The 55,921-nt window shown below is 68.7% G+C and carries 52 protein-coding genes (2 of these 52 running past the window's edge); 22 read left to right on the plus strand and 30 right to left on the minus strand.

Annotated elements, in window-relative coordinates; all coding sequences use genetic code 11:
- A protein-coding gene (locus IB278_RS25580; protein ID WP_192326420.1) for an FUSC family protein crosses the window boundary here: on the plus strand, positions 1–1,492 show its 3' portion. The gene continues 632 nt to the left of window position 1, outside the view; only the last 1,492 of its 2,124 coding nucleotides appear in the window; the start codon falls outside the window, past its left edge; the stop codon is at positions 1,490–1,492.
- Between the two features lie 44 nt (positions 1,493–1,536).
- On the opposite strand, the gene IB278_RS25585 is transcribed toward IB278_RS25580, so the two are convergent.
- Positions 1,537–1,983: a hypothetical protein gene (locus IB278_RS25585; RefSeq protein ID WP_225613167.1), complete on the minus strand. Its 447-nt coding sequence runs from the start codon at positions 1,981–1,983 to the stop codon at positions 1,537–1,539.
- A 31-nt stretch (positions 1,984–2,014) separates the two neighbouring features.
- Here IB278_RS25585 and IB278_RS25590 point away from each other — a divergent pair, with 31 nt between their 5' ends.
- Together IB278_RS25590 and IB278_RS25595 are read left to right on the plus strand one after the other, a co-directional pair.
- Positions 2,015–2,191, plus strand: a complete 177-nt coding sequence (locus tag IB278_RS25590; protein ID WP_192326422.1) for a DUF4143 domain-containing protein — start codon at positions 2,015–2,017, stop codon at positions 2,189–2,191.
- A 17-nt stretch (positions 2,192–2,208) separates the two neighbouring features.
- Complete coding sequence (locus IB278_RS25595; RefSeq protein ID WP_192326424.1) at positions 2,209–2,424, plus strand: hypothetical protein; 216 nt, start codon at positions 2,209–2,211, stop codon at positions 2,422–2,424.
- A 13-nt stretch (positions 2,425–2,437) separates the two neighbouring features.
- Here IB278_RS25595 and IB278_RS25600 read toward each other — a convergent pair whose 3' ends face one another.
- The 11 genes from IB278_RS25600 to phnG all read right to left on the minus strand — a co-directional run bounded on the left by IB278_RS25600 (position 2,438) and on the right by phnG (position 11,755).
- Positions 2,438–3,088, minus strand: coding sequence for an ATP-binding cassette domain-containing protein (locus tag IB278_RS25600; protein ID WP_192326426.1), 651 nt, complete (start codon positions 3,086–3,088; stop codon positions 2,438–2,440).
- Between the two features lie 65 nt (positions 3,089–3,153).
- Positions 3,154–3,966 (minus strand): phosphonate ABC transporter, permease protein PhnE, encoded by an 813-nt coding sequence (gene phnE, locus IB278_RS25605; protein ID WP_145746974.1) that lies wholly within the window; start codon positions 3,964–3,966, stop codon positions 3,154–3,156.
- Between the two features lie 42 nt (positions 3,967–4,008).
- Positions 4,009–4,956 (minus strand): phosphonate ABC transporter substrate-binding protein, encoded by a 948-nt coding sequence (gene phnD / locus IB278_RS25610; protein WP_192326428.1) that lies wholly within the window; start codon positions 4,954–4,956, stop codon positions 4,009–4,011.
- A gap of 49 nt (positions 4,957–5,005) precedes the next feature.
- Complete coding sequence (gene phnC / locus IB278_RS25615) at positions 5,006–5,872, minus strand: phosphonate ABC transporter ATP-binding protein (RefSeq protein WP_192326430.1); 867 nt, start codon at positions 5,870–5,872, stop codon at positions 5,006–5,008.
- Between the two features lie 100 nt (positions 5,873–5,972).
- Positions 5,973–7,130 carry an alpha-D-ribose 1-methylphosphonate 5-triphosphate diphosphatase gene (locus tag IB278_RS25620; RefSeq protein ID WP_192326432.1) on the minus strand — a complete coding sequence of 386 codons (1,158 nt, stop codon included), beginning with the start codon at positions 7,128–7,130 and terminating at the stop codon, positions 5,973–5,975.
- Entirely contained in the window at positions 7,127–7,843 is a 717-nt protein-coding gene (phnL, locus tag IB278_RS25625; protein ID WP_145746970.1) for a phosphonate C-P lyase system protein PhnL, read from the minus strand. Before phnL ends, IB278_RS25620 begins: the two co-directional genes overlap by 4 nt.
- The gene (phnK, locus tag IB278_RS25630; RefSeq protein WP_192326434.1) at positions 7,840–8,631 is read right to left on the minus strand and encodes a phosphonate C-P lyase system protein PhnK; all 792 of its coding nucleotides are present in this window, start codon (positions 8,629–8,631) and stop codon (positions 7,840–7,842) included. The genes phnL and phnK overlap by 4 nt, the downstream gene beginning before the upstream one ends.
- The gene (locus IB278_RS25635; RefSeq protein WP_192326436.1) at positions 8,628–9,524 is read right to left on the minus strand and encodes an alpha-D-ribose 1-methylphosphonate 5-phosphate C-P-lyase PhnJ; all 897 of its coding nucleotides are present in this window, start codon (positions 9,522–9,524) and stop codon (positions 8,628–8,630) included. Before IB278_RS25635 ends, phnK begins: the two co-directional genes overlap by 4 nt.
- Complete coding sequence (locus IB278_RS25640) at positions 9,521–10,615, minus strand: carbon-phosphorus lyase complex subunit PhnI (RefSeq protein ID WP_192326438.1); 1,095 nt, start codon at positions 10,613–10,615, stop codon at positions 9,521–9,523. The genes IB278_RS25635 and IB278_RS25640 overlap by 4 nt, the downstream gene beginning before the upstream one ends.
- Position 10,616: 1 nt before the next feature.
- Positions 10,617–11,240 carry a phosphonate C-P lyase system protein PhnH gene (phnH, locus tag IB278_RS25645; protein WP_192326440.1) on the minus strand — a complete coding sequence of 208 codons (624 nt, stop codon included), beginning with the start codon at positions 11,238–11,240 and terminating at the stop codon, positions 10,617–10,619.
- Positions 11,237–11,755, minus strand: a complete 519-nt coding sequence (gene phnG / locus IB278_RS25650; RefSeq protein WP_192326442.1) for a phosphonate C-P lyase system protein PhnG — start codon at positions 11,753–11,755, stop codon at positions 11,237–11,239. Before phnG ends, phnH begins: the two co-directional genes overlap by 4 nt.
- A gap of 75 nt (positions 11,756–11,830) precedes the next feature.
- Between phnG and phnF the strand changes: the two genes are divergently transcribed.
- The 8 genes from phnF to IB278_RS25690 all read left to right on the plus strand — a co-directional run bounded on the left by phnF (position 11,831) and on the right by IB278_RS25690 (position 21,871).
- Positions 11,831–12,616: a phosphonate metabolism transcriptional regulator PhnF gene (gene phnF, locus IB278_RS25655; RefSeq protein ID WP_192326444.1), complete on the plus strand. Its 786-nt coding sequence runs from the start codon at positions 11,831–11,833 to the stop codon at positions 12,614–12,616.
- On the plus strand, positions 12,609–13,334 hold the full coding sequence (locus tag IB278_RS25660; protein ID WP_192326445.1) for a DUF1045 domain-containing protein: 726 nt from the start codon (positions 12,609–12,611) through the stop codon (positions 13,332–13,334). Before phnF ends, IB278_RS25660 begins: the two co-directional genes overlap by 8 nt.
- Positions 13,335–13,357: 23 nt before the next feature.
- Positions 13,358–13,927 carry a phosphonate metabolism protein/1,5-bisphosphokinase (PRPP-forming) PhnN gene (gene phnN / locus IB278_RS25665; protein WP_192326448.1) on the plus strand — a complete coding sequence of 190 codons (570 nt, stop codon included), beginning with the start codon at positions 13,358–13,360 and terminating at the stop codon, positions 13,925–13,927.
- Between the two features lie 198 nt (positions 13,928–14,125).
- Positions 14,126–15,286, plus strand: coding sequence for a nitric oxide-sensing protein NosP (gene nosP, locus IB278_RS25670; RefSeq protein ID WP_192326450.1), 1,161 nt, complete (start codon positions 14,126–14,128; stop codon positions 15,284–15,286).
- Positions 15,279–16,376, plus strand: coding sequence for a sensor histidine kinase (locus IB278_RS25675; protein WP_192326452.1), 1,098 nt, complete (start codon positions 15,279–15,281; stop codon positions 16,374–16,376). Before nosP ends, IB278_RS25675 begins: the two co-directional genes overlap by 8 nt.
- Entirely contained in the window at positions 16,373–18,640 is a 2,268-nt protein-coding gene (locus IB278_RS25680; RefSeq protein WP_192326454.1) for a putative bifunctional diguanylate cyclase/phosphodiesterase, read from the plus strand. Before IB278_RS25675 ends, IB278_RS25680 begins: the two co-directional genes overlap by 4 nt.
- A complete protein-coding gene (locus IB278_RS25685; protein ID WP_192326456.1) occupies positions 18,637–19,623 on the plus strand; it encodes a TRAP transporter substrate-binding protein in 987 nt (328 codons plus the stop codon). Before IB278_RS25680 ends, IB278_RS25685 begins: the two co-directional genes overlap by 4 nt.
- A 76-nt stretch (positions 19,624–19,699) precedes the next feature.
- Positions 19,700–21,871: a putative bifunctional diguanylate cyclase/phosphodiesterase gene (locus tag IB278_RS25690; protein ID WP_192326458.1), complete on the plus strand. Its 2,172-nt coding sequence runs from the start codon at positions 19,700–19,702 to the stop codon at positions 21,869–21,871.
- 4 nt (positions 21,872–21,875) lie between these two features.
- Here the strand turns inward: IB278_RS25690 and IB278_RS25695 are convergent, their stop codons facing one another.
- Complete coding sequence (locus IB278_RS25695; RefSeq protein ID WP_192326460.1) at positions 21,876–22,643, minus strand: SDR family oxidoreductase; 768 nt, start codon at positions 22,641–22,643, stop codon at positions 21,876–21,878.
- A gap of 99 nt (positions 22,644–22,742) precedes the next feature.
- Between IB278_RS25695 and IB278_RS25700 the strand changes: the two genes are divergently transcribed.
- Positions 22,743–23,645: an AraC family transcriptional regulator gene (locus IB278_RS25700; protein WP_192326462.1), complete on the plus strand. Its 903-nt coding sequence runs from the start codon at positions 22,743–22,745 to the stop codon at positions 23,643–23,645.
- A gap of 33 nt (positions 23,646–23,678) precedes the next feature.
- Here the strand turns inward: IB278_RS25700 and IB278_RS25705 are convergent, their stop codons facing one another.
- The 8 genes from IB278_RS25705 to IB278_RS25740 form a co-directional block, all read right to left on the minus strand.
- Positions 23,679–25,076 (minus strand): amidase, encoded by a 1,398-nt coding sequence (locus IB278_RS25705; RefSeq protein WP_192326464.1) that lies wholly within the window; start codon positions 25,074–25,076, stop codon positions 23,679–23,681.
- The gene (locus IB278_RS25710) at positions 25,073–25,777 is read right to left on the minus strand and encodes an ABC transporter ATP-binding protein (protein ID WP_192326466.1); all 705 of its coding nucleotides are present in this window, start codon (positions 25,775–25,777) and stop codon (positions 25,073–25,075) included. The genes IB278_RS25705 and IB278_RS25710 overlap by 4 nt, the downstream gene beginning before the upstream one ends.
- A 15-nt stretch (positions 25,778–25,792) precedes the next feature.
- Positions 25,793–26,512 (minus strand): ATP-binding cassette domain-containing protein, encoded by a 720-nt coding sequence (locus IB278_RS25715; RefSeq protein ID WP_145746952.1) that lies wholly within the window; start codon positions 26,510–26,512, stop codon positions 25,793–25,795.
- The gene (locus tag IB278_RS25720; RefSeq protein ID WP_318646712.1) at positions 26,509–27,597 is read right to left on the minus strand and encodes a branched-chain amino acid ABC transporter permease; all 1,089 of its coding nucleotides are present in this window, start codon (positions 27,595–27,597) and stop codon (positions 26,509–26,511) included. The genes IB278_RS25715 and IB278_RS25720 overlap by 4 nt, the downstream gene beginning before the upstream one ends.
- A complete protein-coding gene (locus IB278_RS25725) occupies positions 27,594–28,460 on the minus strand; it encodes an ABC transporter permease subunit (protein ID WP_192326468.1) in 867 nt (288 codons plus the stop codon). The genes IB278_RS25720 and IB278_RS25725 overlap by 4 nt, the downstream gene beginning before the upstream one ends.
- 15 nt (positions 28,461–28,475) lie before the next feature.
- Positions 28,476–29,702, minus strand: a complete 1,227-nt coding sequence (locus IB278_RS25730; RefSeq protein WP_145746950.1) for an ABC transporter substrate-binding protein — start codon at positions 29,700–29,702, stop codon at positions 28,476–28,478.
- An 85-nt stretch (positions 29,703–29,787) separates the two neighbouring features.
- Positions 29,788–31,305: an amidase gene (locus tag IB278_RS25735; protein WP_192326470.1), complete on the minus strand. Its 1,518-nt coding sequence runs from the start codon at positions 31,303–31,305 to the stop codon at positions 29,788–29,790.
- A 139-nt stretch (positions 31,306–31,444) separates the two neighbouring features.
- On the minus strand, positions 31,445–32,548 hold the full coding sequence (locus IB278_RS25740) for a substrate-binding domain-containing protein (protein ID WP_192326472.1): 1,104 nt from the start codon (positions 32,546–32,548) through the stop codon (positions 31,445–31,447).
- 163 nt (positions 32,549–32,711) lie between these two features.
- Between IB278_RS25740 and IB278_RS25745 the strand changes: the two genes are divergently transcribed.
- Positions 32,712–33,146, plus strand: coding sequence for a MarR family winged helix-turn-helix transcriptional regulator (locus tag IB278_RS25745; RefSeq protein ID WP_145746948.1), 435 nt, complete (start codon positions 32,712–32,714; stop codon positions 33,144–33,146).
- A 56-nt stretch (positions 33,147–33,202) separates the two neighbouring features.
- Here the strand turns inward: IB278_RS25745 and IB278_RS25750 are convergent, their stop codons facing one another.
- The gene (locus IB278_RS25750; RefSeq protein WP_192326474.1) at positions 33,203–34,570 is read right to left on the minus strand and encodes a replication initiation protein; all 1,368 of its coding nucleotides are present in this window, start codon (positions 34,568–34,570) and stop codon (positions 33,203–33,205) included.
- Between the two features lie 528 nt (positions 34,571–35,098).
- Between IB278_RS25750 and IB278_RS25755 the strand changes: the two genes are divergently transcribed.
- The 6 genes from IB278_RS25755 (at position 35,099) to IB278_RS25780 (ending at position 42,565) form a co-directional block, all read left to right on the plus strand.
- Complete coding sequence (locus IB278_RS25755; protein WP_145746946.1) at positions 35,099–36,334, plus strand: AAA family ATPase; 1,236 nt, start codon at positions 35,099–35,101, stop codon at positions 36,332–36,334.
- 252 nt (positions 36,335–36,586) lie between these two features.
- A complete protein-coding gene (locus IB278_RS25760) occupies positions 36,587–37,666 on the plus strand; it encodes a ParB/RepB/Spo0J family partition protein (RefSeq protein ID WP_192326476.1) in 1,080 nt (359 codons plus the stop codon).
- An 834-nt stretch (positions 37,667–38,500) separates the two neighbouring features.
- On the plus strand, positions 38,501–38,776 hold the full coding sequence (locus IB278_RS25765) for a hypothetical protein (RefSeq protein ID WP_192326478.1): 276 nt from the start codon (positions 38,501–38,503) through the stop codon (positions 38,774–38,776).
- Positions 38,773–40,665 (plus strand): phage integrase family protein, encoded by a 1,893-nt coding sequence (locus IB278_RS25770; protein WP_192326480.1) that lies wholly within the window; start codon positions 38,773–38,775, stop codon positions 40,663–40,665. Before IB278_RS25765 ends, IB278_RS25770 begins: the two co-directional genes overlap by 4 nt.
- A gap of 47 nt (positions 40,666–40,712) precedes the next feature.
- A complete protein-coding gene (locus IB278_RS25775) occupies positions 40,713–41,603 on the plus strand; it encodes an amidohydrolase family protein (protein ID WP_318646713.1) in 891 nt (296 codons plus the stop codon).
- Positions 41,604–41,629: 26 nt separating this feature from the next.
- Positions 41,630–42,565 carry a LysR substrate-binding domain-containing protein gene (locus tag IB278_RS25780; RefSeq protein ID WP_192326483.1) on the plus strand — a complete coding sequence of 312 codons (936 nt, stop codon included), beginning with the start codon at positions 41,630–41,632 and terminating at the stop codon, positions 42,563–42,565.
- Here IB278_RS25780 and IB278_RS25785 read toward each other — a convergent pair.
- Positions 42,534–43,526, minus strand: a complete 993-nt coding sequence (locus tag IB278_RS25785; RefSeq protein ID WP_192326485.1) for a tripartite tricarboxylate transporter substrate binding protein — start codon at positions 43,524–43,526, stop codon at positions 42,534–42,536. The two genes, IB278_RS25780 and IB278_RS25785, sit on opposite strands and share 32 nt — an antisense overlap.
- A gap of 230 nt (positions 43,527–43,756) precedes the next feature.
- Between IB278_RS25785 and IB278_RS25790 the strand changes: the two genes are divergently transcribed.
- A complete protein-coding gene (locus IB278_RS25790) occupies positions 43,757–44,839 on the plus strand; it encodes a hypothetical protein (RefSeq protein WP_192326487.1) in 1,083 nt (360 codons plus the stop codon).
- 17 nt (positions 44,840–44,856) lie between these two features.
- Here the strand turns inward: IB278_RS25790 and IB278_RS25795 are convergent, their stop codons facing one another.
- The 6 genes from IB278_RS25795 to IB278_RS25820 all read right to left on the minus strand — a co-directional run bounded on the left by IB278_RS25795 (position 44,857) and on the right by IB278_RS25820 (position 53,191).
- A complete protein-coding gene (locus IB278_RS25795) occupies positions 44,857–45,789 on the minus strand; it encodes a CsgG/HfaB family protein (protein WP_192326489.1) in 933 nt (310 codons plus the stop codon).
- A gap of 314 nt (positions 45,790–46,103) precedes the next feature.
- Positions 46,104–48,398 (minus strand): molybdopterin-dependent oxidoreductase, encoded by a 2,295-nt coding sequence (locus IB278_RS25800; protein ID WP_192326491.1) that lies wholly within the window; start codon positions 48,396–48,398, stop codon positions 46,104–46,106.
- 23 nt (positions 48,399–48,421) lie between these two features.
- Entirely contained in the window at positions 48,422–49,291 is an 870-nt protein-coding gene (locus IB278_RS25805) for a sulfurtransferase (protein ID WP_192326493.1), read from the minus strand.
- On the minus strand, positions 49,288–50,280 hold the full coding sequence (locus tag IB278_RS25810; RefSeq protein WP_192326496.1) for a tripartite tricarboxylate transporter substrate binding protein: 993 nt from the start codon (positions 50,278–50,280) through the stop codon (positions 49,288–49,290). The genes IB278_RS25805 and IB278_RS25810 overlap by 4 nt, the downstream gene beginning before the upstream one ends.
- Before the next feature lie 58 nt (positions 50,281–50,338).
- The gene (gene purB, locus IB278_RS25815; RefSeq protein ID WP_192326498.1) at positions 50,339–51,697 is read right to left on the minus strand and encodes an adenylosuccinate lyase; all 1,359 of its coding nucleotides are present in this window, start codon (positions 51,695–51,697) and stop codon (positions 50,339–50,341) included.
- Positions 51,698–51,712: 15 nt separating this feature from the next.
- Positions 51,713–53,191: an FAD-binding oxidoreductase gene (locus IB278_RS25820; RefSeq protein WP_192326500.1), complete on the minus strand. Its 1,479-nt coding sequence runs from the start codon at positions 53,189–53,191 to the stop codon at positions 51,713–51,715.
- 174 nt (positions 53,192–53,365) lie between these two features.
- Here IB278_RS25820 and IB278_RS25825 point away from each other — a divergent pair, with 174 nt between their 5' ends.
- Positions 53,366–54,187 (plus strand): IclR family transcriptional regulator, encoded by an 822-nt coding sequence (locus tag IB278_RS25825; RefSeq protein WP_225613169.1) that lies wholly within the window; start codon positions 53,366–53,368, stop codon positions 54,185–54,187.
- A 12-nt stretch (positions 54,188–54,199) separates the two neighbouring features.
- On the opposite strand, the gene IB278_RS25830 is transcribed toward IB278_RS25825, so the two are convergent.
- On the minus strand, positions 54,200–55,072 hold the full coding sequence (locus tag IB278_RS25830) for an MBL fold metallo-hydrolase (RefSeq protein ID WP_025569824.1): 873 nt from the start codon (positions 55,070–55,072) through the stop codon (positions 54,200–54,202).
- Positions 55,073–55,143: 71 nt separating this feature from the next.
- On the opposite strand from IB278_RS25830, the gene IB278_RS25835 reads away from it, so the two are divergent.
- Positions 55,144–55,921, plus strand: the 5' portion of a protein-coding gene (locus tag IB278_RS25835; protein ID WP_192326502.1) for an MmgE/PrpD family protein. It continues 617 nt past the right edge of the window; only the first 778 of its 1,395 coding nucleotides appear in the window; it begins with the start codon at positions 55,144–55,146; its stop codon lies off the right edge, out of view.

The following is a 55,921-nucleotide window of genomic DNA, read 5'->3' on the forward strand; positions in this document are numbered from 1 at the left end:
GAAGGTTGTGCATCGGGAAGCTAACCTTGCTGACCGGATGCAAGCCGCACGGGATTTGATCTTCGGAAACGCGGATGGGCCTACAGCGCACTTGCAAACCTCTGTTCTCTTGCGATTGAAAGACCTGCGTGACCTTGCGATTGCGGGAAAACTTGACACGGCGCTTGTTCGGCATGGTGCCGCCTTATTGGATGAGCGACTGCTGTTTGCTGATGTGCTCAAGCACATGGCGCTCGCTCTGGATGGCGTCGCGGAGCATGTTCGAACCGGTCGGTTGCAGCCGCTCGACGCGACGGTGGAATTGCAGATCGGGCGCCTGCTCGATGAACTGGAGAAGGGAATCGGCAATGGGCGCGATGGTGCGCGCCTGATTATTTCTGAGATTCTTCGAAGCCAGTTCGCCCACGTCCAAGCGATACAGGCGATGCACGCCCCGTTCAAGCAGCCCCAACTGCCGTGCCGCCGCTCGGATCTTCGCCGCTACGTCGCACCTGACGAGTGGCGATTCGCTGCCGTATGGATGGGGCTCAGACCCGAATCTCCCACGTTCCGGTACGCAGTAAGGACCGCTATTGCTGCTGGGTCGGCTTACGCAATCTCCCGGCTCTTGCCTTGGACTGCGCATCCGCAGTGGGTACTTCTCAGTGTCACGGTCGTGATGCAAGGCAGTCTCGCTCAGACGCTTGTTCGACGGAATGCTCGAGTACTGGGTACGTTGTCGGGATGCGTGGTCGTGGCGCTTCTGGCATTGAGTCCCTCGACTCTCTTTCTGAACTTGTGCTTTCTGATCGCCGCGGGTGTTGCACACGCGTATTTGGGTGTGCGCTACTCGGTTACGGCAGCAGCCGCCGCCGTGATGGCTGTCTTGCAGGCTCATCTTGTGGCGCACGGCGCTGACTTCAGCATCCTTGAGCGACTCGGCGATACCGTGATCGGCGCCCTCGTAGGATGGACCGCGAGTTATGCGTTTCCAAGCTGGGAGAGGCGCCGCTTGTCGAATGATCTACGCCAAGCCAATGCAGCAATTCGCCTTTATATCGCGGAGGTTTTGAAGCTGGATGAAGGACCTCAAGGCTTGCCAAGATTCGCCAGACAGCGCGCGTATGACGCGATTCGTGCGGTGGGCGCAACACAATCGCGAACCCTGGTTGAGCCCTCTTCCGTTCGGATCCCCTTTGCCGAATTGACACTCTGGCTGACGGCGGCTTATGACCTGATGTCGCATCTTTCGAACGCTCGACTGTCACTCACGTTGTACGCGAAAGAGTCTGCTCCCGCGCAACTCGCCGACACTTTGGATGAAGTCGTCTCTAAGCTCGATCAAGCATTGTGTCCGACGTCGCTGGACCGCAGTCCGGTGCTTGAGCCCATTGCCAAAGCTGCGCTTGAGGCTGTTCCCAATCTGCTGCCCAGGCTCCAGGATGCATTGACAGACGCAGTCAGAGTCGGCAAAGCATCGTGCAAGCTCTGTTCATGGGTCGCTCATCAGTGAAACTGTCCGCGTTGCGGGCGAACCTCAGTTGAACATTCTTTAGGTCAATACGAACAGGCAGCGGGAGGTCGATGACCAAGCCCGGCTTGAACTCCTTGTTCTCGATCCTGCCGCTCCGGTTCACGTAGCCGCGCGGGCTGCACACGACCCGGCAAGAGCGGACTTCGTAGTCGAACTGCTGATGCGTGCAGCCAGAGCACGGGCACATCGAAGAAAGCATCCGGAAGCTCGGTGACGAAGGCGCTCGAGGCCCAATCGTCGGCGTATCGCTGCGCCAGCGAGCCGCGATGAGGTGCATGGTGCGTCACGACCACCGTCGGTCCGGCGAGCGGCTCCGCGAGCCTGTCGCGCAGCCAGGCGCGCTGCGCCTGATGAATCCGCAGCATGTCGGCCGCCTGGAGCTTTCTTCCCTGCTTGTCGCGCCATGTATCGGGTTCTGCGGATTCATCGATTGTCCGGATCAACGTGTAGTCGTTCAGCCGATTGGTCACCAACACGTCGAAGCGCCCCGTGAGAAGTCCGATGCTGTACTTCTACGACGTCGGCCTGGCCTGCCGGCTGCTGGGCTTGCGCAGCGCCGACCAGGTCGCGCGAGACCCGCTCTTTGGCAGCCTGTTTGAAAATCTGGTCATCATGGAAGCCCTCAAGACGCGATTCAATCAGGGCGAGTTGGGGGAGATGTACTTCTCCGGGATGTGACCGGCAACGAAGTGGACTTGCTGATACCCGACGGAAGAAAGCTCCGCGCCGTCGAGATCCAGGCCAGTGCGACGGCGAACGTCGATCATTTTCGCGGCCTTCGCAGTTTTGCAGCGTCATTCTCTGATGCGCTGGAAGGCGGCAGTGTTGTCTATGGCGGTGACGCCGACCAGTCGAGAAGCGACTGGCCCGTGATCGGCTGGCAGCGCCTACAACGTCCGCCGGCACCCTAACCCCGCACCGCGCTCAGCGCAGCGGCAGCTCTATGCAGCCGACGAGCGGAACTTGCGGAACGTGTTCGAGGCGCGCGCCACTCGCAATGACGATCGCGTGGCCCGCGCGTCCGGCCCGGGTCGCGACGGTCTTCCACAGGCAGCCGATCGATCGCGCATCGAGCGCGCCTTCGGGTTCGTCGAGCAGCACCAGCGGACGTCCCGAGGCCAGCGCCGCCGCCAGCCACACCTTGCGCTTCGATCCGGTCGAGAGCATGTACATCGGCTTCTCGATGTGCGGTGCCAGCGAAAACCCCTCGACCAGCGCCTGCCACAGCGCCGCATCGAAACCCGCATCGCCTTCGCTCAGGGCGGCGGTGCATGCACGCGCGGTGACCTGGTCGAAGGCTTCGGTGGCCGGGTCGCAGAAGAACACGTTGCGCCTGTAGGCCTCGGGCTGCGTGTCGAGGCGCGCGCCTGCGAGCGTCAGACTTCCGGAAGCCGGAGGCAGCATGCCCGCAATCACGCGCAGCAAGGTCGACTTTCCGCTGCCCGTGTCGCCATACAGCAGCGTGACGCCCTCGCCCACCGAAGCGCACCAGCCGGATGCGAGCGCGGGCTGGCCCGGATAGGAAAGGCCCAGGTCGTGGACCTGGAGGATGGCGGGTGATGTCGGGGGGTTCATGGGCGTGCGGAAGTCCTCGCCGGATTCTGCCTCGCCCGCGGACGCCCTCCCGTCCTCAGCTCGGATCAGATCAGGAACTTGCGGATGCGGGCCGACGCCAGGTCGATGGCACTCACGCTCACCACGATGATCAGCATCACCGCGCAGGTCTCGGCGTACTGGAAACCACGGATGATTTCCCACAGCACCACGCCGATGCCGCCCGCGCCCACCATGCCCACCACCGAGGCCGAGCGCACGTTCGACTCGAAGCGGTAGAGCGCATACGAGATCCACAGCGGCATCACCTGCGGCAGCACGCCGTAGACGATCTCGTGCAGCGCGCTGGCGCCCGTGGAGCGGATGCCTTCCACCGGCTGCGGATCGATGGCTTCGACCGCTTCGGCGAACAGCTTGGCCAGCACGCCGGTGGTGTGCACCCACAGCGCCAGCACGCCGGCGAAGGGGCCCAGGCCCACGGCCACCACGAACAGCATCGCGAACACCATTTCGTTGATGGCGCGGCAGCTGTCCATGAGGCGGCGCACCGGCTGGTAGATCCACCAGGGCACGATGTTGGCGGAAGCCAGCAGCGCCAGCGGCACGGCGCTCACCACCGCCAGCGCCGTGCCCCACAGCGCGATCTGCAAGGTGACGACCATCTCCTGCAGGTACATGCGCCACTGCGTGAAGTTCGGCGGAAAGAACTCGGCCGCGTAGGTGGCCATGTTGCCGGAATCGCGCCAGAGCTCGAACGGGCGCATGTCGGCGCCCTTCCAGGACGCGGCCAGCAGGATCAGCAGGCCCGCCCACGCGAGCTGCCAGGCGAGGCTGCGCCTGGGAGCGGCGGACGCCGCAGGCGCCAGGCTCGGGCGGACGAGAGGGACCGTGGGTTGCATGGCGGACACAGCAGTGCAGCAGGAAAGAAAAGTGGCGCGCGCTCAGTTCAGCGCGGCCAGCTTCTTGTCGATGTCGGCCAGCTTGGCTTTCTTGTCGGCGTCGCCGAGCACGGTGTCGGCCTCGATCTTGGTGCGCTGGCCGAACAGGTCGAGCTGGCGGATCGGCAGCAGCTGCTTGTCGCTCGATTCCTTGAAGCCCGAGAGCTTCGAGATCTTCATGACGATCTCCTTCTCGCGCGGATCGGTCTTGGCGTAGTTGTAGAAGAAGTTGCGCAGCTTGGCCTTGGTCGCCTCGGGCAGGTCCTTGCGCATGACGAGCGGGTCGAGCGGAATCAGCGGCGAGGTCCAGACGATCTTGATGTCCTTGAACTTCTCGGGGAAGCGCTCCTTCACCTTCTCGAGGTTCTCGCTGTTGTTGGTGGCCACGTCGACCTGCCTGTTGGCCACGGCCAGTGCGTTGGTCTCGTGGTTGGCGCTGCGCGTCACCTTGAAGATCGACTTGGCATCGAGCTTGTTCTGCGCGAAGACGTAGAAGCCCGGCACCAGGTAGCCCGAGGTCGAGTTGGGATCGCCGTTGCCGAAGCTCAGGTTCTTCGCGTTCTTGAGCACGTCGTCGAGCGTGTTGAGCGGACTCTCTCGGTTCACGATCAGGTGCGAGTAGTAACCCTGCGTGCCGTCGGCGTTGACCATCTGCGCGAACACCTCGCCGCCCGCGCGGTCGACCGCTTCCATGGCCGACTTGTTGCCGAACCAGCCGAGGTGCACCTTGTTGAAGCGCATGCCTTCGATGATGCCGGCGTAGTCGGGTGCGAAGAAGGCCGTGACCTTGAGGCCGGTCTGGCGGCTCATGTCGTCGATCAGCGGCTGCCAGTCGCCCTTGAGGTTCTGCGTCGCCTCGGTCGAGATGATGCCGAAGTTGATGTCCTGCGCGAGCGATGCGCCCGCAAGGCCGAGGCCCAGCACGGCGGCGGCAACGATTTTCTTGATCATGGATGGCTCCAGGAGAATGAAAAGGATGGAAAGACGCGTTCTTCGCGGGCTATGCGGCTTGCGCAGCCCACGACACGGGAGCAGTCGGGTTCAGCACGTGCACGTTGGTGCCTTCGGGTGCCGGGGTCGGCGCGGCGGGCCGCAGCAGCTCGTCGGCCTGCACGCCGTACAGCTCGCGCAGCAGCGCGGGCGTGAGCGCCGAGGACGGGCCGTCGAACACCACCTGCCCCTGGTTCAGCGCCACCACGCGCGGGCAGTACTTCATCGCGATGTCGACCTGGTGCAGCGACACGATCACGGTGCAGCCGTCCTCGCGGTTGATGCGCGCGAGGATCTCCATCACCTTGCGCGAGGACTCGGGGTCCAGCGATGCAATGGGTTCATCGGCCAGCACCACCTTGGCGCCCTGCACCAGCGTGCGCGCAATGGCCGCGCGCTGCTGCTGGCCACCCGACAGCGTGGAGGCGCGCTGCGCATGGCAGTCGGCAATGCCCACGCGCCCCAGTGCCTCGAGTGCCAGCGCGCGCTCCTGCGCCGTGAACATGCGCAGCCAGCTGCGCCACCAGGGCATGCGGTGCAGCGAGCCGACGAGCACGTTCACCAGCACCGGCAGCCGCGCCACCAGGTTGAACTGCTGGAACACGAAGCCGACCTGCGAGCGCAGCTTGCGGATGTCGCGGTGGATGCGGCCGCCCTTCTGCACGCAACAGCCGTCGATCTCGACCAGCGAATCGGTGCCGCCATCGGCCGCCACCAGGCCGGCCACGTGCCGCAGCAGGGTGGATTTGCCGGAGCCCGAGGCGCCGATCAACGCCACCATCTCGCCGCGGTTCACGGCCAGGTTGACGTCGCGCAGCGCATGCCGGCCGTTGGCGAAGTGCTTGTTCAGTTGGTGGATGCGCAGGACACCGGTCATCTTGGATTCCAAAGTCGTCTAGACAAGTGAAGTCTCGCGAGACGCCGTGACATGCGCGCGACAGCTGTGCGACATTGCGGCGACAGCCGCGGCCGCACCCTCAGATCACGCGCCGGCCCTGGCGCCATACGCCGCGCACCACCGGGTGCCTGGCACCGTCGGCCAGCGTGGTGATGCGCACCTGCACCAGGTCGGCGCGCAGCCCCGATTCCAGGCTGCCGCGGTCGTGCAGGCCGGCCGCGCGCGCGGGTGCGCGGCTCACCATCGCCACCGCCTCGGGCAGCGTGCAGATGCCCTCGTCCACCAGCCGCATCACGGCACTCATGAGGCTGCCGGGCACGTAGTCGGAAGACAGGATGTCGAGCAGCCCCTGGCGCGCCAGCTCGGCCGCGGCCACGTTGCCCGAGTGCGAGCCGCCCCGCACCACGTTCGGCCCGCCCATGATGTTGGCGAGCCCGCGTTCGCGCGCGGCGCGCGCGGCCGCCAGCGTGGTCGGGAATTCCGACATGCTGGCGCCCTCCGCATGCGCCTGCTCGACGTGCGCCACGGTGGTGTCGTCATGGCTCGCCAGCGCAATGCCGTGCAGGCGGCAATGCGCGACGAAGTGCCGGCGGTGGGGTTCCGCATAGCGCGTCTGCAGCGACACGGCCTCGGACACGCGGCGGTCGAACTTGTCGTCGCTCCAGCCCTTCTTGCCGGTGTAGTAGATGCGTGCGACCTCGATGTTCTCCCACTGGCGCTGGCCCGGCGTGTGGTCCATGAGCGAGATCATCGACAGGCGCGGGTGGTTGCGGAACGGCTCGAACAGCTCGATGGTGTTGGGTGCCGGCAGCTCGCAGCGCACGTGCAGATGGTGGTCGGCGCGCAGCAGGTCGCTCTCGATGCAGCCGTCGAGCACGTCGAGCAGCGTGTCCCAGGTGCTGCCGCGCAGGCTCTCGGGGTCGGACTCGCCCACGCCCAGTGCGTCGAACACCGTGGTGATGCCGGCGGCCGCCACCTCGGCATCGTGCGCGAGCAGCGCGGGCATCTCGGCCCACTGCACCTTGGGGCGCGGCATCAGGTGCCGCTCCAGGTTGTCGGTGTGCACCTCGACCAGCCCGGGAAACAGGTAGTCGCCCTCGAGGTCGAGCGTGCCCGCCGCGGTGGCGCCGCTGTCCAGCGCCTCGATGCGCCCGTTCGCCACCGAGAGCGCGCCGTGCACCACCTCGCCGGCCAGCACCATGCGCGCGTTGGAAAAGACGATGGGTGCTGCGCTCATGGCCGGGTGCTCCTGAAGTCGCCCACGTTGACGCGGCGGGTGGCCACGGCCGCGCCCACTTCGGCGTCGTGGAAGATGCCGACGATGGCCGCGCCGCGGGCCGTGGCCTCGCGGATCAGCTCGATCACGGTGGCCGTGTTGGCGGCATCGAGCGAGGCGGTGGGCTCGTCCAGCAGCAACAGCGGCTTGGGCTTGATCATGTTGCGCGCGATGTTGATGCGCTGCTGCTCGCCGCCCGAGAAGGTGGCCGGCGGCAGGTGCCACAGGCGCTCGGGGATGCGCAGCCGCGCGAGCCAGCGGCGCGCCTCGGCGCGCGCGGCCTCGATGCCCGCGGGGTCGTCGCCGGCGTCCTCGGCGAGCGGCTCGGCCACCACGTCGAGCGCGGGCACGCGCGGGATCACGCGCAGGAACTGGCTCACGTAGCCGATGGTCTCGCGCCGCAGCCGCACCAGCTCGCGCGGCGCCACTTCGGTCAGGTCCACCGGGCCGGCCGGCGCCTGCACCGTGATGCGGCCCGCGCTGGCGCGGTAGTTGGCATAGATGAGCTTGAGCAGCGTGCTCTTTCCCAGGCCCGAGGCGCCGTCGAGTACCACGCATTCGCCCGCGCTCACGCTGAGGTCGACCGCGTCGAACACGGGCAGCTCCAGCTGGTTCTGGTGGTGCAGCGTGAAGCGCTTGGCCACGCCCTGGAGAAGAAGCAAGGGAGTCGTCATGGCTGGAGCACCGAGGAAACGAGGAGTTGGGTGTAGGCGTGCTGCGGGTCGTCCAGCACCTGGTCCGTGAGGCCGGTCTCGACCACGCGGCCCTGCTGCATCACGACCATGCGGTGCGCGAGCAGCCGTGCCACCGCGAGGTCGTGCGTGACGACGATGGCCGCAAGCTGCATCTGGCGCGTGAGCTGGCGCAGCAGATCGAGCAGGCGCGCCTGCACCGACACGTCCAGGCCCGAGGTCGGCTCGTCCATGAACACCAGCCGCGGCTGCGTGACCAGGTTGCGCGCGATCTGCAGGCGCTGGCGCATGCCGCCCGAAAAAGTGCGCGGCGTGTCGTCGATGCGCGCCGGGTCGATCTCCACGCGCTGCAGCCAGTCGGCCGCGGTGGCGCGCACGCGGCCGTAGTGCCGCTCGCCCAGGCCCATGAGGCGCTCGCCCACATTGGCGCCAGCCGAGACGTCCATGCGCAGGCCGTCGGCCGGGTTCTGGTGCACGAAGCCCCAGTCGGTGCGCGAAAGCAACCGCTGCTGGGCCTCGGTCATCGCGAACACGTCCTGCAGGCCGCCGCCGCGCACATGGAACTGCACGCTGCCGGCATCGGGACGGCTGCGCGCGGCAATGGCATCGAGCAGGGTCGACTTGCCCGAACCCGATTCGCCGACCACCGCCAGCACCTCGCCGGGCCAGAGGTCGAAGGAGGCGTCGTGCAGCGCCACGCGATCGCCGTAGCGCTTGCCGACGCCGCGCACGCGCAGCAGCGGAAGGGGAGAAGCTTGCGCGGCGTTCATGCGAGAACTCCGTCCACGGCGGCCGCATCGGTCGCCGGGTCGGGCGCAGCGGCAACGCCGTCTGCCTGCTGCCGCGACTGGCAGTAGTCGGAATCGGAGCACACATGCATGCGCGTGCCCTGGTCGTCGGTGATCACCTCGTCGAGGAAGCTGTCGGTCGCGCCGCAGAGCGCGCAGGGCGTGTCCCAGCGCTGGATCTCGAAGGGATGGTCCTCGAAGCTCAGGCTTTCGACCGGCGTGTAGGGCGGCACGGCGTAGATGCGCTTCTCGCGGCCGGCGCCGAACAGCTGCAGCGCGGGGTTCATGTGCATCTTGGGGTTGTCGAACTTGGGGATCGGCGACGGCGACATCACGTAGCGGCCGTTCACCAGCACCGGATAGTCGTAGGTGGTGGCGATGTGGCCGTAGCGCGCGATGTCTTCGTAGAGCTTCACGTGCATCAGCCCGTACTCGGCCAGCGCGTGCAGCGTGCGCGTGGCGGTGTCGCGCGGCTCCAGCCGCTGCATCGGCTCGGGCACCGGCACCTGGTAGACCAGCACCTGCCCTTCGGCGAGCGATGCCTCGGGGATGCGGTGGCGCGTCTGGATCAGCGTGGCCTCGGCCGTGCGCGTGGTGGTGTCCACGCCGGTGGTGCGCTCGAAGAAGCGGCGGATGTTGACGGCGTTGACGGTGTCGTCGGAGCCCTGGTCGATCACCTTCAGCGTGTCGCGCGGCCCGATGACCGCGGCGGTCACCTGGATGCCGCCGGTGCCCCAGCCGTAGGGCAGCGGCATCTCGCGCGAGCCGAAGGGCACCTGGTAGCCCGGGATGGCCACGGCCTTGAGGATGGCGCGGCGGATCATGCGCTTGGTGCGCTCGTCGAGGTAGGCGAAGTTGTATTCGGTGGTCGTCATTCGTGGTCTCCCGCGCCGGCGGCGGCGCGCATCTTCCGCACGAGCTCGAGCTCGGACTGGAAGTCGACGTAGTGCGGCAGCTTCAGGTGCTGCACGAAACCCGAGGCCTCCAGGCTGTCGCTGTGCGAGAGCACGAACTCCTGCATCTGCGCGGGCGCCTCCACCGGCTCGCCGAGCTCGTCGGCGCGCAGCGCGCGGTCGACCAGGCTCATCGCCATCGCCTTGCGCTCGCAGTGGCCGAAGGCCAGGCCGTAGCCGCGCGTGAACTGCGGCGGTTCGCTCTTGCTGCCCGCGAACTGGTTGACCATCTCGCATTCGGTGATCTCCAGGTCGCCGATGGAGATGGTGAAGTCGAGCTCCTCGGGCGCGAGCTCCAGCTCCACGCTGCCGAAGCGGATCTCGCCCACGAAGGGGTGGCTGTGCGCGTAGCCGCGCTGCGTGGAATAGGCCATGGCCAGCAGGAAGCCCTCGTCGCCGCGCGCCAGGTTCTGCAGCCGCGTGGCGCGGTCGGCCGGAAAGCGCAGCGGCGCGCGCGTGAGGTCGACCGGCGCGGGGTCGCCGGGCGGCACGGGGCGGGTTTCGATCAGCCCCTCCTGGTTCAGCAGGTCGACCACGCGCGGCGTGACGGACGCGGGCGGCGTGCCTGCATCGGCCGCGGGCGCGGGCGCGGCCTGCTGCCGCCCCTCGGCCAGCAGCGCGAAGTCGAGCAGGCGCTGCGTGTAGTCGTGCGTCGCGCCGAGCACCTGGCCGCCGGGCAGGTCCTTGAAGGTGGCGGAGATGCGGCGGTCCAGCGCCATGCGGGCGGTGTCGAGTGCCACGCTGTCGCCGAGCCGCGGCAGTGTCGCGCGGTAGGCGCGCAGCAGGAAGATGGCCTCCACCATGTCGCCCGAGGCTTGCTTGATCGCAAGCGCGGCCAGTTCAGGGTCGTAGACCGAGCCCTCGGTCATCACGCGGTCGACCGCGAGCTTCAGCTGTTCGCGGATCTGGCGCACCGACAGCTCCGGCGTGCCGGTGTCGCCGCGGCGCTGTTCGGCCAGCAGGCGGTAGCTTGCAAGGATGGCGGCTTCCCCGCCCTTGACGGCAACGTACATCTCAAGCCTCCTGTTCGATGCGGGTGGTGCGCGGCAGCCCCACGATGCGGCGCGGCGCGGCGAGGAACACGTCCACGCCGCGCGGAAACAGCGCGTGGTTCGCGGACCATTGGGCGGCGAAGGCCGGTGCCAGGCCTTCCACTGCGATGGCGTTGCGGTCCTGGATGCCGGGGCCGCGCAGCGTCCAGCGCGGCGCGTTTCCTTCGGCCGGTGCGGACACCTCCATCACATCGATCACGCACGTGGCCGACTGGTCCGGATAGGCGTCGCTGCCCTGCGCAAATGCATCGAGCGGTGGGCGCGCATCGCCCTGGCCGATCCACGCGAACTGCGCCTGCGCGGGCGCCTCGACCAGCACGCAGCCGGTGTGAAAGCGCAGCCATGCGGCCGCGTCGCTGCCCGCGAGCGACGGCGACAGCCAGAGGCGGCAGTCGGGATCGAGCAGCGCCAGCAGCAGCGCGGCCGAGGCGCCGTGCCCCTGCGACGGCGCCTGCGCATCGTGCGACAGCTCGACGATGCGGCCCGGATGCGAGAGTGCCTGCAGCGCCGAACGGAACACCGCCTGGCTGCCGAGCGCGGCATCGGTGAAGCCCGCGCCCAGGGTGGAAAGCATGTTCGCGTTCATTCGGAATCGTCCTCGTCCATGTCGGCGCCGCCGGCTTCGCGCGCCACCGTGAAGAACTCGACCTTGCTGGCCTGCGCGCGGGCATGGCGCTGCGCGCGCAGCGCCGAGAGATGCGCACGCACCGGCGCCAGCAGCCGGGCATCGAGCGCGGCCTGCTGCGCCGGGTCCTGCAGCAGCGCGTCGGCCACGGCCGCGAGTTGCGCATGGCGGTGCGAGCGGCCGAGCACATAGGCCACGCCCACCGCGGCGCCCGGCTGCGGCGCATCGCCACCGAGACGCAGCGCGCAGCGCGTGACCGTCACCTCGCCCAGGTTGAAGCGCTCGCCCGTGCCGCCGGCACGGCCCTGCACCATCACCAGGCCGGTCTCCGGTGCGCGCAGCCACTGCGGCGGGGTCTCGGCGTGCTGCGCGAGCGCGGGCTCGAGCAGCGAGACGGGCGCGCGCGCCAGCATCGCGAGCCACTGCGCGCGGCGCAGCGGGCGGGCGGCGGGTTCTGTGTCAAAGGCATGAAACATGGGAGTGATACGCTTGAAGTTGTATAGACAAATTCGGCAACTGACGCGAGCTTAGAGAGCGCGCAAGTAGGTTTAATGACAAGCACGACGACGACCCCTGCCTCCGCGCTGGCTCCGCGCCCCGCCGCCGCCACCACCACCGAACGCACCGCACGCGACAGCTTCTGGATCCGCATTGCGGCCGACCTGGCCGAGGCCATTGCGCGCGGCGTGTATTTGCCGGGCCAGCGCCTGCCCTCCGAGCACGCGCTGGCCGAGCAGTTCGGCGTGAACCGCCACACCATCCGGCGTTCGCTCGCCAACCTTTGCAGCCAGGGGCTGCTGCGCGTGACGCAGGGCAGCGGCACCTACGTGGAAGAGTTCGCGGTCGACCTCGCCCTGGTCAAGCGCCCGCGCTTCCAGCGCAGCATGGCGCTGGCAGGTTTGCGCGGCGCGCTGCGCGTGACCGGCGCGAGCACCGTGCGCGCCACCGCGGCGCAGGCGCGCTCGCTCGCGGTGCCGGCGCGCAGCTCGCTGCTCTGCCTGCAGGTGATCGGCGAAGCCGAGGGCCAGCCGCTGCATTGCAGCGAACGCTTCTTTCCCCTGCCGCGCTTCGTGGGACTGGAGGCCGTGGTGCGCGAGACCGGCTCCATCACCGCCGGCTTCGAGGCCCACGGCGTGGCCGACTACACGCGCCATCACAGCCGCATCACGGCGCAGATGCCCGAGGCCGCGATTGCCGCGCAGTTGCATCAGCCGGTCAGCCGGCCGGTGCTGTTCGTGGAGAGCGTGAACGTCGACACCGCAGGCGTGCCGATCGAATACGCCAGGGCCTGGTTCCCGGGCGACCGCACCTCGCTGACGGTGGCGCACGATGACTGAGGCCGTGTCCCGCAGGCGCGACGCGGCGCATCGCTACGCGGCTTACTTCGCGCCAGCTGTTGGCAGCCCGTGGTGGGAGGCCGGCAGCCGCTGGCTGGGGCGCTGCGCGGCGCGCGGACAGCCGCTGCCGCAACCGGCCATCGACGGCCTGCCGCCCGCGCGGCAGCAGGCACTGACGGCCGCGCCGCGGCGCTATGGCTGGCATGCCACGCTGAAGGCGCCCTTCGCCCTGCCCTCGCACCTGGACGCGGCGTCGCTGCGCACCGGCATCCGCCACATCTGCAAAGCCTGGGAGCCCTTCGACATGCCGTCGCTGCAGGTAGTGCGGCTCGATGATTTTCTGGCGCTCGTGCCCGCGGCGCCGAGCCGCGCGCTGAATGCGATGGCCAGCGCCTGCGTGACCGGCCTGCACGCCTTCGCCGCGCCGCTGCCGCCGGCCGAACTGCAGCGCCGCCGCGCGAGCGGGCTCACGCCCGAGGAAGACGCGCTGCTGCAGCGCTGGGGCTACCCGTTCGTGCTCGACCGCTTCCGCTTCCACCTCTCGCTGACCGGATCGCTGCGCGAGGCCGACGAGGCCGAGGTGCAGGCGCTGCACGACGCGGCGCAACGGCACTTCGGCGCGCTGCCTGCGCAACGCTTCGATGCGATCAGCCTGTTCGCGGAGCCCGTGCCGCAAGCCGACTTCATGTGCATCGAACAGATGGCGCTCGGTGCATGAGCGCAGCGCCAAGCCGTGCACCAATGAACGCCGCAGCGACCGGCCGCCTGGTCTACGTGGTCGGCCCCTCGGGCGCCGGCAAGGACAGCGTCATCGACTGGCTGAGGCAGCGGCTGCCACAGGATGCCCGCGTGCACTTCGCGCGGCGCACGATCACGCGCGCGGTGCAGCCCGGGGGCGAGCAGCATGACAGCATCGACATGGCCGCGTTCATGCGGCTGCGCGATGCCGGCGCGTTCGCGATGCACTGGGAAGCCAATGCCCTGCACTACGGCATTGCGCGCGCCGAACTCGCCGGGCGCAGCGACGGCCGGACCGTGATCGTGAACGGCTCACGCGCCTACCTGCCCGAAGCCGTGCGTCTCTTTCCCGAACTGGTCGTCGCCCACATCACGGCCGACGCCCAGACGCTGCGCAGCCGGCTGCTCGCACGCCGGCGTGAAACCGCGCAGATGGTGGATGCGCGCGTGCGAAGAGCACTCGACTTCCAGCTGCCGCCGGGCATTGCAGCCATCGAGGTCCGCAACGATGCCACGCTCGCGCACGCGGGCGCGCAGCTTCAGCGGGCGTTGAAGGCATGGAAGTGCCTGTGAGGGGCCGCGGCAAGACGCGAGGCCGGTAACCCGATCGTCGTATGTCGCGCAGTCGGGGTCCTGCGTTAGAACTTTTCATGTAGGCACTTGCCGCGACATCGAGAGATCGCGGTCCGCGGCAGGGATGTCCCGCATGGATTGAGTCCGCCACGGCGATGCATCAAGCGTCTAATGCACCCTCACGCAAGGAGTCGCCACATGACGGAGACGGACTGCATACGCAAAGCCCACTCCTGCGCGACGGACCCCCGCAAGGCCGCGCAGGAATTCCATGCCTTGGTGGCGCAGCCCGCCATGGCGCTGGTGATCTTCTATTGCTCCAGCGAATACGACCTCGATGCGCTTGCCGACGAGATGAAACGCCTGTTCGGCGACGTGCCGGTCGCGGGCTGCACCACGGCCGGGGAAATCGGCCCCGCCGGATTGCGCGACCACAGCCTTGCGGGTGCGAGTTTTCCGGCCAGCCACTTCCGGGTGGCGGCAGGCCAGGTCGAACAGCTGCAGCAGTTCAAGGTGGAGGCCGGCCAGGACTTCGCCCAGGCGCTGCTGCACGAGCTGCTGGCCGCGGGCCCGCCCGGCGACGCGGACCACAGCTTCGCGCTGCTGCTGATCGATGGCCTGTCGCTGCGCGAGGAACCCGTCACACGCGCCTTCCAGACCGCACTGGGCAGGCTTCCCCTGCTCGGCGGTTCGGCCGGCGACGGCATGAAGTTCGACCGGACCCAGGTCTACTGGAACGGCCGGTTCTGCTCCGACTGCGCGGTGCTGGTGCTGGTGGCGTCGCGCATGCCGTTTCGCATCTTCAAGACGCAGCACATCGTCGCCACCGACGACAGGCTGGTCGTGACCGAGGCGGACGCCGCCTCGCGCACCGTCAAGGAAATCAACGGCCTGCCGGCCAGCCAGGAGTACGCGCGAATGCTCGGCATCGATGCCTCCGACCTGGACCCTTCGCGCTTCGCGGCCTGGCCGGTGGTGCTGACGATCGGCGGCACCACCTATGTGCGCTCGATCCAGAAGGCCAATCCGGATGGCAGCCTGACTTTTTTCTGTGCGATCGAGAACGGCCTGGTCCTGCGGGTGGCCAAGGGTGTGGACCTGCTGGAGAACCTGCAGCAGGCCTTCGCCGGCATCCGCGCCGAGATCGGACCGCCGCAGCTGGTGCTGGGCTACGACTGCATCCTGCGCAAGCTGGAAATCGCACAGAGCAGCGCGAAGGACCGCATCGGCGAACTCCTGCAGGAGAACAACACGGTCGGCTTCCACACCTATGGCGAGCAGTTCCGCGGCGTGCACGTCAACCAGACGCTGGTCGGCATCGCATTCGGCACTAACGGCGGGGAGGCCAGCCATGTCTGAGACTGCAACGCAAGAGCGCCCCGGCGCGCAGGCGCTGTCCCCGACGGACGAGATCGCACGGCTCAACAAGATCGTCCAGGCCCTGATGGACCGTGCCGAGCGCAGCGCCAATGCGCAGGGCTCCGACTTCAACCTCTTCCAGACCACCATCATGCTGGAGGAGCAGGTGCTCAGCCGCACCGCCGAGCTGGAAGCGGCGCTGCGCGAGAACGAGGAGGTCAACCGGGTGCTGCGCAAGACGCAGGCCGACCTGGTGGCCGCGGCGCGCTCGGCCGGCATGGCCGAGATCGCCACCAACGTGCTGCACAACGTGGGCAACGTGCTCAACAGCGTCAACGTATCCGCCGGGCTGATCCTCTCCAAGGTTCGCGCGTCCAAGGTGGAAGGGCTCGCGCGCGCGGTGCAATTGATGAACGCGCATGCGGACGGGCTGGGCACCTTCCTCGCCTCCGACGCCAAGGGCAAGATGCTCCCGGGCTATCTGATGCAGCTGACACCGCTCCTGGTGGCGGAGCAGCGCGCCGTCGTCGACGAACTGGTGGCCCTGACCAAGAGCGTCGACCACATCAAGGAGATCATCGCCGCGCAGCAGGCCCATGCCGGCGCCTCCAGCCTGGTCGAGGCGATACGGATCCACGAGGTGGTCGAGGATGCATTGCGCATGAACGCTGGTGGCCCGGCGCGCCACCAGGTGGTGATGCAGAGCGACCTCGCACGGATTCCCGAGCTGCCGCTGGACAGGGGCCGGGTGCTGCAGGTGCTGACGAACCTGGTGCGCAATGCCAGGCAGGCGATGGAGGCGGCGGCGGACGACAGCGCGAAGCTCATGCTGGATGCGGAGATCGTGGAGGACGAGACGCTGCGCATCCGCGTGGCGGACACGGGCGTCGGCATCGCCCCGGAAAACCTGACGCGGGTGTTCGTGCACGGGTTCACCACCAAGAAGGACGGCCACGGCTTCGGCCTGCACAGCGCCGCGATCGCGGCGCGCGAGATGGGCGGCACGCTGGCCGTCCACAGCGACGGGCCCGGCACCGGCGCCACCTTCACGCTCGAACTTCCGATCAGAAAGCCTGGACAGACGCCATGAGCAAACCGCAGAACCGCCGCATCCTCCTGGCGGACGACACGCCGGCCATCCACGAGGACTTCCGCAAGATCCTTCTCCCCGCGGCCGCGGATGCGAACCTGGACGACCTGGAGTCCGCGCTGTTCGGCACCTCGGCCAGGAAAAGCGAAGCGGACTTCGTGCTGGACAGCGCCTACCAGGGGCAGGAGGCGCTCGCGAAGCTGCGCGAGGCATTGGCGGCCGAGGCGCCCTACGCCATGGCGTTCATCGACATGCGCATGCCCCCGGGGTGGGACGGCGTCGAGACCATCGAGCAGCTGTGGCTCGAAGACCCGCGCCTGCAGATCGTGATCTGCACGGCCTACGCGGACCAGTCGTGGGTCGAGGTGTTCGAGCGGCTGGATGCGCGCGACCGCCTGCTGGTGCTCAAGAAGCCCTTCGATCCGATCGAGGTGCGCCAGCTGGCCAGCGCGCTCACCATGAAGTGGCAGATGACGGAGGACGCCGCCTTCAAGATGAACCAGCTCGAGCAGGCCGTGGAGGAACGCACGCGCGAGCTGTCGGACGCCAACATCATCGTGCAGAACAGCCCGACCATCCTCTACCGCCTGCGCGGTGAGCCGGCGTTCCCGCTGATCTACATCTCGCACAACATCACCAAGTTCGGCCACGAACCGGCGGCCCTGCTGGCCAACCCGAACTGGGCGGACGTGCTGATCGACCCGGCCGACCAGCCCGGCGTCGCCGCCGCGATGGCGCGCGTGCTCGAAAAGGACGCCGAAGGCGCCTCCATCGAATACCGCCTGTGCACCGGCGACGGCGCGCGGCGCTGGGTCGAGAACCGCTACGTTCCGGTGCGCGACAAGGACGGCCGGCTCATCGAGGTCGAGGGCATCGTCATCGACGTCACCGAGCGCAAGGCGGCGGAGGAGCAACTCGCAAGGCTGGCGCGCACCGACGGGCTCACGGGCCTGGCCAACCGCGCCACCCTGATCGAGCGCCTGCACCAGGCCCACGCCGCGGCACGGCGCGGCTCGGTGCCGTTCGCGCTCCATTGCCTCGACCTGGACCACTTCAAGCCGGTCAACGACATGTTCGGCCATCCGGGCGGCGACCTGCTGCTGCGCGAGGTGGCCCTGCGGCTGAAGAACTGCACCCGCGAGACCGACGTGGTGGCGCGGCTGGGCGGCGACGAGTTCGCCGTGCTGCAAAGCGAGATGACCGATCCGGCCGCCGCGGGCGCGCTGGCCGCGAAGATCCAGCAGGCGCTTGCGCGCCCGTACATGATCAACGGCAACCAGGTGCATGCCTCGGCCAGCATCGGCATCTGTCCCTATGCATCCAGCAGCGAGAGCCCGGAGGAAATGCTTGCGCAGGCCGACGTGGCGCTCTACCGCTCGAAGGAACAGGGGCGCAACCAGTACCACTTCCACTCCGAGGAACTCGACTTCGAAGTGCGCGACCGCGTGGCGCTCGGCGAGGACCTGAAGCAGGCCATCGAGCGCGAGGAGCTGGAGCTCTACTACCAGCCGCAGGTCGAGCTGTCCTCCGGAAAGATCGTGGGCGTGGAGGCGCTGCTGCGCTGGAACCATCCCAAGCGCGGCCTGCTCGACGCGGCCGCGTTCGTGCCGATCGCCGAGCGCACCGGCGGCATCGTCGCGCTCGGCCGCTGGGTGCTGGACCAGGCCTGCAGGCAACTGAACGTGTGGCGCGAACAGGGCGTGGCACCGCCCGTCGTGGCCATCAACCTGTCGCTCGGGCAGCTCCGGCAAGGCGGCGAGCTGATCCGCGACGTGACCGAGAGCCTCGCGAAATGGCAGCTCGATCCCTCCGTGCTGGAGTTCGACGTCACGGAGTCGACGCTGGCCCAGATGACATGGACCCACAACGACGTGCTGCCCAGGCTGCGGGCGCTCGGCGTGCGCATTGCGATCGACGACTTCGGCACCGAATATTCCTCGTTCGAATACCTGCGGACCTACCGCGTGAACCACCTGAAGATCGCGCAGTCGATGCTCAAGCGGGCCATCGACGATCCGGACAGCGCAGCCACGGTTCGCGCCATCATGAATCTCGCGCGCGAAGCGCGCATCGGCATCATCGTCGAGGGACTGGAGACGCAGACGCAGCTCGCCTTTCTTCAATCGACCGGCTCCACCACGCTGGCGCAGGGCTACTACTTCAGCGAGGCCGTGATGGCCACCGAGGCCGGCGACTTCCTGCGCTCGGGCACCATGGAGCAGAGCGAGCGCAGCAAGGGCGGGGACCACGGGGCCGCCGCATGAAAAAAGCGCTTCTGCTGCTTGTCGCGGCCTGGGGCCTCGCGGCGCCGGCCGTGCATGCCGAGCCCGTCGTGCTCTCGCTGGTGCACGCCGCCGCCATCACGCACCCGGCCCATCTGGCGGCGCTGCAGTTCGCCAAGCGGGTCGAGGAGCGTACCCACGGGCAGGTCCGCACCGAGATCTTTCCCGCGTCCCAGCTCGGCAGCGAGAACGAACTGCTGCAGAAAGTCAGGCTGGGTGCGGTCGACATGGACGTGACCTCGATGAACTACCTCATCAAGTACGAGAAGACGTTCTCCGTCGTCGTCATGCCGTATCTCTTCGACAGCTATGCGCACGCCCACCGTGTGCTCGATGGCCCGGCCATGAACTGGCTCGCGCCGCTGGCCGAGAAGCAGGGCTTCGTCATCCTGTCCAACTGGGAATGGGGATTCCGCAACATCACCAACAACAAGCGCCCGATCAACGTGCCCGAGGACGTGAGAGGCCTCAGGGTGCGCGTTCCGCCTGTCGCGGAACTCGAGGCCACGATGGAAGCGCTGGGCGCCCAGGTCATCAAGGTCGGCTTCAAGGAACTTCCCCAGGCGCTGTCGCAGGGCCTGGTCGACGGCCAGGAGAACCCGCTCAACGTCATCTACTACAACAAGTTGTACGAGGTGCAAAAGCACCTCGCCCTGACCCGCCATGTGTACTACAACACGCTCCACCTCATGAGCACCAGGACCTGGGCGAAGCTCACGCCGGCCGAGCAGGCGATCGTGCGTGAAGAGAGCAAGGCGGCGGGCGACGGCATGCGCAAGAAGATCATTGCCGAAGAGGAGGAGCTGATCGCAAAGATGATTGCCGCCGGCGTGAAGGTCACGCGCCCCGACCCGGCGCCGTTCCGCGCTGCCACGCAGGGCGCCCGGGAGGAGATCAGGCGCTTCGCGGGCGACGAGAACGTGCGCACGTTCCTGAAGATGGTCGACGCAGAGCGAAGGCAGTGACGCATCTCTCCAGCAGCGACTTGGGAGCGAGCCGCAATTGATCAAATTCCCGATCGACTTCTCCTGGGGGAGAAGAATGCGCAGCCTGCGGGTGGAGATCGCACTGGGATTCGGCGTCCTCATTGTGCTGATGCTCGCACTGGGCGTGTCCTTCTATCTGAGCGAACAGCGTTCCGCGGCGGCCATCGACAAGCTGCTGAACAGCGACAACCGGATGGCGGACCTGAGCCTGCGCAGTTCGCTGGCGATGTACAAGGCCCGCGACGCCGAGAACGAACTCCTGCTGTCCGCGGACCGGCTCGGGGTGGCGCAGGCGAGCGCGCTCTCCCTGCCGGCCATGCAGAACCATTTGCTGGACATGCGGGAGTACCTTGCCAGCCTTCGGATCCTCTCGACGGATCCGGAATTCAGGGACCGGGTCGACCGGATCGAGGCCCAGACCCGGCAGTACGAGGACGGATTCCTCGCGTTCATCGCGCGGCGTGGCAAGGAGGACTCCCCGGGCTCGGCCCACGCGCTTCGCCAAGGCTACGTCGACACGGCCGTCGCCATCGAGTCCTCGGTGGAGGCACTGCACACCGCGGCGACCAAGCGCGCGCTCCAGACGCGCAGCGATGTCGAACGCGCCGCCAGGTTGTCGCGCTGGGCCGCCATCGCCATGGTCGTCCTGGCCACCGTTCTGGGCGTGGTGGTCGCGAGCATCGTCTCGCAACGCATCACGGGCTCCATCGCGCAGCTCATCGCCTTTTCCCGGCGTGTGGCCGCGGGAGACCTCGGTGCCAGGGCGCCGCACGGCCGCGCGGATGAGTTCGGCATCCTCGCGAACGCCATGAACCAGATGGCGGAGTCGATCGAGAATTCCAATGCGCTGCTGGAGAGCAGCGCCAACAGCCTGAAGCACCAGGCCACCCACGACGTACTGACGGGCCTTCCGAACCGCGCGCTGCTGGAGGATCGTCTCCGGCAAGCCATCTCGTACGCCGATCGATACGGTCGGCTGATGACGGTGGTGTTCATCAACCTCGACGGCTTCAAGCGGGTCAACGACAGCCTGGGCCGCAAGGCCGGCGACGAACTGCTGAAGGTCATGGCCGAACGCATGACCCGGTGCCTGCGCAGCGTGGACACGGTGGTGCGGACGGGCGGCGACGAATTCGTGATCGTCCTGTACGACCAGCCCGGAGACGGAACGGAGGTCGCGCCGGCCCTGCAAAGGCTGCTCGAGACCATTGCGCAGCCGGTCGAGATCGACGGCCAGGGGGTCCAGGTCACGGCCAGCCTGGGCGTGGCCACCTATCCCGCGGACGGCGCCGATGCCGACGCCTTGCTCATGAACGCCGATGCCGCGATGTCCGGCGCCAAGGCTTCGGGGCGCAACAATTTCCAGTTCTATGCGGCCGAGATGAACGGTGCGATCCGCGACAGGCTCGCCCTGTGCGAAGGACTGCGCCATGCCATCGCGCGGGGCGAGTTCCACCTGCTGTACCAGCCCCAGGTGGAGATGGGATCGGGCCGGGTGACGGGCGTGGAGGCACTGATCCGCTGGCAGCATTCCGAGCGCGGCCTGGTCTCCCCGGTGGAATTCATTCCCCTGGCGGAGGAGACCGGCCTCATCGTTCCCATCGGCGAATGGGTGCTGCGCACCGCCTGCTTCCAGAACAAGGCCTGGCAGGACGCGGGCGTGCCGGCCTTCAGCGTTTCGGTCAACGTGTCCGCACGGCAGTTCAGGGAACGGACCCTGATCGAGCAGGTCGCACAGGCGCTCGGGGACAGCGGGCTCGACGCCCGGTTCCTGGAGCTGGAGCTCACCGAAAGCATGGTCATGGAAGACCTCGAGAAGGCCCTGCAATCGATGAAGGCCCTGCAGGCGATGGGCGTGCAGTTCTCCATCGACGATTTCGGCACCGGCTATTCCAGCTTGAGCGCGCTCAAGCGCTTTCCCATCGCCCGGCTGAAGATCGATCGCGCCTTCGTGCGCGACATTCCCGGCGACGAAGACGACAAGGCCATCGCCAAGGCCATCATTTCGCTGGGGCACGAGCTCAACCTCAGGGTCATCGCCGAAGGCGTCGAGACCGAGCAGCAACTGGACTTCCTGCGCGCCCATGGCTGCGACGAAATGCAGGGCTATCTCTTCAGCCGGCCCGTGCCGCCCGCCGAGCTTGCGGCCCTGGTCAGGTCGCGCTCGGGCATGGCGGCAGCAGCCGGCCCGTCCGATGCGCGCCCGAGGCGGGTGGCGGCACGCTGAGCCTTCACGCGCCGGACTGGCACAAGGCAGCGGCGTTCCGGGCGAGTGCGATCGCATCGGCACCCGCTGGATACCGGAGCGTTGCGGCGGGGTCGCCCGCGGCGCGCCACACGGCCTCGGCCACGTCCGGCTCGGTGGTCACTGCCGTCGGGCTCCCGAGCGCCGCGAAGATGGACTGCGCGAAGGGCGTATAGGCCTCGGGAATCAGGCCTTGCATGCGCTCTGCCCCATTGGCCGTGAAGCGCGTGCCCGGCCCATAGCCGGGCTCGACAAGCTTCACTCGAACGTCGAACGGGGCGAGCTCGAGCGCCAGCGACGCCGTGAAACCTTCGATCGCGGTCTTGCTCGCGGTGTACGCCGCCACGAGCGGCATCGGCGCGAGCGTGACGGTCGACGTCACGTTGACGACCAGCCCCGACCTGCGGCGCCGGAACTGCGGCAGCACGGCCTGGGTCATCGCCATCGTGCCGAAGGTGTTCGTTTCGAAGATGTCGCGCACGGTGGCCATCGGTGTCGCCTCGAACGCCCCGAAGAGTCCGAGGCCGGCGTTGTTCACGAGGACGTCGATCGGTCCGGCGGCTTCGAGCGCGGCGGCAATGCTTTCGGGCTGCGTCACATCCAGGGGCAGCACGCGCAGGCGCTCCGAAACAGGGAAGAGCTCGGCGCGCGGCGTCCGCATGGTGGCGATCACCTGCCAGCCCCGGGCCAGAAAGTGGCGCGCGGTTTCCAGGCCGTAGCCGGACGAGCAGCCGGTGATCAGGATGGTCTTCATCGGAATTCCTTTGAGCTTGGGTTGAGGTGCGTCACGATATCGCCGGCCCGAAGGACTTCCTACAATCCAGAGTCCATACTTTGTTTGCAGGAGTCCTGCATGGCTGATCCCCTCGCACAAGTCGTCCAGCTGCTTCGCCCGCGTGCGGTGTACGCGAAGGTGATCAGCGGCGCCGGTTCGTGGGCGGTACGCTATTCGGCATTCGGCGAGCCCAGCTTCTGCACGATGCTCGAGGGCGAATGCGTTCTTGCGGTGGACGGGCAGCAACCCCTCGCCCTGGTCGCCGGCGACTTCGTGCTCATGCCAGCGACACCGGGATTCACCATGTCGGGCCTCGAGCCGGCGGTGCCGGTCGCCGTGGATCCCAAGCTGGCACCCGCGCCGACGGACGAGATCCGCCATGGCCGGCGCGAGGGCCCGCCTGACATGCGGATGCTCGGCGGCTACTTCGCCTTCGATTCGCCGGATGCCTCGCTGCTGGCGTCGCTGCTTCCGACGCTGCTGCACGTGCGCGACATCGGGCGGCTTTCCGTTCTGGTGCAGCTCGTGAGGGAGGAGTCGCTCGAACAGAAGCCGGGGCGCGATCTCGTGCTCGAACGCCTTGTCGAACTGCTGCTGATCGAGGCTCTGCGCTCCACGCCCGGCGAAGCTGCGCCGCCGGGGCTGCTTCGCGGCCTGGCCGACCCGCGCCTGTCGATCGCGCTGCGGCATCTTCACGACAACCCCGCGCATTCGTGGACGGTGGCCGACCTCGCAGGAAAGGCCGCACTGTCGCGGTCGGCGTTCTTCGAGCGCTTCTCGCGCGCCGTCGGCTTGCCGCCGATGGAGTACCTGCTTGCCTGGCGCATGGCCATCGCAAAGGATCTGCTCGCCCGCGGCGATGCCGGCATCGCAGAAGTTGCCGAACGCGTCGGCTATGGCTGCGCCAGCGCGTTCAGCACGGCGTTCAGGCGCTGCGTGGGCCAACCACCGGGCCGCTACGCGCGGCAGCAGACGCCCTGACCCGGCGCCTGGACTCGTACATGAAGGAAGGGGCTACAGCGCCGGATGCCGCTGATGCCAGTCGGTCGCCTGCTGGAAGGCCCAGCCGGCGCGCACCAGCAGCTCTTCCTCGAAGTGGCGCGCGACGAACTGGAACGCGACCGGCGTGCCCGCGTCGGTGAAGCCGCCGGGCAGCGTGATCGTCGGGCTGCCGCTCATGTCCAGCGGACAGGTGTAGCGCAGCATCGCGGACATCAGCTCGGCGTCCTCGCCGAAGCTCAGCATGCGCTCGAGCGTGGGCGAGGCGACGCCCTGCGAGGGCATCAGCAGCAGATCGATGCCCTCGAACATCTCGCGCACCCTGCCGCTGAAGGCATGGCGGTGGAGCACGATCTTCTGGTAGTCGATGCCGCTCTGCGCACGGCCCAGGTCGAGCAGGCCCGAGAGCGCCGGGCCGTACATCTGCTTGCGCGCGGGATAGGTCGACTCGTGCACCACGGCCGCCTCGATGCCGCAGAGCGGGAACCAGTCGGCGATCACCTGCACCGGGTCGGGGAACGTCACGTGGCGCACCTCGGCGCCGAGCTGGCGCACGGCCGCGAGCGCACCATCCATCACCTTCGCGGTGGCCGCGTCGACGCCCTCCCCGTTCCAGCGCGCATCGATGCCCACGCGCAGGCCGCGCAAGCCGCGCTCCATGCCCGCGAGGTAGTTGGGCACGGCCGCGAGGCTCGCGGTCGGGTCTTTCGGATCGGCCCCCGCGATGGCGCCGAGCATCGCACCCGCATCGGCCGCGCTGCGCGTCATCGGGCCGATGTGGTCGAGCGTGGCGGCCAGCTCGAAGGCGCCATGGCGGCTCACGCGGCCCCAGGTCGGCTTCAGGCCGGTGAGGCCATTGGCGGAGGACGGAAAGCGGATCGAGCCGCCCGTGTCGGTGCCGAGCGAGCCATAGCAGAGCCCCGCGGCGGTCGCCACGCCCGAGCCGCTCGACGAGGCACCTGACCAGTGCGCCGCGTTCCACGGATTGGCCGGCGGCGTGACGGTGGGGTGGTGATCGGCATAGGCGCTCTCGGTGAGCTGCAGCTTGCCGAGGATCACGGCACCGGCTTCGCGCAGCTTGCGCACGGCCGTGCCGTCCTCGGTGGGCACGAAGTCGCGGTAGAGCGTCATGCCGGCGGCGGTGGCCACGCCCTTTGTCCAGCACAGGTCCTTCACCGCCACCGGCACGCCGTGCAGCGGCCCGCGGATCTCGCCCCGGGCGATCTCGGCCTCGGCGCGGCGCGCGTCGGCCAGCGCCTGTTCGGCCATCACGATCACATAGCTCTTGAGCGCGCCGTCGACCTTTTCGATGCGCGCGAGCTGCGCTTGCGTGACCTCGACCGGCGAGAACTCCTTGCGCTGGATGCGCTGGCCGATGTCCACCAGCTCGAGGTAATGCAGTTCGTTGCTCATCCATGGACTCCTGTGTATTGGCTCATGATTTCGAAATCGCCGAGGTGCTCGCGCGGGATCTCGCCGCCGATCTGGCCGCGCTTGATGACCAGCACGCGCTGCGACACGGCCGCAATGAATTCGAGGTTCTGCTCCACCAGCACGATCGTGAGCTCCATGCGGTCGCGCAGCGCGGCCAGCGTCTCGGCGATCTCCTCGATGATCGAAGGCTGGATGCCTTCGGTCGGCTCGTCGAGCAGCAGCAGCGTCGGCTTGCCGGCCAGCGCGCGGGCCAGCGCCAGCAGCTGCTGCTCGCCGCCCGAGAGCGAGCCGCCGGGCCGCTCGAGCAGCGGCTTCAGCCGCGGAAAGTCTTCCAGCAGCGCCTCGACGGTGTCCATCGTGCGCTCGCCGGTCTTCACCAGGCCCATGCGCAGGTTGTCCATGGCGCTGAGCGCCGGAAAGATCTCGCGCCCCTGCGGCACATAGGCCATGCCCAGGCGCGCCCGCGCATGCGGCGCATGGCGCGTGATGTCGGTGCCGTCGAAGCGCACCGCGCCGGCGGCGGTGCGCAGCGCGCCGATCAGCGTGCGCAGCAGCGTGGTCTTGCCCATGCCGTTGTGGCCCAGGATGCCCACCGACTCGCCCCGCGCGATGGTGAGCGAAACGTCGTGCAGCACCGGGATGGCACCGTAGCCGGCATGGAGACCCGTGACTTCGAGCATGCGTGCCTTTCCGGTTCAGTGCGGCTTCTTGCCGAGATAGATCTGCTGGATCAGCGGATCGCTCATGATGCGGTCCGGCGTGTCCTCCTTGATCACGGCGCCCTGGTGCAGCACCGTCACCTTCCTGGCGATCATGCGGATGAAGTTCATGTCGTGTTCCACCACCACCAGCGCATGCCGGCGGTTGATCTCCAGGATGAGCTCGGCCGTGCGCGCCACCTCGCCGTCGCTCATGCCGGCGGCGGGCTCGTCCAGCAGGATCAGCGGCGGATCGGCCGCGATCACCACGCCGATCTCCACCCACTGCCGCATGCCGTGCGCCAGCAGGCCCGCCGTCACGTCGCGGTACGCATGCATGCCCACGCGCTCGAGCGTCTCGCGCGTGATGCGGTCGGCCTGCGCGGTGCTGTTCAGGCGCCGCGCCGAGAGCCACACGTTCTCCCACACGCTGAGGCCGTTGAACAGGCTGGGCACCTGGGTCTTGATGCCGATGCCCAGGCGGCCCGGGTCGTGCGGCTGCATCTTCGAGATGTCCTGGCCGCGGAACAGGATCTGGCCCGAGGTCGGCTTGACCTGGCCGGTCAGCAGCTTGAAGAAGGTGCTCTTGCCGGCACCGTTGGGGCCGATCACGCAGCGCAGCTCGGCCTCGGCCAGGGTGAAGTTGACGTCGCGCGTGGCATGCACGCCGCCGAAGCGCACGTTGAGGTTGCGCGTCTCGATCAGGGGCGTGCTCATGGCGCCGTCTCCGTCGCAGCCAAAGCGCGCGGCGGTTCCATGGGGGCCGCCGCGGGTGCGGCCACTTTCGCAGCAGGGGCCGGCGCCTTGCGCCAGCGCCGCCACGCCATGTCGATCAGGTCGCCGAGGGTCGGCACGATGCCGCGCGGCACCAGCAGCACGAAGACCACCAGGATGGCGCCGAGCACCAGGTTCGAGTTGAAGGCCTGCTGCGTGCCGATCTGCGAGCTGAGCCACTGGATTGCGACGCAGCCGACGATCGGCCCGACCAGCGTGCCCAGCCCGCCGACGATGACCCAGATGATGATCTGCGCTGACTGCGCGAGGCCGAAGATGGTCGGGCTGGTGAAGGCGCCCCAGTTCGCGAACAGGCAGCCCGCGAGGCCGGCGACCGCGCCGCCCAGCGTGAAGCAGAAGAGCTTGTAGACGCGCGCGTCGTAGCCCAGCAGCAGCACGCGCTGCTCGTTCTCCCTGGCCGCCACGATCACGCGGCCGATCTTCGAGGCGATCAGCACGCGCAGTCCCAGGTAGACCAGCAGCAGGCAGGTGAAGGTGACGTAGAACAGGTCCTTCGGCGTCAGCACCTCGTCCTGCTGACCGGGCCAGTTGAGCGCCGGTATCGCCGGGATGCCGTTGAAGCCGCCCAGCGGCGCGCTGCCGATGCGCCACTCGGGCCCGGCGGTGGAGTTGACCAGGTTGAACAGGATCAGCGTGACGGTGAGCGTGATCACGCCCATGTACACGTCCGACAGCCGGCCGTAGAAGATCACGTAGCCCAGCAGCCCGGCGAACAGCGCGGGCACCACGATCGCGAGCAGGAAGGGCACGGTGCTGTCGCCCATGTTCATCACCGCGATCGCGTAGGTGTACGAGCCGAGGCCGAAGAAGGCGGCCTGGCCGAAGCACAGGATGCCGCCGAAGCCCCAGATGAAGGCCAGGCTCACGCCGAGGATCGACATGACGGCGTAGATCGTGACTTCGATCAGCGTGTAGTCGTCCATCACGCCGGGCAGGCCGAAGAGCAGCGCGATGCCCACGGCCAGGCTGACCGCCGCGCTGGCCCAGGACTTGGCAAAACGGTTCACAGGGACCCCTTGAAGAAACGTCCGGTGATGCCTTGCGGCAGCAGCCGCAGCATCACGATGGCCGCGACGAGCAGCGCCACCTCGCCGAGCACCGGCGTGGTCACGAAGGTCGCGAGCTGGTTGATGGCACCGAACAGGCCGGAGGCGCCGAGCAGGCCCGCGAGGATGGCCGGCCCGCCGCCGATCACGGTGATGAAGGCCTTGGCCACGAAGGCCGCACCCATGGTCGGCACCACGCCGGTCAGCGGCGCGAGCAGCCCGCCGGCCAGGCCGGAGAGCGCGGCGCCCACCGCGAAGGTCACCGAGTACACGCGGCTCGGGCTGATGCCCAGCGCGTTCGCCATGTCGGGCTTCTGCATGGTGCCGCGCGCGATGAGGCCGAGCTGCGTGCGCGTGAGCACGAAGCGGATCGCGAGCGCGAGCGCCACGGCCACCGCGATGATCACCAGCGTGTAGCCGCTGACCGAGTAGGCGCCGACCGAGAAGCTGCCGAGCGGCGCCGAGACGCCCGCCGTGGTGTTGCCCGCCACCGAGGTGACGATGCCCACCAGCAGCAGCGACAGCCCCCAGGTGGCCAGCATGGTGTCGACCATGCGGCCGTAGAGGCGCCGGATGACCAGCCGCTCCAGCACCACGCCGACCATGCCCACCGCGATGGGCGCGACGACGAAGATCGCGATCCACAGGTTGATGCCGAGCTTGAGCGCCGCGATCACGGCATAGGCGCCGAGCATCATGAACTCGCCGTGCGCGAGATTGATGACCTTCATCATCCCGAAGATGACGGCCAGCCCGGCCGAGACGATGACCAGGCTCGCCACCGCGTAGAGCACCTGGATGAGGACGACGAACGCGAGATCCATGTCGGCGCCCTGCCCTCAGACCTTGATCACGTACTGCTGGTTGTCCTTCGGATTCTTCACGAGGTTGCAGACCGCGCTGGTGTCCACCGGCGGCTGCTGCTGGAAGGTCTCGACGATGTTGAGCTGCTTGTTGCGCACCTCCGCGATGCTCACGTTCAGCACGCAGTGGTGGGTGGCCGCATCGAGCGTGACCTTGCCGCTCGGGCCGTCGATGCTGATGCCGGTCTCCAGCGCCGCGATCATCTTCTCACGGTCCAGCGAGCCGGCCTTCTTGACGCCCTCGGCCCAGAGCTTGAAGCCCTGGTAGGTGCCCATCGCGAGCTCGGTGATGTTGGGATAGTCGGCACCGAAGCGTTTGTAGAAGCGCTCCTTGAAGGCCTTGTTCTGCGGCGTGTCGAGGTTCTGGAAATAGTTGTACGAAATGAGGAAGCCGTCGGTCTCGGCCTGCGACAGCACGATGTGCTCGTTGCCGCCCGCGAAGGTGGTGGACGCGAGCGGGATCTTCTTGGTCAGGCCCGCGGCCGCCCACTGGCGGTAGAACGAGATGTGCGCACCGCCGACCAGCGCCGAGACGATCATGTCGGGCTTGGCCGCCTCGATCTTCGAGATGGTCGGGCCGAAGTTGGTCACGTCGAGCGGGAAGAAGTCGATGGAAGCCACCGAGCCGCCGTTGTCCTGCACGAACTTCTTCACCCATTGCGAGGTGATCTGGCCGTAGTTGTAGTCGGCCGCCACCACGTAGACCTTCTTGCCCCACTTCTTCATCGCGTAGGGAATGAGCTTGGCGACGGTCTGCCCGGGCGTGACGCCGGTGCAGAAGGTGTTGCGGTCGCACACGCCGCCTTCGTACTGCGTGTTGTAGAAGTACAGCGTCTTGTTGCGCGTGAGCACCGGCCGGATCACTTCGCGCGAGGCCGAGGTGATGCCGCCCATCACCACCGTCGACTTGTCCTTGAGCGCCGACTGCTGCGCGAACTGCGCGTAGAGCTGCATGTTCGACTGCGGGTCGTAGGTGGCCAGCTTGAGCTTCCTGCCCAGCAGGCCGCCGGCCGCGTTCTGCTCCTCGACCGCGAGCGTCATGCAGTCGGCCATCGGCTTGCCGTAGATGTCCAGCCCGCCCGACATGTCGATGATGCTGCCCACGACGATCTCGTCGGCCGCCATGGCGGCCATCGGAAACAGCGGCACCGCGGTGCCCGCCAGGGCGGCGGCCGACGACTGGATGAAGGAACGACGATCCATGGAACTAACTCCTCGATGTTCGGCAGACGCAGCCGCCGCTGTGCTTATCGGAAAGGCAGGAACGGAAAGAGAACGGGCGAAAGCCTCAGATGGCCTTCCAGTCGCCGGCCTGCTCGAAGGCATAGGCGGCGCGGTAGATGGTGGCCTCGTCGCAGTGGCGGCCGGTGAGCATCATCCCGACCGGCAGGCCGTCGACGAGCCCGCAGGGCACGCTCATCGACGGATGGCCCGTGACGTCGAAGGGACAGGTGTTGGGCAGCACCTCGAAGGCGCGCGTGACCACTTCCTCGATGCTCGCGCCGGGCGGCGGCAGCGGCGTGGCCGTGATCGGCAGCGTGGGCATCAGCAGCAGGTCGAAGTTGGCCAGCGTGCTGTCGTAGGCCGCGGTCAGCTGGCGCGCGAGGTTCTGCGCCTTGGCGTAGTAGTGGCCGCGGTAGTGCTTGATGAAGTACTCGCCCAGCACCATCGTGAGCTTGAGCGTTTCCGAAAGCTCGTCGGCGCGCTGCTTCCAGCCGGCATGGAAGTCGACCATGCCCGTGACGTAGAGGCCCTTCCAGTTGAAGCCGTGGCCGTTGTCCTTCATCATCTGCTGGGTCGCGCCCTCGGCCGCGATCGGCAGCCAGATCGCCGGGCCGACCGCGTGCATCGGTACCGACACCTCGCTGACGATGGCGCCCAGTTTCGTGAATACGTCGGCCGCCTTGCGCACCTTGGCGCCGACGGCGGCATCCGACTGGGGCCAGCCGAAGCCCTCCTTGACGATGCCGATGCGCAGGCCGCGAACGCCCTCCTTCATGAGCTCGCTGTAGGGCTTGGCGGTCTGGCCCGCATGCTGGCGCGGATCGAGTCCGTCGGGGCCGGCCAGCACCTCGAGCATCAGCGCGTTGTCGGTCACGTTGGCCGTCATCGGACCGGTGTGGTCGATGGTGAGTTCGATCGGCATCACGCCGGTGTAGGGCACCAGGCCGTGCGTGGCCTTCATGCCGTAGATGCCGCAGTAGGACGCCGGCATGCGGATGGAGCCGCCCTGGTCGCCGCCGATGGCCAGGTCCACCTCGCCGGCCGCCACCAGCGCCGCGCTGCCCGACGAGGAGCCGCCGGCCGAATAGCCCATGCGGTGCGGGTTGTGCACCGGCCCCGAGGCGCTGGTGTGCGAGCCGCCCGAGAAGCAGAAGTACTCGCAGACCGACTTGCCCACCACCGTGGCGCCGGCATCGAGCAGCCGCGTGACGACCGTGGCGTCCACGTTCGGCACATAGCCTTCGAGCGTGGAGGCGCCGTTCATCATCGGCACGCCGGCAAGGCAGACGTTGTCCTTGAGCACCACGGTCTTTCCGGCGAGCTTGCCCTCGGGCTTGCCCTTGATCGTGGTCTTGACGTACCAGGCGCCGTACTTGTTCTCCTCGCCCAGCGGGCGGTAGCCGGGCGTGCGCGCGTAGCTCACCACGGGCAGGTAGTCGGGCATCGCGTCGACCGCGTCGTAGGCATCGAAGTTGGCCTGCAGCAGCGCGTTGTAGCTGCTCGCCTGCGCTTCGGACAGATGGATACCCAGACTCAGCGCGACATCTTGCAGCTGGTCCAGGGTGGGGCGCTTGATGGCCATGAACGACTCCGTGTTTCGTGTGGAAGGATGCGTCCGCAGCCCATCGGGCATGGGCGCGACACGGAGCGATTCTGGAATCCGATATTTTCCAAGTCAAGTATTTTATTTGCTTTGGAAAATAAAATACATCGCCAGCCGCTCACAGCCGCGTGATCACGCGGAACACGTTGCCCTCGGCGCGAGCCAGGTAGATGGGGGTGTGGGTGATGCCGTCGGCGCCATAGGCCGCGTCGCGCGCGCTGCGGTAGCGCAGCGGCGAAGCGTCGAGCCCCTGGTGGCCGGCCGGCGGGCGCCGCCGGCGCTCGAGCAGCGCTGCGAGGAAGTGCATGCCCTCGTAGGTCGACTGGCCGAAGGTGTTGAGCGTGGGCGCGCGCTCGCCGAAGTGCGAGCGGTAGCGCTCCTTGAAGGCCAGGTTGGCTTCGGTGTCGAGCGTGGCGAAGTAGCCGCAAGCGACGTAGAGGTCCTCCGCGTTGTCGGCGCCGATGCCCAGCAGCTCGTTTTCGCCGATGGCGCAGGACAGCCTGAACATTGCGCGCGACAGGCCGGCGGCGCCGAAGGCGCGGTTGAACTCGATCGCGTCCTGCCCGACCAGCGACAGCACGACCGCGTCCGCCCTGCCCCGACGCAGCGCGTCGAGCGCCTCGGAAAAGTCGGTGGTGCCGAAGGGCACGTACATTTCGCCGACCAGCTCGCCGCCGGCCTCGGCGATGTAGCCGCGCGCCATGCGGTGCGACACGTGCGGCCACACGTAGTCGTTGCCGATGGCGAACCAGCGCCGCGGACGCTTGCGCGCGCCGAGCCAGCGGATCGCGGGCCCGAGCTGGCGCGCCGTCGTCTCGCCGATGGCGAAGACGCCCGGCGTCGACTCCCCGCCTTCGTAGAGCGGGGTGTAGACGAACGGGATCTGCCCGCCGACGGCCCTCAGGATGCGCTGGCGCACGGCGCTGGTGTGCATGCCGATGATGGCGTCGATGTCGCCCGCCTGCACCAACTCGATCAGCGTGGCCTCGATGTCGGGCGCATCGTCCGCGGCGTTGACGGTCAAGAGCCGGCAGCCGCGCCCGCCAATGCCCGCCTCGCGGTTGAGCTCCGCGACGGCCAGCTTGGCCGACGATAGTGCGGACGGCCCCCAGATGCCGGCCGTGCCGCCCAGCGGCACGCACAGCGCGATCTGGAGTTCCTGGCGCGCGAGCGCGGGCCGCTCGGCCCGTGCGGATGGCGCGAAGGCGAGCGGGCGAGGCATGACCGATCCAGGGGAAGAAAACATCGGGAGCTCCCGGGCAACGCACCAAGACGGCAACAGGGGCAGACGCTATCGCAAAAATCGCGCCAATACTTTCCTGGGAAAAGGATCGTTGCTAAACTGGCGGCTTCCAACCACGCGACAAAGACCGTTGCCTCGCCCCATGCCCGAGCAAGACATTTCGCAATACCTGGCGTATCTGCTGGCCTCCGCCAACCGGCGCATGCGCATCGGACTGGCCCAGTCGATCGCGGCGGAAGAGGTCACCGAGGAGCATTGGCGCATCCTCCAGGTGCTGGGCGACGAGCAGGGCCGCGCCATGGGCGAGCTGGCCGAACTGGTGCTGCTCAACCACCCGGCGCTCACCAAGAACATCGACAAGCTCGTGAGCCGCGGCCTGGTGCAGCGCGCCGCCGACGCGGCCGACAGCCGGCGCGTGCTGGTCTACATCACCGACCTCGGGCTGGAAACCGTGTCACGGCTCAAGAAGAGCGTGGACGCGCACCACCACGTGATCGAGGAAGCGCTGGGCCCGCGCAAGACCAGCCAGCTCAAGAAGCTGCTGGAGACCTTCATCGACGAATGCGAGGCCGGCTGAGACACTCGCGGTGATGAGCCTCAGATGATGAGTGTGGGCTCACATAATCAACATCGTCAGAGCCCGGCCACGCCGCGCTGAAGCGCGAAATCCAGCAGCACGCGATCGGAGGGCTCTTCGGGCCAGGTGTCCTCGGCCAGCCAGCGGAAGAAGGTGGTCGCGGCCACGCGGCTGGCGGGGCCGTCGCGCCGCCAGGCGCGCGCGATGGGGGCCGCCACCTGATCGAGCCGTTCGGCCTCGAAGCGCATGCGCACCTCGGCCTGCATGGGCTGCGGCATCTCGGCGAATACGGCGCGCGCCTGCCCCATGCGGTCGTTCTCCCAGAGCTCGCGGATGCGCCGCAGCCGGTCGGCCTCCGACAGCACCGCCACGGGTGGTGCCAGCGCCGGGCCGCTGCTGGGCGCCGGCTCCATCGCAGTCACGCCCGCGTAGCCCTTCTTCAGCGCATCCTTGAAATACGCGGCCGGCGACTTGAGCTCCGGCATCGAGGCATTGCGCAGCCGCTGGTCCACATGGTCGAGCGTGGCGCGGATCTGCCCTTCGTCGGTGGTGGCGTAGAGATCCTGCGCCTCGTCCTGTTTCAAACCCAGCGCGATCAGGCGCCCGACCAGCGCCAGGTCGAAGACGTTGCGGTTGGACGCGCTGATGTCGCCCAGGCGCTGCTGGACCTTGGGAACGACCCGGAACTGGATCTCCTCGATCTTGCGGCCGCGCTTGTGCTCGATCAGCTCGAGCCCGAAGTCCTCGCACAGCGCGTCGATCTCGGCCAGCGCCTTGCTGATGACGTCGCGCTTGAGGAAGCGGTAGTCGACCTCCTTGATGTCGCTGCGACCCGTCAGCACCGCGGCCCACCAGACCACGTCCTCGCGCATCGACAGCCGCCCCGGCGAGGTCAGGTAGCGCGCGCCGATTTCGTACAGCACCGCGGCGGAATAGCTGCGCATCTGGCTGCTCATTTCCAGCAGCACGCGCGTGTACTGGTGCGGCTTGACCAGACGCTCCTTGATCTCGTCCGGATAGCGCCAGGTCACCATGCAGGGCCGCCCCCTGCCCTGCTCCTCGATCGTGACCGTGCCCAGCAGCTGGGAAGACACCCAGCGCTTCAGGGAGCTGCTGCTGGTCGACCATTCGATGGTCGTGGCCTGCATGTCGCGCAGGTGCGATTTGAGCAGCTCGGTGTTGTTGGAGTTGAAGCGGGCGTCGCCGATCAGCTCGCTCAAGGTCAGCCGGTAGACCGGCTCGTCCACGCCCTGGCGCTGCGAGTGGTAGAGCAGCGCGTTGTAGATGCGCCGCGACAGCAGCGTGAGCCGGCCGCGCTTGGGGCGGATGGCGATGGCTTCGTTGGCCTTGGCAACGCTCTGTTCCTCCGCCGTGGGCGGTTGCCGCGGCGGAGACCGGGATTGTGAATTGTCTTCTTCGACCATGGTCCGCTGCGGCAATCAGATGGTTTCACATCATGCCTTTGCATTGTGATTTCGTCAATTCACATTACACCGGCGATGGTGCCTTGGTATGTTTGCAGATAAACACTTGGGAAATTGAAGAATTGGGATTCCGCTTTCCTCCATCGTGACAATCACTTAGGCCCTCTCATGTGAGATCGGTTGGGATTGAATGTGAGAACGGATGGGATTTGGCGTGAGCCTTGTTGGGAGACAAGCGCCACTGTTGTGAGGCCGGATGGGTTCCAATGTGAGTGGATATGGGTTCCGGCCACGGGCAGCGCCCCTGTTTGGGGCCCCAGGCGGCAGCCGACGGCGTAAAAGACCCGTGCGAGGCGCCCTGCCCCCGGTTTTGGGGTCCTGCGGCGGCTGGCTTGCGAGGGGCTGGGGTCCGGGTCCCCAATCTTCCTCACAATACTTCGCGGTGCTGCAGTCGACTTCTCCGCGAAACTTGTTCATTCGACAGATTCTCATAGAATTGCCGTATTCTGTCGAATAAGGTCAAACAAAATGTCCGTTCCCGTCCCCTCGATCGTTGGAAACCTGGTTTCCAGCGACGTCCAGGTGCCTCCCCGCCAAACCATCAACATGCAGAAGATCGCGGCGCTGGCGACCCGGGCCGGGTCGATGGTGGAGCAGATCCGGGGCATGCTGCTGGCACCGGAAGCCCGCAAGATTCCGCCCACCTACTCCACTGCCCAGCTGGCCGCGCTGTGCGGCGTCGACAAGGCGCATGTGGCCTACCGCATCACCAAGGAGGATCTGCCGGCCGGCCGGCTGACACCCTCGGGCGGCAAGCGCACCTTCGAGCTGGACGAGCTGCGCCGCTGGACCCGGACCTACCGCGCGGAAAAGATGCGCCCGGCCGGGCGCAAGGCCATCACGATCGCCGTGGGCAATTTCAAGGGCGGCGTGGCCAAGACCACCACCGCCATGGTGCTGGCGCAGGGACTCAGCCTGCGGGGCCACCGCGTGCTCGCGATCGACACCGATCCCCAGGGCTCGCTCACCACGTTGCACGGCCTGCTGCCCGAAGCCGAGGTCACCGAGGACATGACGATCGGGCCGCTGTGCGACGGGTCCGAGAACGACATCCGCTATGCCATCCGCTCCACCTATTGGGACGGCATCGATCTGGTCGCCGCCGCGCCCTTCCTGTTCTCGGCCGAATTCGCCCTCCCCGCGCGCCAGATGCAGCAGCCCGGCGCCAAGTTCTGGGATGTGCTGAACGAAGGCCTGGAGTCGGTGCGCGACCTGTACGACGTGATCGTGATCGACACGCCCCCTTCCCTTTCGTACGTCACGATCAATGCGCTGTGGGCGGCCAACGGCATCGTCGTTCCGGTGCCGCCCTCGGGCCTGGACTTTGCCTCGTCGGCGCAGTTCTGGTCGCTGCTCGCCGACCTGGGCGGCAACCTGGACGGCCAGAGCAAGGACCGCGAGGGCAAGGCCTTCGACTTCCTGCACGTTCTGCTGAGCCGCGTGGACGCGGCCGACCCGGCCATGCCCGCGGTGCGCCAGTGGATCCAGGCCACCTATGGCGAGTACACGCTCCCGGTCGAGATCCCGAAGACCAGCGTGACCAGCAACAAGGCGGCCGAGTTCGCCACGGTCTACGATGTGCAGAAATACGAAGGCGCCGCCAAGACCTACAAGCGCGCGGTGGACGCCTACGATTCGTTCGTCGAGCTCGTCGAGCAGTCGGTGATCGGCGCATGGACCGCACAGGGGAGGGCGCAGCAATGAGAATGCCGGCCATGCTTTCCGGAGCCTCTTGGGGTGGAAACCAGGTTTCCACCGGGCGGCTCGCTCGGTCTGTGCCCGATCTATGCGGCATGACGCAAGCCGTGGAAACCTGGTTTCCACCGCTGCGGATTCCGCAGGCCCGATGCGGCGCGGCAATGCCGCGGTGCGCGCCGAAGGCCAGAGGCCGCATCGGCGGACGGCCCCGTTTCTCGGCATCGAGCGCGGCGCAGGCCGCGCCAAGGAGTGTCCATCATGGCTAGCACCCGCAAGCGGCTGGAGGCGTTGACCGCCGGCCTGATGCTTCCCGAGGCGGCAAGGGATCCGGTCGACACGCCGGCGCCGGCATCCGCTCCCGCGGTGCCTCCGTCCGCATCGAACGCCGTGGAAACCAGGTTTCCACCGGCGGTCGGCGGCTCGCTCGCGCCGCGCACCGGCCCTGGCCAGATGATGGCTTTCCGCGGCCAGATCCAGCAGGTCGAAGGCGAGATGGCGGCGCTGCGCGAAAAGCTCAGCCAGTACGAAGGCTCGCTGCCGACGCGCAAGATGGACCCCAAGACCATCCATCCGAGCCGCTGGGCGAACCGCCACGATGCCTCGTTCACGAGCAGCGCCTTCGCGGGCCTGAAGGCGGACATCGAGCATGCCGGCGGCAACGTCCAGCCGATCCTGGTGCGGCCGCTCAAGGACGAGCCCGGCCAGTTCGAGATCGTCTTCGGCCACCGCCGGCATCGGGCCGCGCTGGAACTCGGCATTCCGGTGCTGGCGTCCATCTGGGTCGACGAGCTGGGCGACGCCGCGCTCTTTGCCGCCATGGACCGGGAGAATCGCGAACGCGCGGACCTGTCCAACTACGAGCAGGGCCTGATGTACCAGCGCGCGCTGGAGGAGCAGCTGTTCCCGACGCAGCGCCAATTGGCCGAAGCGCTCGGCGTGAGCCATACCTGGGTGCGCAAGGCGCTCATGGTGGCGCAGCTGCCGACGGCCGTGGTGGAGTGCTTCCGCAGTCCGCTGGAGATCAGCTTCCGCCATGCCGAGCAGATCAATGCCGCCATGGAAAAGGACCGCCGCGGCGTCCTGAAGCGCGTGGAAAGGCTGCGGGGCCACAGCCTCGCGCCGGCCATGGTCGTTGCGAGGCTGCTCGATGCCAAGCCCGGTTTCGAACGTTCGGAAAAGCTCGACGTCCTGTCCGCGGGGCAGAAGATCGGCACGCTGGTGCGCGCCAAGAGCGGAGAGATCACGATCACGATCGTTCCCGACGCTGCAACCGAGGCCAGCCAGGACGCGCTCGAAGCCGGCATCGCCGAAGCCTTGCGCAAGGCCCGGACCCTGTAAATCCGTCTGCCGGGGGAGGGCGGCAGGGGCATTGTGAGAACCGTTGGGATTTGCCTGCGCCGACCCTCCCAGGCATCCGGCGGCCGCAACGGCACCCGGGCCGGCGTCATGGCGCGTCACCGGGGGCAGGGCAGGGAATCAAAAGCCGGCCCGGCCCGCTCGGGCTGTCGGCACCTGGCGACGAACCTCCATCGCCGGAGGCTGGGTCACGATCGCAGAGGGCTGGACATCCCCGCCGCGCGGCGGGCCTGCAGGGACCCGGCGCTTCATCCACGGGGGGCGCGCGAGGCGTGGTCCTTGCCCTTGCGCTTTTCCCTGTCCCCCTTCGCCGCCGTGCCGCCCCTTGCGGCCGTGGCCGCTCTCGTCCTCGTACGGGTCCACCGCGGCGGGACATTGGCACAGGCGGCGAGCAAGGCCCTAGGGTCAGGCGCAGCACGGGATGCACGAAGACCTCGAACGTGATTCGCGGCCCCATGGCCAAGGTAGTACTAAAGCAAACACCCCCCGCACCCCGGGAGCCGGTACGGACGCCAAGCCACAGGTCTGACGGGACAGCTCCGCTCGGGCGGCGGATCTCGATCGGCGACTGTTGCGAGGTTTCCACGGGTTCCGGTGGCGACAGGCAGACGCAAAGCAACCCGGATAAAATCCAATCAAATCAAGAACTTAGGCGAAGGTGCTCGCGAAGATGCTTGGTTGCAACACAAAATGTGTATTGATGATTACTTCAGTTATCATCACCCAATTCATGACAACGACCACCGTACCAGCCGGCCGGCCGGCATCCGCCAGGGCCATGGTCCATCCCGCCATACCGGCGAGATGGACCGCCGCATGAGTGCGACAGACATGCCTGCCGTTCCCACACCCTCCCAACTGTCCCACATCGATGACGACGAGCTCGCGCGTCTGGCGTCGAACTGGCGGGCCCTTGCGGGCCGCGGCGACCGCGAGGCCTTCGGCATCGCGCATGCGCTCGAGGTCGAGCAGCGGCGGCGCACGCGCGTGAGCCAGCTGCAGCAGTTGCCGGAGGATCCCGGGCCGGCGCCGCGCCCGTGGTGGAAGTTCTGGCAGCCGGCCAGCGAGCGGAACCCGACATCGGCCTCATGAAGGCCCTGATTCCGCGCAAGCTGCACCGCGGACACTTCGCGTTCATGCGGGCGCTGGCCCAGGGGCTCGACGAACGGGCCAGCTGGGACCGCTACCTGCGGCTGGAAGGCGAGCACACCGACCTGCGGACCGTGCGCCGCACCATCGCCTGGATCCGCGACGAATTCGCGGCGGCGGCGCGGCGCGAGCACAAGCCAGGCACGGCCCGCCTGATCCTGCTCGATGCCGACCGCTTTTCCGCGGCCCCGGCGCTGCCGAGCCTGGCCGAGTTCGCCATGGCGAACGGCCTGGAGGATTTCTCCGAATCCGAGCAGATCGAGGCCTACGAGGCCGCCTATCCGGCCGCAGGCAAGTCAGGGCAGGGCGCCCGGCCCTCGCGGCGGGCGCGCGTGGTCGAGCGCCAGCTCGAAGCGCTGCGCTGGCTCGAGAACCTGGTCGCCCAGGACCCGCGGCCGCTGGACAGCGTGTCGGCCTGGCTCAACCCCTCCGTGGCGAGCCGTTTGGAACGCGCCGGCCTGCGCACGCTCCATGCGCTGGTCGAGCACATCAACGGCATCGGCTCGCGCTGGTGGGTCCATGTGCCGGGCGTGGGCGAACTGAAGGCGGCGCGCATCCTCGACTGGCTGCGCGCCAACGAACAGGTGCTGGGACTGCGCATCGGCGCCCACGCGATGACGCCCCGGGCGCAGCTCGGCCCGCTGGCGCTGGCCGCCGTGGTGCCGGGCGGCACCGCGCTCGTGCCTTATGAAAAGTTCGTGCTCCCTGCCGGGCTCGACGGCAGCGCAGGCACCAACCGCGCGCCGCACGGGCAGTGCCTTCTGATGGCCGCCAACGACCACGAGGCCGTGGGGGCCTGGCTCAGCGCCAAGCGCGCGGGCGAGGCCACGGCCGACCTGTCGGCCACCCAGCGCGCCTACCGCAAGGAGGCCGAGCGCCTGCTGCTCTGGGCCGTGCTGGAGCGCGGGAAGGCGCTGTCGTCGCTCACCGTCGAGGATGCGATCGACTACCGCGACTTCCTGCTCGATCCGCCCGCCCACTGGTGCGGCGCGCGCCATCACCAGCGCTGGTCGCCGCTGTGGCGGCCGATGGAAGGGCCGCTCGCGCCCTCGGCGCTGCGCCAGGCCATCGCGATCCTGCGCAGCCTGCATGCCTTCCTGGTGAACCAGAACTACCTCGTGGGCAACCCCTTTGCCACCCTGGCGCCGCCCGCGAGCCTGCAGCAGCCGCTGGACTCCAGCCGGGCGCTGAGCTTCGCGCAGTGGGACCATGTCGATGCGCTGCTTCAGGCGCACGCCGACACCGAAGCCAGGCGCCGGCTGCGGCGCGGCATGCGCTGGCTCTATGCCACCGGCCTGCGGCTGGCCGAGATCACCAGCGCCAAGTGCGAGGATCTGGAACAGGTCGAATACCGCAGCGCCGACGGCGCGCTGGCCACCGGCTGGCAGCTGGCGGTGGCCGGCAAGGGCGGTCGCTGCCGCCGGGTGCCGGTGCCGCCGGCGCTGGTGGCCGAACTGGAGGACGAACTCGCGCGCCACGGCTTCGAGCGGCAGGTCGGCGCCGTGAGCAACCGTGGCATCCATGTGCTCGCGCGCTTCGATGCCGAATTGCACCGCCCGGCCGCGTGGTCGGCCTCGGGCCTGTACCAGGCGATCAAGGCCTTTGTCGCCCAGGCCGCGGCCGGCCTGCGCGGCGCCGAAGCGCAGCAGCTCAAGAAAGCGAGCACTCACTGGCTTCGACACTCGCATGGATCCCACGCGCTGCGGGGCAGGGAAGGGCAAGTGCCGGTGCCGATCCAGGTCGTGCAGAACAACCTTGGGCATGCCTCGGTGGGGACCACGGCCATGTACCTGGCCGCCGCGCAGGCGCAGAGCCATACCGAAATGCGCTAGCTGCTAGCGCGCTTGGGCGCTCGCTCGCCGGTGGGAACCCGCGCAAGATGAGCGCCATGCAAACCATGGACGAGAACTGGCTGTGCTTCCACCCGAACCCGTCGAAGCCGCGCTTCACGCCGCCGCCCGGCGCGGTGGACGCGCACTGCCACGTCTTCGGCCCGGCGGCCCTGTTTCCCTACGCGCCCGAGCGCAAGTACACGCCCTGTGACGCTCCGAAGGATCAGCTCTTCGCCCTGCGCGACCTGCTGGGCTTCGAACGCAACGTGATCGTGCAGGCCACCTGCCACGGCAATGACAACCGCGCGCTGCTCGATGCCCTTGCGCATTCGAACGGACGCGCGCGCGGCGTGGCCTCTGTCGCGCCGGACGTGAGCGATGCCGAACTGCACCGGTTGCACGAGGCCGGCATTCGCGGCGTGCGCTTCAACTTCCTCAGGCGCCTGGCGGACTTCGCGCCGCGCGAGGTGCTGATGCGCATCGCCGAGCGCATCGCGCCGCTCGGCTGGCATGTGGTCGTGTACTTCGAGGCGCAGGACCTGCCCGAGCTCTGGGATTTCTTCACCCGCCTGCCGACCACCGTGGTGGTCGACCACATGGGCCGGCCCGATGTGAGCCAGCCGGCCGACGGGCCGCAGTTCGAGCGCTTCGTGCGGCTGATGCGCGAGCATCCGAACGTGTGGTCGAAGGTGAGCTGCCCCGAGCGCATGTCGGTCTCCGGCCCGCCGGCCTACGATGACATCGTGCCGTTCGCGCAGCGCCTGGTCGAGAACTTCCCGGACCGCGTGCTGTGGGGCACCGACTGGCCGCATCCCAACCTCAAGGCCCACATGCCCGACGACGGCACGCTGGTCGACATGATTCCGCGCATCGCGCGCACCGCGCAGCTGCAGCGGCTGCTGCTGGTGGACAACCCGACGCGGCTGTACTGGGCCTGAAAGGCGGCGGCCCTAGACTCCAGCCCATGGACCTCAAGCAGCTGGAGTACTTCGTTCGCGTGGCCGAGCTGGGGAGCTTCACGCGCGCGTCGATCGTGATCGACGTGGCCCAGCCCGCGCTCAGCCGGCAAGTGCGCCAGCTCGAAGTGGAGCTGCGGCAGAACCTGCTGACGCGCAACGGCCGCGGCGTCACGCTCACCGAGGCGGGCCAGCTGCTGCTGGCGCATGCCAGGGGCATCCTGCACCAGATCGAGCGCGCCAAGGAAGACCTCGGCCGCATGCGCGGCGCGCTGGCCGGCCGCGTCGCGGTGGGTTTGCCGCCCAGCATCGCCAAGCGCATTGCCGTGCCGCTGACCCGCGCCTTCCGCCAGCAGCTGCCCGATGCGCGCCTGGCCATCACCGAGGCGCTGTCGAGTGCCCTGCAGGAATCGGTGATCGCGGGCCGCATCGACCTCGCGCTGCTCTACAACCCCGCGCCCTCGGCCGACATCGACAGCGTGGCCATCCTCGAGGAAGACCTGTACCTGGTCGGACCGGCGGGGCAGCCCGGTGCACAGGTGTCGCTGCGCGAGGTGGCGTCGCAGCCGCTCGTGATCCCGACCCAGCCCAACGCCATCCGCATGCTGGTCGAGGGGGAAATGGCCAACATCGGAAGCCGCCCGACGATCGCGATGGAGATCGACGGCGTGGCCGCGATCCTCGACCTCGTCATCGACGGCGTGGGCTTGGCGGTGCTGTCCTCGAACGCGGTGCTCACGGCGCCGCGTCCGGAGGCTTTCGGCATCCGGCGGATCGTGGATCCCCCGCTGCGCAGCCGGCTGGCGCTGGCCGCCAGTTCGCAGCGGCCGGCCACGCTGACCCAGCAGGCCGTTTTCAAGCTGGTGCGCGAGGTGGTCGATCAGACGATGAATGCTTCGCCGGCCGCGATGCTCACTGCTTCGGAATGCCGGCCAGGCGAATGACTTCCGACCAGCGCTGAATCTCGTCTCTCAGCAGCTCCGCCTGTTGCTGCGGCGTGCTTCCCTGCGCCTCCACGCCGAGCTGCCGCAGCCGCTCCTTGATCTCGGGCGCGGCCAGCGCCGCATTGGCTTCCTTGTTGAGCCTCGCGATGACGGCGGGCGGCGTCTTCGCGGGCACGGCAAGGGCGTTCCATGACGAGACCCTGAAACCGGGCGCGCCGCTCTCCGCGACCGTGGGCGTCTCCGGCAGCGCGAACGAGCGCTTCGCGCCCATGACCGCGATGGCGCGCAGCGACTTGCCGCTGACCTGCCCGAGGATCGGCGCGAGGATCTCGACGCCGGCGTCGACCTGTCCTCCCCGCAGCGCCGTGATCAGCGCGGGCGAGCCGTTGAACGGAACCACCTGCGCGTCGATGCCGGTGCTGCGCTTGAGGAGCTCGGCCGCCAGATGCTGCGTACTGCCCACGTTGATCGTGCCGATGTTGACGGTGCCGGGATGCGCCTTTGCGTAGGCCAGCAGCTCCTGCATCGACTTGAACCTGGCGTCGGCGGCCGTCACCACGGCCATGTCGAAATAGCCGAGCGTCGACACCGGCGCGAAGTCCTTCACGGTGTCGAACGGCAGGCGCTTGAACAGCCCCGCGCTCACGGCATTGCCGTTGGACATCAGCAGCACCGTGAGTCCGTCGGGCGCCGACTTGGCCACCGCATCGGAAGCGACCACGCCGCCGGCGCCGGGCCTGTTGTCCACGATGATGCTCTGGCCCATGGCCTCCGACATCTTCTGCGCGACGGTGCGTGCCGTGAGGTCGGCCACGCCGCCGGGGCCGAAGGGCACGACGAGGCGGATCGGCCTGGTCGACGACGATGGCTGCTGCTGTTGCGCGTTCGCTCCCGCGCAGAGCAACGAGAGTGCGGCCAGCGCGAGCGCCGAACGCCAGGTGGTTGTGCGCAGGATGTTCATGGGGTTCGACTCCGATGGGGGCAAGCATGCACGGCATCTCAGAAGCGGTGCCGCGCGCCGGCAGATGTCTGGGGCCTCGTGCCGGCGTGATGGACTATCGCAACTCGGGCGACGGCTCGCTATCCGGCCCGGGCACTTTGAGATATGTCGCGGCGGCATACCTGGTGCGCGCAGCTTCCTCGCCAAGATGCGCGCGGGACCGCGTTGCCATCGCCACCGAGGACATCTCTTTGACCATCAACCTGCAAACGCTCAAGTGCGGTGAATGCGGCAGCGGCGTGCTCCAGCGCTCGGGGCTCAACCAGTACGCCTGCGCGCATTGCGGCTCGGTGTCGATCGTCGAGGACAACGTCTCCGACCGGCTGGAGCGTGTGCTCGAGCAGGTCAAGGACGAAGCCGGACGAAGGCTGGCGGTCGAACAGTCGGCACGCGGCCGCAGCGCGGCTCGGTCGATGGGCCTTGCCATCGCGGCGGTCGTGGTGCTGGTCACCGGTGTCTTCGGCGTCATGGCCTATGTCGTGGACCGCAACCAGCCGGAGCGCGCCTCGATGGCGCCGCGCACGATCCCGATCGAGGGCCTCAGGCTCGAGGCACGCCAGGTGCTGGCGGGCAGCGGCAGTTCGGCGCAGCCCTGGCTGCTGGTGACGGCGCGCAACGAGAGCGGCACCGCGATCGAGCGGCCGAAGGTCAAGGCGATCTTCTACGACCGCGACAGCCGCATCGGCGAGCACAGCGAATCGGTGCCGATCGGCACGCTGATGCCCGGCGAGACGGCGCCGGTGCTGATCCAGCTGCCGGGCGACCAGCCCGTCACGCGCTACGAGTTGCAGGCCGGCGCGCTGTCGACGCCGTTCTGGACGACCGAGGGGCCGCCGCTGCAGTTCACGCGCGTGCGCCTGGTGCAGCAGGCGGACGAGGTGTGGCTGTTCGGCCGCCTTGCCAACGCGCGCCAGGACGCCCTGGCGCTGGCCATCGTCGAAGTGCTGGTCACGCTGTACGACGACGCCGGGGCGGTCATCGGTGTCGGGCGGGGCTTCTCGCAGGCCACCGAACTCAGGCCCGGCGAACGCAGTGCGGCGGAAGTGCGCATCGAGCGCCTCGGCAACCGCAAGGTGCCGATCGCGGCATGGGACTACCGCATCGACTACAGCCTGACCGAAGGCGCGCAGCAGGCCAAGAAGCGGGTGCTGACGAGCAGCAGCCGCGTGGTCCGCACGGCCGGCGCGCCGGAAATCATTCGCGCGTCGCAGCGCCTGAGCAGCGCGGAGCTGCTGGCCGACAGCGGCGCCGAGCAGGCCGGCAAGGCGCGCTGACGTCGCCGCGAGCCGGGCTACTTTCTCCTGCGACCCGATGACGCCGGCTGCGCCGAGGTCTGCGAAGGCGCCGCGCCGCCATCCACGCCGAGCCGGCCGCCGCCGCCCAGGCCCTGGCCGCGCACCGTCTGCGCCTTGTAGCTGCGCAGCGAGCGCACCATCTGGTTGAAGGCGTCCATGAAGGCCGCCGCGATCAGCTTGCCCTGCGGCGTGCGCGTGTAGCCGCCGACGTTGCCGGCGCCGCGCAGGCCGCTCAGCTCGCCGAAGCCCGCGAAGTCGGTCTTGGAGGCGCTGCCTTCCGAAGCCGCGACCTGCACGCCCGAGCGGTTGTCGATGAGCGTCAGCAGGGCCGCGGCTTCCTTGGTCTGGAGGCTGGCGCCCAGGCTCGCGATGGCGCGGCCGCGGCCGCCGCCGACGAGCCCGCCGATGGCACCGCCGAGCCCGCCCGCGTCGTTGTTGCTGAATACGATTTCCGGCGAAAGGCCGTAGTCGGAAGCCACCATCTGGCCGCGGCCGAAGTTGCTGCCGCCGCGCATCTCGCCCGACTGCATGAGCGCGCGCTCGCGCGTCATCGCGTTCATGCCGGCCGCGCCGCGCTCGACCACCACGAAGCAGTTCGACTGCTGCACCAGCAGGCGCAGCAGGTTGGCCGTGGGCGGCAGGCGGTATTCGCCCGTGAGAATGGTGTACCAGCCGGCATCGACGTTCTCGATCAGCGAGACGGTGCCCAGCGGCGAATCGCAGCGCTCGAGGGCGCTGCTCTCACCGGAGGTGGCCGAGCCCGCGGCGCTGCCCGTCGCGACGGTCTTGGCGGACTGGCTGCCCATCTGCATGTCGAGCGCGGGCATGTTCTGGCAGCCGGCAAGCGCCAGGAGCGTTGCCGCCGCTGCGGCCATGGCCGGTCTTGAAAACGCGCGCTGCTGGTAGGCCTTGTCCGTGGATTTCTTCATGCGATCTTCCCGTTGTTTGCGAAAGGGCCGAGATCCGGCCCCGCGCAAATCTAGAGGGAAGGCAGGATTTCCCACAGTGCCTAAAGTCACTGGTTGCGCTGATGCGAACACCGGCTGCCCGGATCGCAGCTGCCCGCAAGAGCTCACTGGGTGTCGAATAGGCTGATCTTGGCGGGCTGCAGCACCGGCAACTGTTGCGGTGCAAGCCTCTGCCAGGCGCGGTCATGAGAGCTGTGATCGGCCCATCGCGCCCGATGAGGAGGACCCTGCGTCCAGCAGTGCACGCACACCCAGGCGACGCTTAAAACCTGTCCTCAGGTGGCAGCGCCCACCGGCGGCTCGAACGCGCGGATCGGCGGCAGCGCGCCGTCGTAGCGTTCGATCTGCACCGTGCTGAGCTGGCCCGCGCAGCCTTGCGCGAGCGACGAGGTGCCGATGTCGCGCGTCAGCACGTTGGGGTTGCCGTGCGCGCACATCGGGCGGCCCTGGTCGTCCGTGGCCGGGTCGTACCAGGCGCCGGTGGGCAGCTGCACCACGTCCTCGCGCATGTCGGTGCACAGGTGCGCGCTGGCCAGGCAGGCGCCGATCTCGTTGAAGAGCCGCACGATGTCGCCTTCCTGGATGCCGCGCGCCGCGGCGGCGGTGGGATGCAGCGTGCAGACCTCGCGGCCGCGGCGCTTGCTGGCCTGGCTGTGGGCGCCGAAGTCGAGCTGGCTGTGCAGCTTGGTGTGCGGCTGGTTGGCAACCAGCCACAGCGGATGCTCGGCGGTCGGCGCGCACCTCGGTGCAAGCCAGGCCGGATGGCCCGGGCAGTCGGCATAGCCGAAGGCGGCGATCGCCGGCGAACTGATCTGCACCTTGCCGCTGGGCGTGGGCAGCGGCGCGGCGGCGGGATCGTTGCGGAAGGCGCGCAGCATGCCGCCGTCGTCGTCCCGCTGCGGCAGTATGAGTTCGCCGCGCTGCCAGAAGGTCTCGAAGTCCGGTGCGTCCAGGCCCAGTGCCTCGAGCCCGCTGCGGGTGCGCTCGTACAGGTGCGCCAGCCATTCGCGTGTCGTGCGGCCCTCGCTGAAGGCCTCGACCGCGCCGAGCCGTTCGGCCAGGTCGCAGAAGATGTCGTAGTCGTCGCGCGCCAGGCCGCAGGGCTCGGCGATGCGGTGCATGGCCACCACCATCGGGTCGGTGGCCGTGGCGCCGATGTCCTCGCGCTCCAGTGTCATGGTGCTGGGCAGCACGATGTCGGCATGGCGCGCGGTCGCGGTCCAGGCGATCTCGTGCACGACGAAGGTGTCGAGGGTGCGGAAGGCCTCGGCCAGGCGCGCGAGGTCCTGGTGGTGGTGGAACGGATTGCCGCCTGCCCAGTACGCGAGGCGGATGTGCGGATAGGTCCGGCGCTGGCCGTTGTAGTCGAAGGGCTGGCCCGGATTGAGCAGCATGTCGCTGATGCGCGCGACCGGAATGAACTCCTTCACGCCGTTGCTGCCCTGGGGCAGCGCGGCCGCCGGCACGGCGTTGTTGCGCTTGCCGTAGTGCGCGAGCGTGCCCAGCGCGTAGTTGTAGCCGCCGCCGGGCAGGCCCAGCTGGCCGAGCGCCGCGGCCAGCACCGCGCCCATCCAGACCGGCTGCTCGCCATGCTCGGCGCGCTGCAGCGAGTGCGACACCACCACCAGCGTGCGCTTGCCCACGAGCGAGCGGGCCAGCTCGACGAGCTGCTGTGCCGGCAGGTCGCAGATCGGTGCGGCCCAGTCACAGCTCTTGGCCACGCCGTCGCTGCGGCCCATCAGGTAGTCCTCGAACGCGGCCCAGCCGTCGCAGTGGCTGGCGATGAACTCGCGGTCGTGCGCACCGTCGCTGACGATCTGGTGCACCAGCGCCAGCATCAGCGCCGTGTCGGTGTTGGGCCTGGCGGCGAGCCACTCGAACTGCGCCTCGTCGGGCAGGTCGCTCCGGAGCGGGCTGATGCAGACGAAGCGGCAGCCGCGCGCCGCCGCCTCGCGCATGGCACCGCGCTCGACATGGCGGCTGATGCCGCCCGAGGCGATGCGCGAATTCTTGAGCGCCATGCCGCCGAAGGCCAGCACCACGTCGGTGTGTTCGACGATCTGCTCCCACGTCACGTTGCGGCGCGCCACCTCTTCCATCGAACCGAGGATGTGCGGCAGCATCGGGCCCGAGGCGCCGGCGCTGTAGCTGTTGACCGAGCGCACGTAGCCGCCGAGCGTGGTGTTGAGGAAGCGGTGCACCTGGCTCTGCGCATGGTGGAAGCGCCCCGCGCTCGACCAGCCGTAGGAGCCGCCGAAGACCGCGCCGGCGCCGTGCCGTTCCTTCACGCGCCGCAGTTCCGCGGCCAGCCGGTCGAGCACTTCCTCCCACGGCAGGGCCACGTACGCGTCCCGGCCGCGCATCGGATCGGGCCCGGGGCCGCGCGCCAGCCAGCCCTTGCGCACCATCGGCGTGGTCACGCGCGCGCGGTGGCGCAGTGCATCGGGAAAATTGTCGATCAGCGGGTTCGGGTCCGGATCGCCCGGATGCGGCTTCACCGTGAGCGTGCGGCCGTCCCAGGCGGCGGAGAACACGCCCCAGTGGGCGCTGTGCGGATGGAAGGTGGGCATGCGCGGGTCCGCGGAGCTTCTTGTCAGGCGGCCGGTCCTGTGGCGATCGGCGCGCCGGGCTGCGCGCTCCACTCGCTCCACGATCCGGGGTACAGCGCCGCGCCCTTCAGGCCCGCCACTTCCATGGCCAGCAGGTTGTGGCAGGCCGTGACGCCCGAGCCGCACTGGTTGACCAGCTCCGCGGCGGGCCGGCCGCCGGTGATGGCATCGAATTCGGCGCGCAGCTGGCGGGCGGGCTTGAAGCGGCCGTCGGCGTCCAGGTTGTCCTTGAACAGGCGGTTCCTCGCGCCCGGAATGTGGCCGCCGACCGGGTCCATCGTCTCGTTCTCGCCGCGGAAGCGGTCGGGCGCGCGGGCGTCGAGCACGAGCTTGTTGCGGCTCTCGATGTTGGCGCGCACCTCTTCGTAGGACAGCGTCGTGACCAGCGATTCGCGCAGCGCGAAATCGCCGGGCGGCCGTGCCGGCGGCGCCTCGGTCGACACCGCGTGGCCCGCGGCTTTCCAGGCCGCGATGCCGCCATCGAGCACGGCCGCCGCGCGGTGCCCGGCCCAGCGCAGCATCCACCACAGGCGCGCCGCATACATGCCGCCGGCGTTGTCGTAGGCCACCACCTGGGTGTCGTTGCCCACGCCGATCGCGGCCAGGGTGCGGGCGAAAGCTTCGCGCGCGGGCAGCGGATGGCGGCCGTTGCGGCCGGTCTTCTCGGCCGAGAGCGCGTGTTCGAGGTGCAGGTAGAACGCGCCGGGGATGTGGCCCGCGTCATAGGCCTGCTGGCCGGCGCCGTGATTGGTCAGCTCGAAGCTGCAGTCCAGCACCAGCGGCGGATGCGCGCTGCGCAGGGCCTCGGCCAGCTGCGCGGCGGAGACGAGGGTGTCGAAGGTCACGTGATTCACTGGGCGATCTCCTTCATCAGCGCAGGCGTGATGGCCGCCTTGTAGCGGGCGATGTCGTCGACGATGAAGCTGCGGAAGCGTTCCATCGGCAGGTCGTGCTCGGTGGCGGCGTCCTTGCGGATGGCGTCGCGCACCTCGGGCGTCGCCAGCGCGCGGCTGAGGTGCTCGGACAGCAGCTTCACCACCGCCTGCGGCGTGCCCGCGGGCGCCACCAGGCCGTACCACTGCGTCACCGGCACATCCACGCCCAGCTCCTTGAAGGTCGGCACCTCGGGGATCGCCGGGTTGCGCTTTTCGCCGGTGATCGCGAGCAGCCGCAGCTGGCCCTGGCGCACCTGGCCGACCAGCGGCGAGGCAGTGGCGAAGAAGCTGTCGACCTGGCCGCCCATCATGTCGGTGATGGCCGGACCCGATCCCTTGTAGGGCACGTGCAGCATCTCCACGCCGGCCTTCTGCTTGACCATTTCCATGCCGATGTGCGCGGCGCCGCCGGTGCCGGTGGAGGCGAAGCTCAGCTTCTGCGTCTTCGCGGCATCGAGCAGTTCGCGCGCCGTTCTGAAGCGCGAACCCTGGCTCACGAACAGGCCGTGCGGCGCTTCCAGGATCAGCCCGATCGCGGCGAAGTCGTCGGGCACCTTGTAGGGAAGGCTCTGCGGTTTCATGGCGGGCGAGACCGCGAGGTTGCCGCTCATGGCCAGCAGGATCGTGTAGCCATCGGGCTTGGCCTTGGCGACGATGTCGGCGGCGATGTTGCCGCCGGCGCCGGCGCGGTTGTCGACGATCACGCTCTGCCCGAGCGTCCTGCCCATGGCGTTGGCGATCAGCCGGCCGTACAGGTCGCCGCCGCCGCCGGGCGGAAAACCCACCACGAGCTTGACGGGCTGCTCGGGGTAGGCGGCCCGGGCGGCGGGTGCGGCCAGGGCCAGCAGGCTGGCGCCGGCCAGTGCAAGGGCGCACAGGCGGCGGATCGAGGCGATGGTGTGCTGCATGTCATGTCTCCTGTCTTTGTTCGTGCAGCGGAAGATGCGCTCCCGCAGCGGGCGCAATTCAGCCGAGCCAGGCCGCCTGCGCAGCCACGACACGGTCCACCGAAGCGCCGCACTGGCCCAGGTAGGCCGCGGGGTCCGTCATGTCGCGGATCTCGTCGTCGGCGAGCAGTTGGCCCAGGCCCGCGTGCTGGCGCATCGCATCGGCGAAGCTCAGCTTCTGCGTGATGCCGTGCATCGAGGCTTCGTAGATCCATTCGTGCGCGGTCTGCTTGCCGACGCGCTCCGACAGCTCCAGCATCACGCGTTCCGACAGCAGGTAGCCGCGCATGCGGTCGAGGTTGGCGGCCATCGCGTCGGCATTCACCTTCAGGCCCGCGAGCAGGTTCCTGGCCTGGAACAGCATGGCGCCGGCAATCAGGCAGCACTCGGGCAGCGCCTTCCATTCCATCTTCCAGGCGATGCCGTCGCGCTCGCCCTCCTGCACCATGCCCTCGACCATCATCGCGGCGTTGTAGCGCAGCGGACGCGAGAGGCCGGCCAGGTTCTCGGCCGAGGTCGGGTTGCGCTTGTGCGGCATGGTGGACGAGCCCAGCTTGCCTTCGGAGAAACCTTCCTCGACCTCGCCGAACTCGTTGCGCTGCATGTTGAAGAGCTCGTTGCCGATCTTCGACAGCGTGCTGCCCAGCATGGCGAGCAGGCCCGTGTATTCGGTGAAGCGGTCGCGCGCCGGTGCCCAGCTGATCGTGGGCACGCCCAGGCCGAGCTTCTTGAGCATCAGCGCTTCGAGCTCGATGGCCTTCGGGCCCAGCGAGGCCTGGCTGCCCACGGCGCCGGCCAGCATGCCGACCAGCACGCGCGGTGCCGCTTGCACCAGCCGCTCGTGATGGCGGCCGAGCTCGTCGAGCCACACGGCGCACTTGTGGCCGAAGGTGATCGGCAGCGCCTGCACGCCATGCGTGCGGCCTGCCATGGGCGTGTCGCGGTGGGCCACGGCCAGGCGGGCGAGTTCCCGGCCCACGGCCTGCAGGTCGCGCATCGCCACCGCATGGAATTCCTTGAGCTGCAGGGCCACGCCGGTGTCGACCACGTCCTGCGTGGTGGCGCCGTAGTGCACCCATTCGCCGTTTTCCTTCGAGCAGGCGGCCTGCAATTGCTTCAACGCCGGCACCAGCGAATGCTTGATGCGGCGGATCTCGGCCGACATCGCGGCGATGTCGATGTGCTCGACCTTGGCCTTGCTCGCGATCTCCTTCGCGGCAGCGGCCGGGATGAGGCCCAGCTCGGCCTGCGCGGAGGCCAGCGCGGCTTCGAAGTCGAGCCACTTCTGGATGCGGTTCTCCTCGCCGAAGATGGCGCGCAGTTCATCGGTGCCCCAGAGGTGCTGGAGCGATTGCATGTCGAAGACGGAAACGGGCATGGAGGTCCTGGTGGTTCAGCGGAAGGTGAGGGGGTCCAGCAGCGCGCGCGGCAGCATGCGGCCTGGATTGAAGGTGTTGGCCGGATCCAGCGCGCGCTTGATCCGCGCCATGGTGGCCAGCGCGACCGGGTTCTTGTAGTGCATGAAGGCCGCCTGCTTCTGCCGCCCGATGCCGTGCTCCGCGGAGATGGAGCCGCCCAGCCGCGCGGCGGTGGCATGCACGACGTCGTGCACCGCCTCCTCGCGCGAGCGGAATTCGGCATCGGCCATGCCGGCGGGCTTGCCCTGGTTGTAGTGCAGGTTGCCGTCGCCCACGTGGCCGAAGCAGACGATGCGGATGCCGGGCATCAGCTGCTGCAGCGCTGCGCCGGCCTGCTCGATGAATTGGGGAATGCGCGAGATGGCGACGGCGATGTCGTGCTTGATCGACGGGCCTTCCAGCCGCTGGGCCTCGGGGATGTGCTCGCGCAGCGCCCAGAAGGCATGGGCCTGGCTGTCGGAGGCGGCGAGCGCGGCATCGGGCACCAGGCCGTCTTCCATTGCCGTGCCCAGCACGTCTTCCACCACGGGCCGCAGGTCCAGGTGTGCGGAGACCTCGGACACGTCGAGCAGCACCGACCAGGGCGCCACGCTGTCCAGCGGCGCGCGCATGCCGGGCGTGCCGTGCCGCAGCACCAGGCCCAGCGGCTCCTCGCCGATCAGCTCGAAGGCGGTCACGCGCTCGCCCACCGCATCGGTCAGGCGCGACAGCAGTTCCACCGCGGCCTGCGGGTCGCGCACCGCGGCCCAGGCCGTGACCACCTGGCGCGGCCGTGCAAAGAGCTTGAAGGTGGCGGCGGTCACGATGCCCAGCGTGCCTTCGCCGCCGATGAAGAGCTGCTTCAGGTCGTAGCCGGTGTTGTCCTTGCGCAGCGCGCCCAGCAGGTCGAGCACGCGGCCGTCGGCCAGCACCACTTCCAGGCCCAGCACCAGCTCGCGCGTGTTGCCGTAGCGCAGCACCTGTTCGCCGCCGGCGTTGGTCGAGACCACGCCGCCCACCGTGGCGCTGCCCTCGGAGGCCAGCGAGAGCGGGAACAGGCGGCCCGCCGCCTCGGCCGCGGCCTGCGCCTCGAGCACCGTGCAGCCGGCCTCGAGCGTGAGCGTGTTGTCCAGCGGATCCGCGCGGCGCACGGCGCGCATGCGCTCGAGGCTCAGCACCACTTCGGTCCCCGAATCGTCGGGCGTGGAGCCGCCGACCAGGCCGGTGTTGCCGCCCTGCGGCACGATCGGCACGCCCGCGGCCGCACAGGCGGCGACCACGCGCGACACCTCATCGGTGCTGGCCGGGCGCACCACGGCGCGCGCGCTGCCAGGGAAGGTGCGGCGCCACTCGGCCTCGTAGCGGGCCCTGTCGGCGGCGGCCGTCAGCACGTGGGCAGAACCCACGATGCCGGACAGCATCTCGGCCAGCGCGTCGGTGGCCGGGGCGGCGGGAATGTCGAGGGTCGCGGTCATGCAGAAGGCGGGTGGGCTTCTCGGCCAAGCTGGCACGAGGGTAGGAATGTCTCTTTGCGATTTGCTGTATTTCATTGATTGAAATACAGTTCAATAAACAAAATTCTAGGCGCGCGCGCGACGCACTGTCAACCGGGTCGGTCCCGACGCGGCAATCGCACACAATCTGCTCCCATGAGATCTACCCCTGCTTCGAAGAAGACATCGGACGCGGCTCCGGTTCGCAAGACGGCGCGGCGCGCATCGGACGCCGCCTCGCCCGTCGAGGCGCCGGCTCCCGAGGTGGCGCCCAGCGCGCCGCAGCCGCCCTCCGGCGTGCTCGAGCGCGGCCTGTCGATCCTCGAATGCTTCACCGAAGACCGGCTGCGCCTGAAGCTGCGCGAGCTGGCCGACTGCACGGGCCTGGACAAGGCCACGCTGCTGCGGCTGCTCGGCGTGCTGGTGCGCGCCCGCATGGTCCACCGCTTCGACGACGGCGCCTACGCGCCCGGCCCGGCGCTGCTGCACATGGGCATGCTCTACCGGCGCACCTTCGACATCGGCACGCGGCTGCAGCCGGTGCTGCAGGAGGTGATGCGGCAGACCGGCGAGACGGTGGCCTTCTACGTGCGCGACGGCGACGAGCGCGTCTGCCTCTACCGCGAGAACAGCAGCAACGAAGTGCGCCACCATGTGGAGGTGGGCGCGCGGCTCAAGCTTTCGGCGGGCGGCTCGTCCTCGCACGTGCTGCGCTATTTCACGGGCGGCAGCACGCCGCATGCAGAGGCCATTGCGCGCGACGGCTTCGCCATCACGCGCGAGGAGCGGGTCCCGCAGATCGCGTCGGTGGCCGTGCCGGTGTTCGACAGCGATGGCGCCTTCCAGGGCGCGCTGGTGGTGATCGGCCTGGCGCAGCGGCAGAGCGCCACGGCCCAGCGCAAGGCCGTGCAGGTGGCGCAGAAGGCGCTGCTGCAGCAGGGCTTCAGCAGCCGCCCGCCGCGCGACTGGCGCCGGTAGCGCGCGCGGGGCTCACAGCCGGTCGACCGGGATCTTCAGATAGGCGGTGCCGTTGGCATCGGGCGGCGGCATGCGGCCCGCGCGCATGTTGACCTGCACCGCCGGCAGCATCAGTGCCGGCAGTGCCAGGGTGGCGTCGCGCGCCCGGCGGCGCGCGACGAAGTCGGCCTCGGGCACGCCGTCGCGCACATGGATGTTGCCCGCGCGCTGTGCGGCGACCGTGGTGCGGCAGGCGGCCTCCCGCCCCGCGGGCGGGTAGTCGTGGCAGAGGTAGAGCAGGGTCTGCGGCGGCAGCGCGAGCAGCCGGCGGATCGAACGGAACAGCGTGGGCGCATCGCCGCCCGGGAAGTCGCAGCGGGCGGTGCCCAGGTCCGGCATGAACAGCGTGTCGCCGACGAACACTGCGTCCGGGCCGCCGGCCGGGTCGGCGATGCGGTAGGCCACGTCGGCCGGCGTGTGGCCGGGCACGTGCAGCGCCTGCGCCTGCAGCCGGCCGATGGCGAAGGCCTCGCCGTCGGCGAACAGCCGGTTGAACTGCGAACCGTCCGCCGCCATGTCGGCTGCATTGAAGATGCCGCGGAATTCGCGCTGCACGGCGGTGATGCCCGCGCCGATCGCCAGCGTGCCGCCGAAGCGCTGCTGCAGCCAGGGCGCGCCGGACAGGTGGTCCGCATGCGCATGCGTCTCCAGCAGCCACTGCAGCTGCAGGCCCCGTGCCTCGACGTGCGCGGCCACGGCCTCGGCCGGACGCGCATCGGTGCGGCCGGAATGCATGTCGAAGCCCAGCACCGGGTCGATCACCGCGCAGGCCCCGGCGCCGTCGTCGACCACATGGGAGAAGGTGGAAGTGGCCGCATCGAAGAAGGAACGGATGGACAGGCTCATGGGGCGGATTCCTCGCAACTCGTTGCATTTTATATAATGATCCGGATTTCATTCAATAAAATAGCCTTGCCGTGATCGCAGCTCCCATTTCCGATGTCCTGCCGGAATCCGTGCTGGTGGCGCACCTGTTGCGCCAGGCGTCGCAGCCACTGGCCGCCGCCACGCGCGCGCGGCTCGCGCAGGCGCTGCTGGACTGGTTCACGGCCGGCTGGTCGGCGCAGGACATGCCCGCCGCCGCCACGCTGCGCGGCCTGGCGCAGACGCTGATGCCCGGTGCGGGCGAGGCGGCGCTGTTCGGCGGCCAGGGCGCCACGCCGCTGGCGGCCGGCTTCGCCAATGCCGGCATCGCGCACCTTCGCGAGATCGACGATGCGCACCGCGCGGCCATGCTGCATCCGGGCGTGGTCGCGATCACGCCGGTGCTCGCGCTGGCGTCCTCGCTCGGGCTCACGCACGAGCGCGCCGCGCGCGCCATCGTGGCCGGCTACGAGGTCGCGCTGCGCCTGGGCGAGGCGCTGGGCGCGCGCCATGCGGGCCTGTTCCATGCCACCGCCACGGCGGGCGCGGTAGGCGCGGCCGCTGCGGCCGGCATGGCGATGGGGCTCGATGCGCCGCGGCTGCACCATGCGCTGGGCATCGCCGCGACGCAGGCGGCCGGCCTCTGGCAGCTGGTGGACGACGATGCGCACGAATCCAAGTCGCTGCATCCCGCGTTCGCGGTGCGCAACGGCATGACGGCGGCGTTTGCCGCGCGGGCCGGCCTGCCGGGCGCGCGCGCCTTCTTCACCGGCCGGCGCGGCATGTACGCCGCACTGGCGGGCGAGGGGCCGTTGGCAGCCGTCGCTGAAG

It is taken from the genome of Variovorax sp. VRV01 (assembly GCF_014852545.1).
GTDB classification, from domain to species: Bacteria; Pseudomonadota; Gammaproteobacteria; order Burkholderiales; family Burkholderiaceae_C; genus Variovorax; species Variovorax beijingensis_A.

Coding starts and splice junctions, on each gene's coding strand:
- IB278_RS25830 (WP_025569824.1), bottom strand. CDS start 55,072: ATGAGCCTGTCCATCCGTTCCTTCTTCGATGCGGCCACTTCCACCTTC.
- IB278_RS25780 (WP_192326483.1), top strand. CDS start 41,630: ATGGACCTCAAGCAGCTGGAGTACTTCGTTCGCGTGGCCGAGCTGGGG.
- IB278_RS25675 (WP_192326452.1), top strand. CDS start 15,279: ATGTCTGAGACTGCAACGCAAGAGCGCCCCGGCGCGCAGGCGCTGTCC.
- IB278_RS25745 (WP_145746948.1), top strand. CDS start 32,712: ATGCCCGAGCAAGACATTTCGCAATACCTGGCGTATCTGCTGGCCTCC.
- IB278_RS25810 (WP_192326496.1), bottom strand. CDS start 50,280: ATGCAGCACACCATCGCCTCGATCCGCCGCCTGTGCGCCCTTGCACTG.
- phnG (WP_192326442.1), bottom strand. CDS start 11,755: ATGTTTCATGCCTTTGACACAGAACCCGCCGCCCGCCCGCTGCGCCGC.
- phnE (WP_145746974.1), bottom strand. CDS start 3,966: ATGCAACCCACGGTCCCTCTCGTCCGCCCGAGCCTGGCGCCTGCGGCG.
- IB278_RS25690 (WP_192326458.1), top strand. CDS start 19,700: ATGCGCAGCCTGCGGGTGGAGATCGCACTGGGATTCGGCGTCCTCATT.
- nosP (WP_192326450.1), top strand. CDS start 14,126: ATGACGGAGACGGACTGCATACGCAAAGCCCACTCCTGCGCGACGGAC.
- IB278_RS25765 (WP_192326478.1), top strand. CDS start 38,501: ATGAGTGCGACAGACATGCCTGCCGTTCCCACACCCTCCCAACTGTCC.
- IB278_RS25760 (WP_192326476.1), top strand. CDS start 36,587: ATGGCTAGCACCCGCAAGCGGCTGGAGGCGTTGACCGCCGGCCTGATG.
- phnN (WP_192326448.1), top strand. CDS start 13,358: ATGAACGCCGCAGCGACCGGCCGCCTGGTCTACGTGGTCGGCCCCTCG.
- IB278_RS25715 (WP_145746952.1), bottom strand. CDS start 26,512: ATGAGCACGCCCCTGATCGAGACGCGCAACCTCAACGTGCGCTTCGGC.
- purB (WP_192326498.1), bottom strand. CDS start 51,697: ATGCCCGTTTCCGTCTTCGACATGCAATCGCTCCAGCACCTCTGGGGC.
- IB278_RS25680 (WP_192326454.1), top strand. CDS start 16,373: ATGAGCAAACCGCAGAACCGCCGCATCCTCCTGGCGGACGACACGCCG.
- phnF (WP_192326444.1), top strand. CDS start 11,831: ATGACAAGCACGACGACGACCCCTGCCTCCGCGCTGGCTCCGCGCCCC.
- phnC (WP_192326430.1), bottom strand. CDS start 5,872: ATGACCGGTGTCCTGCGCATCCACCAACTGAACAAGCACTTCGCCAAC.
- phnL (WP_145746970.1), bottom strand. CDS start 7,843: ATGACGACTCCCTTGCTTCTTCTCCAGGGCGTGGCCAAGCGCTTCACG.
- IB278_RS25775 (WP_318646713.1), top strand. CDS start 40,713: ATGAGCGCCATGCAAACCATGGACGAGAACTGGCTGTGCTTCCACCCG.
- IB278_RS25695 (WP_192326460.1), bottom strand. CDS start 22,643: ATGAAGACCATCCTGATCACCGGCTGCTCGTCCGGCTACGGCCTGGAA.
- phnD (WP_192326428.1), bottom strand. CDS start 4,956: ATGATCAAGAAAATCGTTGCCGCCGCCGTGCTGGGCCTCGGCCTTGCG.
- IB278_RS25700 (WP_192326462.1), top strand. CDS start 22,743: ATGGCTGATCCCCTCGCACAAGTCGTCCAGCTGCTTCGCCCGCGTGCG.
- IB278_RS25590 (WP_192326422.1), top strand. CDS start 2,015: ATGCTGTACTTCTACGACGTCGGCCTGGCCTGCCGGCTGCTGGGCTTG.
- IB278_RS25640 (WP_192326438.1), bottom strand. CDS start 10,615: ATGTACGTTGCCGTCAAGGGCGGGGAAGCCGCCATCCTTGCAAGCTAC.
- IB278_RS25710 (WP_192326466.1), bottom strand. CDS start 25,777: ATGCTCGAAGTCACGGGTCTCCATGCCGGCTACGGTGCCATCCCGGTG.
- IB278_RS25785 (WP_192326485.1), bottom strand. CDS start 43,526: ATGAACATCCTGCGCACAACCACCTGGCGTTCGGCGCTCGCGCTGGCC.
- IB278_RS25825 (WP_225613169.1), top strand. CDS start 53,366: ATGAGATCTACCCCTGCTTCGAAGAAGACATCGGACGCGGCTCCGGTT.
- IB278_RS25620 (WP_192326432.1), bottom strand. CDS start 7,130: ATGAGCGCAGCACCCATCGTCTTTTCCAACGCGCGCATGGTGCTGGCC.
- IB278_RS25735 (WP_192326470.1), bottom strand. CDS start 31,305: ATGGCCATCAAGCGCCCCACCCTGGACCAGCTGCAAGATGTCGCGCTG.
- IB278_RS25600 (WP_192326426.1), bottom strand. CDS start 3,088: ATGAACCCCCCGACATCACCCGCCATCCTCCAGGTCCACGACCTGGGC.
- IB278_RS25705 (WP_192326464.1), bottom strand. CDS start 25,076: ATGAGCAACGAACTGCATTACCTCGAGCTGGTGGACATCGGCCAGCGC.
- phnK (WP_192326434.1), bottom strand. CDS start 8,631: ATGAACGCCGCGCAAGCTTCTCCCCTTCCGCTGCTGCGCGTGCGCGGC.
- IB278_RS25770 (WP_192326480.1), top strand. CDS start 38,773: ATGAAGGCCCTGATTCCGCGCAAGCTGCACCGCGGACACTTCGCGTTC.
- IB278_RS25820 (WP_192326500.1), bottom strand. CDS start 53,191: ATGACCGCGACCCTCGACATTCCCGCCGCCCCGGCCACCGACGCGCTG.
- IB278_RS25725 (WP_192326468.1), bottom strand. CDS start 28,460: ATGGATCTCGCGTTCGTCGTCCTCATCCAGGTGCTCTACGCGGTGGCG.
- IB278_RS25685 (WP_192326456.1), top strand. CDS start 18,637: ATGAAAAAAGCGCTTCTGCTGCTTGTCGCGGCCTGGGGCCTCGCGGCG.
- IB278_RS25795 (WP_192326489.1), bottom strand. CDS start 45,789: ATGAAGAAATCCACGGACAAGGCCTACCAGCAGCGCGCGTTTTCAAGA.
- IB278_RS25755 (WP_145746946.1), top strand. CDS start 35,099: ATGTCCGTTCCCGTCCCCTCGATCGTTGGAAACCTGGTTTCCAGCGAC.
- IB278_RS25750 (WP_192326474.1), bottom strand. CDS start 34,570: ATGGTCGAAGAAGACAATTCACAATCCCGGTCTCCGCCGCGGCAACCG.
- phnH (WP_192326440.1), bottom strand. CDS start 11,240: ATGAACGCGAACATGCTTTCCACCCTGGGCGCGGGCTTCACCGATGCC.
- IB278_RS25730 (WP_145746950.1), bottom strand. CDS start 29,702: ATGGATCGTCGTTCCTTCATCCAGTCGTCGGCCGCCGCCCTGGCGGGC.
- IB278_RS25800 (WP_192326491.1), bottom strand. CDS start 48,398: ATGCCCACCTTCCATCCGCACAGCGCCCACTGGGGCGTGTTCTCCGCC.
- IB278_RS25635 (WP_192326436.1), bottom strand. CDS start 9,524: ATGACGACCACCGAATACAACTTCGCCTACCTCGACGAGCGCACCAAG.
- IB278_RS25740 (WP_192326472.1), bottom strand. CDS start 32,548: ATGCCTCGCCCGCTCGCCTTCGCGCCATCCGCACGGGCCGAGCGGCCC.
- IB278_RS25660 (WP_192326445.1), top strand. CDS start 12,609: ATGACTGAGGCCGTGTCCCGCAGGCGCGACGCGGCGCATCGCTACGCG.